58 protein-coding genes, 1 pseudogene and 1 riboswitch (1 of these 60 running past the window's edge) are annotated in these 55,490 nt (G+C 73.6%); of the genes and pseudogenes, 19 read left to right on the forward strand and 40 right to left on the reverse strand.

Going from position 1 to position 55,490, the window contains the following annotated elements; translation table 11 throughout:
* The first annotated feature begins 167 nt into the window (after positions 1–167).
* Positions 168–872, forward strand: a complete 705-nt coding sequence (locus AB0F71_RS08530; RefSeq protein WP_360229974.1) for a methyltransferase domain-containing protein — start codon at positions 168–170, stop codon at positions 870–872.
* Positions 873–951: 79 nt separating this feature from the next.
* Here the strand turns inward: AB0F71_RS08530 and AB0F71_RS08535 are convergent, their stop codons facing one another.
* The 4 genes from AB0F71_RS08535 to AB0F71_RS08550 form a co-directional block, all read right to left on the reverse strand.
* The gene (locus AB0F71_RS08535) at positions 952–2,451 is read right to left on the reverse strand and encodes a PQQ-binding-like beta-propeller repeat protein (RefSeq protein ID WP_360229976.1); all 1,500 of its coding nucleotides are present in this window, start codon (positions 2,449–2,451) and stop codon (positions 952–954) included.
* Positions 2,452–2,593: 142 nt separating this feature from the next.
* A complete protein-coding gene (locus tag AB0F71_RS08540) occupies positions 2,594–3,169 on the reverse strand; it encodes a hypothetical protein (RefSeq protein WP_360229978.1) in 576 nt (191 codons plus the stop codon).
* A gap of 30 nt (positions 3,170–3,199) precedes the next feature.
* Positions 3,200–3,970 carry a DUF6215 domain-containing protein gene (locus AB0F71_RS08545; protein ID WP_360229980.1) on the reverse strand — a complete coding sequence of 257 codons (771 nt, stop codon included), beginning with the start codon at positions 3,968–3,970 and terminating at the stop codon, positions 3,200–3,202.
* Between the two features lie 111 nt (positions 3,971–4,081).
* A complete protein-coding gene (locus tag AB0F71_RS08550) occupies positions 4,082–4,453 on the reverse strand; it encodes a hypothetical protein (protein WP_360229982.1) in 372 nt (123 codons plus the stop codon).
* 143 nt (positions 4,454–4,596) lie between these two features.
* Between AB0F71_RS08550 and AB0F71_RS08555 the strand changes: the two genes are divergently transcribed.
* The 4 genes from AB0F71_RS08555 (at position 4,597) to AB0F71_RS08570 (ending at position 8,630) form a co-directional block, all read left to right on the forward strand.
* A complete protein-coding gene (locus AB0F71_RS08555) occupies positions 4,597–4,914 on the forward strand; it encodes a helix-turn-helix domain-containing protein (protein ID WP_360229984.1) in 318 nt (105 codons plus the stop codon).
* Between the two features lie 333 nt (positions 4,915–5,247).
* Complete coding sequence (locus tag AB0F71_RS08560) at positions 5,248–5,937, forward strand: alpha/beta hydrolase (RefSeq protein ID WP_360229986.1); 690 nt, start codon at positions 5,248–5,250, stop codon at positions 5,935–5,937.
* Between the two features lie 180 nt (positions 5,938–6,117).
* Positions 6,118–6,789 carry a hypothetical protein gene (locus AB0F71_RS08565; protein ID WP_360229988.1) on the forward strand — a complete coding sequence of 224 codons (672 nt, stop codon included), beginning with the start codon at positions 6,118–6,120 and terminating at the stop codon, positions 6,787–6,789.
* A gap of 635 nt (positions 6,790–7,424) precedes the next feature.
* Complete coding sequence (locus AB0F71_RS08570) at positions 7,425–8,630, forward strand: serine hydrolase domain-containing protein (RefSeq protein ID WP_360229990.1); 1,206 nt, start codon at positions 7,425–7,427, stop codon at positions 8,628–8,630.
* Positions 8,631–8,640: 10 nt separating this feature from the next.
* On the opposite strand, the gene AB0F71_RS08575 is transcribed toward AB0F71_RS08570, so the two are convergent.
* On the reverse strand, positions 8,641–9,516 hold the full coding sequence (locus AB0F71_RS08575) for a helix-turn-helix domain-containing protein (RefSeq protein WP_360229992.1): 876 nt from the start codon (positions 9,514–9,516) through the stop codon (positions 8,641–8,643).
* 115 nt (positions 9,517–9,631) lie between these two features.
* On the opposite strand from AB0F71_RS08575, the gene AB0F71_RS08580 reads away from it, so the two are divergent.
* The 7 genes from AB0F71_RS08580 (at position 9,632) to AB0F71_RS08610 (ending at position 14,389) form a co-directional block, all read left to right on the forward strand.
* Positions 9,632–10,531 carry an alpha/beta fold hydrolase gene (locus AB0F71_RS08580; RefSeq protein ID WP_360229994.1) on the forward strand — a complete coding sequence of 300 codons (900 nt, stop codon included), beginning with the start codon at positions 9,632–9,634 and terminating at the stop codon, positions 10,529–10,531.
* A 79-nt stretch (positions 10,532–10,610) separates the two neighbouring features.
* Positions 10,611–10,967 carry a DUF6204 family protein gene (locus AB0F71_RS08585; protein WP_360229996.1) on the forward strand — a complete coding sequence of 119 codons (357 nt, stop codon included), beginning with the start codon at positions 10,611–10,613 and terminating at the stop codon, positions 10,965–10,967.
* Positions 10,968–11,040: 73 nt separating this feature from the next.
* A complete protein-coding gene (locus AB0F71_RS08590) occupies positions 11,041–11,580 on the forward strand; it encodes a MarR family transcriptional regulator (RefSeq protein ID WP_360229998.1) in 540 nt (179 codons plus the stop codon).
* A 108-nt stretch (positions 11,581–11,688) separates the two neighbouring features.
* On the forward strand, positions 11,689–12,387 hold the full coding sequence (locus AB0F71_RS08595) for a class I SAM-dependent methyltransferase (RefSeq protein WP_360230000.1): 699 nt from the start codon (positions 11,689–11,691) through the stop codon (positions 12,385–12,387).
* Complete coding sequence (locus AB0F71_RS08600; protein WP_360230002.1) at positions 12,384–12,824, forward strand: sulfurtransferase TusA family protein; 441 nt, start codon at positions 12,384–12,386, stop codon at positions 12,822–12,824. The genes AB0F71_RS08595 and AB0F71_RS08600 overlap by 4 nt, the downstream gene beginning before the upstream one ends.
* A 92-nt stretch (positions 12,825–12,916) precedes the next feature.
* Positions 12,917–13,906 (forward strand): polysaccharide deacetylase family protein, encoded by a 990-nt coding sequence (locus tag AB0F71_RS08605; protein ID WP_360230004.1) that lies wholly within the window; start codon positions 12,917–12,919, stop codon positions 13,904–13,906.
* A 30-nt stretch (positions 13,907–13,936) separates the two neighbouring features.
* Entirely contained in the window at positions 13,937–14,389 is a 453-nt protein-coding gene (locus AB0F71_RS08610) for a hypothetical protein (RefSeq protein ID WP_360230006.1), read from the forward strand.
* Here the strand turns inward: AB0F71_RS08610 and AB0F71_RS08615 are convergent.
* The 4 genes from AB0F71_RS08615 to def form a co-directional block, all read right to left on the reverse strand.
* A complete protein-coding gene (locus AB0F71_RS08615; protein WP_360230008.1) occupies positions 14,352–15,398 on the reverse strand; it encodes a MerR family transcriptional regulator in 1,047 nt (348 codons plus the stop codon). The two genes, AB0F71_RS08610 and AB0F71_RS08615, sit on opposite strands and share 38 nt — an antisense overlap.
* A gap of 161 nt (positions 15,399–15,559) precedes the next feature.
* On the reverse strand, positions 15,560–17,008 hold the full coding sequence (locus AB0F71_RS08620) for a transcription antitermination factor NusB (RefSeq protein ID WP_360230010.1): 1,449 nt from the start codon (positions 17,006–17,008) through the stop codon (positions 15,560–15,562).
* Between the two features lie 162 nt (positions 17,009–17,170).
* Positions 17,171–18,109: a methionyl-tRNA formyltransferase gene (fmt, locus tag AB0F71_RS08625; protein ID WP_360230012.1), complete on the reverse strand. Its 939-nt coding sequence runs from the start codon at positions 18,107–18,109 to the stop codon at positions 17,171–17,173.
* Between the two features lie 37 nt (positions 18,110–18,146).
* Positions 18,147–18,692 (reverse strand): peptide deformylase, encoded by a 546-nt coding sequence (gene def / locus AB0F71_RS08630; RefSeq protein WP_360230014.1) that lies wholly within the window; start codon positions 18,690–18,692, stop codon positions 18,147–18,149.
* A 255-nt stretch (positions 18,693–18,947) separates the two neighbouring features.
* On the opposite strand from def, the pseudogene AB0F71_RS08635 reads away from it, so the two are divergent.
* Positions 18,948–19,313 (forward strand): annotated as a pseudogene (locus tag AB0F71_RS08635) (hypothetical protein); the annotation flags it as partial.
* A gap of 447 nt (positions 19,314–19,760) precedes the next feature.
* Here AB0F71_RS08635 and AB0F71_RS08640 read toward each other — a convergent pair.
* The 14 genes from AB0F71_RS08640 to pyrR all read right to left on the reverse strand — a co-directional run bounded on the left by AB0F71_RS08640 (position 19,761) and on the right by pyrR (position 36,453).
* Complete coding sequence (locus AB0F71_RS08640) at positions 19,761–21,845, reverse strand: primosomal protein N' (RefSeq protein ID WP_360230016.1); 2,085 nt, start codon at positions 21,843–21,845, stop codon at positions 19,761–19,763.
* 99 nt (positions 21,846–21,944) lie between these two features.
* A complete protein-coding gene (metK, locus tag AB0F71_RS08645; protein ID WP_360230017.1) occupies positions 21,945–23,153 on the reverse strand; it encodes a methionine adenosyltransferase in 1,209 nt (402 codons plus the stop codon).
* 172 nt (positions 23,154–23,325) lie between these two features.
* On the reverse strand, positions 23,326–24,555 hold the full coding sequence (gene coaBC / locus AB0F71_RS08650) for a bifunctional phosphopantothenoylcysteine decarboxylase/phosphopantothenate--cysteine ligase CoaBC (RefSeq protein WP_360230019.1): 1,230 nt from the start codon (positions 24,553–24,555) through the stop codon (positions 23,326–23,328).
* A gap of 183 nt (positions 24,556–24,738) precedes the next feature.
* Positions 24,739–25,008, reverse strand: coding sequence for a DNA-directed RNA polymerase subunit omega (gene rpoZ / locus AB0F71_RS08655; protein WP_350736755.1), 270 nt, complete (start codon positions 25,006–25,008; stop codon positions 24,739–24,741).
* Positions 25,009–25,045: 37 nt separating this feature from the next.
* Positions 25,046–25,603, reverse strand: coding sequence for a guanylate kinase (gmk, locus tag AB0F71_RS08660; RefSeq protein WP_360230021.1), 558 nt, complete (start codon positions 25,601–25,603; stop codon positions 25,046–25,048).
* Between the two features lie 49 nt (positions 25,604–25,652).
* The gene (mihF, locus tag AB0F71_RS08665; protein ID WP_030290269.1) at positions 25,653–25,979 is read right to left on the reverse strand and encodes an integration host factor, actinobacterial type; all 327 of its coding nucleotides are present in this window, start codon (positions 25,977–25,979) and stop codon (positions 25,653–25,655) included.
* Positions 25,980–26,437: 458 nt separating this feature from the next.
* On the reverse strand, positions 26,438–27,271 hold the full coding sequence (pyrF, locus tag AB0F71_RS08670; protein ID WP_360230023.1) for an orotidine-5'-phosphate decarboxylase: 834 nt from the start codon (positions 27,269–27,271) through the stop codon (positions 26,438–26,440).
* A 51-nt stretch (positions 27,272–27,322) separates the two neighbouring features.
* A complete protein-coding gene (locus tag AB0F71_RS08675) occupies positions 27,323–28,426 on the reverse strand; it encodes a quinone-dependent dihydroorotate dehydrogenase (RefSeq protein ID WP_360230025.1) in 1,104 nt (367 codons plus the stop codon).
* Between the two features lie 90 nt (positions 28,427–28,516).
* Positions 28,517–31,825, reverse strand: coding sequence for a carbamoyl-phosphate synthase large subunit (gene carB, locus AB0F71_RS08680; protein WP_360230027.1), 3,309 nt, complete (start codon positions 31,823–31,825; stop codon positions 28,517–28,519).
* Complete coding sequence (carA, locus tag AB0F71_RS08685; RefSeq protein WP_360230029.1) at positions 31,818–32,975, reverse strand: glutamine-hydrolyzing carbamoyl-phosphate synthase small subunit; 1,158 nt, start codon at positions 32,973–32,975, stop codon at positions 31,818–31,820. The genes carB and carA overlap by 8 nt, the downstream gene beginning before the upstream one ends.
* Complete coding sequence (locus AB0F71_RS08690) at positions 32,972–33,544, reverse strand: hypothetical protein (protein WP_360230031.1); 573 nt, start codon at positions 33,542–33,544, stop codon at positions 32,972–32,974. Before AB0F71_RS08690 ends, carA begins: the two co-directional genes overlap by 4 nt.
* Positions 33,541–34,845: a dihydroorotase gene (locus AB0F71_RS08695; RefSeq protein WP_360230033.1), complete on the reverse strand. Its 1,305-nt coding sequence runs from the start codon at positions 34,843–34,845 to the stop codon at positions 33,541–33,543. The genes AB0F71_RS08690 and AB0F71_RS08695 overlap by 4 nt, the downstream gene beginning before the upstream one ends.
* Positions 34,842–35,825, reverse strand: coding sequence for an aspartate carbamoyltransferase catalytic subunit (locus AB0F71_RS08700; protein ID WP_360230035.1), 984 nt, complete (start codon positions 35,823–35,825; stop codon positions 34,842–34,844). Before AB0F71_RS08700 ends, AB0F71_RS08695 begins: the two co-directional genes overlap by 4 nt.
* 4 nt (positions 35,826–35,829) lie before the next feature.
* Positions 35,830–36,453, reverse strand: a complete 624-nt coding sequence (gene pyrR, locus AB0F71_RS08705) for a bifunctional pyr operon transcriptional regulator/uracil phosphoribosyltransferase PyrR (protein WP_360230037.1) — start codon at positions 36,451–36,453, stop codon at positions 35,830–35,832.
* A gap of 331 nt (positions 36,454–36,784) precedes the next feature.
* Here pyrR and AB0F71_RS08710 point away from each other — a divergent pair, with 331 nt between their 5' ends.
* Positions 36,785–37,288 carry a transcriptional regulator gene (locus AB0F71_RS08710; RefSeq protein ID WP_030056198.1) on the forward strand — a complete coding sequence of 168 codons (504 nt, stop codon included), beginning with the start codon at positions 36,785–36,787 and terminating at the stop codon, positions 37,286–37,288.
* A 121-nt stretch (positions 37,289–37,409) separates the two neighbouring features.
* Here the strand turns inward: AB0F71_RS08710 and AB0F71_RS08715 are convergent, their stop codons facing one another.
* The 9 genes from AB0F71_RS08715 to rpmB all read right to left on the reverse strand — a co-directional run bounded on the left by AB0F71_RS08715 (position 37,410) and on the right by rpmB (position 43,750).
* Positions 37,410–38,372, reverse strand: a complete 963-nt coding sequence (locus AB0F71_RS08715) for a hypothetical protein (protein ID WP_360230039.1) — start codon at positions 38,370–38,372, stop codon at positions 37,410–37,412.
* Positions 38,373–38,522: 150 nt separating this feature from the next.
* The gene (locus AB0F71_RS08720) at positions 38,523–39,344 is read right to left on the reverse strand and encodes a thioesterase family protein (RefSeq protein WP_360230041.1); all 822 of its coding nucleotides are present in this window, start codon (positions 39,342–39,344) and stop codon (positions 38,523–38,525) included.
* Between the two features lie 147 nt (positions 39,345–39,491).
* Entirely contained in the window at positions 39,492–39,929 is a 438-nt protein-coding gene (nusB, locus tag AB0F71_RS08725; protein WP_350508646.1) for a transcription antitermination factor NusB, read from the reverse strand.
* Between the two features lie 4 nt (positions 39,930–39,933).
* The gene (efp, locus tag AB0F71_RS08730; RefSeq protein ID WP_360230043.1) at positions 39,934–40,497 is read right to left on the reverse strand and encodes an elongation factor P; all 564 of its coding nucleotides are present in this window, start codon (positions 40,495–40,497) and stop codon (positions 39,934–39,936) included.
* Positions 40,498–40,573: 76 nt separating this feature from the next.
* Complete coding sequence (locus tag AB0F71_RS08735; RefSeq protein ID WP_360230045.1) at positions 40,574–41,680, reverse strand: aminopeptidase P family protein; 1,107 nt, start codon at positions 41,678–41,680, stop codon at positions 40,574–40,576.
* Positions 41,681–41,790: 110 nt separating this feature from the next.
* A complete protein-coding gene (rpmF, locus tag AB0F71_RS08740; protein WP_360230047.1) occupies positions 41,791–41,964 on the reverse strand; it encodes a 50S ribosomal protein L32 in 174 nt (57 codons plus the stop codon).
* A gap of 60 nt (positions 41,965–42,024) precedes the next feature.
* Entirely contained in the window at positions 42,025–43,203 is a 1,179-nt protein-coding gene (locus AB0F71_RS08745; RefSeq protein ID WP_360230363.1) for a GTP-binding protein, read from the reverse strand.
* 5 nt (positions 43,204–43,208) lie between these two features.
* On the reverse strand, positions 43,209–43,514 hold the full coding sequence (rpsN, locus tag AB0F71_RS08750) for a 30S ribosomal protein S14 (protein WP_360230049.1): 306 nt from the start codon (positions 43,512–43,514) through the stop codon (positions 43,209–43,211).
* Complete coding sequence (gene rpmB, locus AB0F71_RS08755) at positions 43,514–43,750, reverse strand: 50S ribosomal protein L28 (RefSeq protein WP_360230051.1); 237 nt, start codon at positions 43,748–43,750, stop codon at positions 43,514–43,516. Before rpmB ends, rpsN begins: the two co-directional genes overlap by 1 nt.
* Positions 43,751–43,913: 163 nt before the next feature.
* On the opposite strand from rpmB, the gene rpmG reads away from it, so the two are divergent.
* Together rpmG and AB0F71_RS08765 are read left to right on the forward strand one after the other, a co-directional pair.
* Positions 43,914–44,078 (forward strand): 50S ribosomal protein L33, encoded by a 165-nt coding sequence (rpmG, locus tag AB0F71_RS08760; RefSeq protein ID WP_221753949.1) that lies wholly within the window; start codon positions 43,914–43,916, stop codon positions 44,076–44,078.
* A gap of 30 nt (positions 44,079–44,108) precedes the next feature.
* The gene (locus tag AB0F71_RS08765; protein ID WP_360230053.1) at positions 44,109–44,357 is read left to right on the forward strand and encodes a type B 50S ribosomal protein L31; all 249 of its coding nucleotides are present in this window, start codon (positions 44,109–44,111) and stop codon (positions 44,355–44,357) included.
* Between the two features lie 84 nt (positions 44,358–44,441).
* On the opposite strand, the gene AB0F71_RS08770 is transcribed toward AB0F71_RS08765, so the two are convergent.
* Positions 44,442–45,014, reverse strand: coding sequence for an XRE family transcriptional regulator (locus AB0F71_RS08770; protein ID WP_360230055.1), 573 nt, complete (start codon positions 45,012–45,014; stop codon positions 44,442–44,444).
* A gap of 212 nt (positions 45,015–45,226) precedes the next feature.
* On the opposite strand from AB0F71_RS08770, the gene AB0F71_RS08775 reads away from it, so the two are divergent.
* On the forward strand, positions 45,227–46,096 hold the full coding sequence (locus AB0F71_RS08775; RefSeq protein WP_360230057.1) for an EamA family transporter: 870 nt from the start codon (positions 45,227–45,229) through the stop codon (positions 46,094–46,096).
* A gap of 9 nt (positions 46,097–46,105) precedes the next feature.
* Here AB0F71_RS08775 and AB0F71_RS08780 read toward each other — a convergent pair whose 3' ends face one another.
* The gene (locus AB0F71_RS08780; RefSeq protein WP_360230059.1) at positions 46,106–47,230 is read right to left on the reverse strand and encodes a HoxN/HupN/NixA family nickel/cobalt transporter; all 1,125 of its coding nucleotides are present in this window, start codon (positions 47,228–47,230) and stop codon (positions 46,106–46,108) included.
* A gap of 31 nt (positions 47,231–47,261) precedes the next feature.
* Positions 47,262–47,456, reverse strand: a riboswitch (cobalamin riboswitch).
* 81 nt (positions 47,457–47,537) lie between these two features.
* On the opposite strand from AB0F71_RS08780, the gene AB0F71_RS08785 reads away from it, so the two are divergent.
* Positions 47,538–47,921: a metalloregulator ArsR/SmtB family transcription factor gene (locus AB0F71_RS08785; protein WP_360230061.1), complete on the forward strand. Its 384-nt coding sequence runs from the start codon at positions 47,538–47,540 to the stop codon at positions 47,919–47,921.
* A gap of 53 nt (positions 47,922–47,974) precedes the next feature.
* On the forward strand, positions 47,975–49,663 hold the full coding sequence (locus AB0F71_RS08790) for a hypothetical protein (RefSeq protein ID WP_360230063.1): 1,689 nt from the start codon (positions 47,975–47,977) through the stop codon (positions 49,661–49,663).
* Positions 49,664–49,670: 7 nt separating this feature from the next.
* Here the strand turns inward: AB0F71_RS08790 and AB0F71_RS08795 are convergent, their stop codons facing one another.
* The 6 genes from AB0F71_RS08795 to AB0F71_RS08820 all read right to left on the reverse strand — a co-directional run.
* Complete coding sequence (locus AB0F71_RS08795; protein WP_360230065.1) at positions 49,671–51,668, reverse strand: tetratricopeptide repeat protein; 1,998 nt, start codon at positions 51,666–51,668, stop codon at positions 49,671–49,673.
* Between the two features lie 70 nt (positions 51,669–51,738).
* Positions 51,739–52,548, reverse strand: coding sequence for a DNA-formamidopyrimidine glycosylase family protein (locus AB0F71_RS08800; RefSeq protein WP_360230067.1), 810 nt, complete (start codon positions 52,546–52,548; stop codon positions 51,739–51,741).
* 77 nt (positions 52,549–52,625) lie between these two features.
* Positions 52,626–53,510: an AAA family ATPase gene (locus AB0F71_RS08805; RefSeq protein ID WP_360230365.1), complete on the reverse strand. Its 885-nt coding sequence runs from the start codon at positions 53,508–53,510 to the stop codon at positions 52,626–52,628.
* A 183-nt stretch (positions 53,511–53,693) separates the two neighbouring features.
* A complete protein-coding gene (gene aroQ / locus AB0F71_RS08810; protein ID WP_360230367.1) occupies positions 53,694–54,122 on the reverse strand; it encodes a type II 3-dehydroquinate dehydratase in 429 nt (142 codons plus the stop codon).
* An 8-nt stretch (positions 54,123–54,130) separates the two neighbouring features.
* Positions 54,131–55,222 (reverse strand): 3-dehydroquinate synthase, encoded by a 1,092-nt coding sequence (aroB, locus tag AB0F71_RS08815; protein ID WP_360230069.1) that lies wholly within the window; start codon positions 55,220–55,222, stop codon positions 54,131–54,133.
* Positions 55,215–55,490 carry the 3' portion of a shikimate kinase gene (locus tag AB0F71_RS08820; RefSeq protein ID WP_360230071.1) on the reverse strand. The gene runs 246 nt beyond the window's last position, so 276 of the gene's 522 nt are visible here — the last part of the coding sequence; its start codon lies beyond the right edge, outside the window; it ends in the stop codon at positions 55,215–55,217. The genes aroB and AB0F71_RS08820 overlap by 8 nt, the downstream gene beginning before the upstream one ends.

The raw sequence follows: 55,490 nt of genomic DNA on the forward strand, positions 1-55,490 counted from the left end.
CTGCGCGGTCCCCCCGCCGCCACCCGCCCCCCCGCCCCCCCCCCCCCCTCCCCCCCTCGCCCGCCCTGTGGGGGGCCCCGGGCCCGCGCGGCGCCCACCGCAACGCGTGCGGGTGAATCTCACCGAAGCCCCTGCGCCCGGACCCGCCGGGAACCAGGATGGCCCGGGTGAAGACCCCCGCCCCCGCCCGAGCAGCGGCGCCAGACCTCTGGCACCACTACGGCCGCACCCGCACCGACCGGACCGTCCCCGACTCCTTCTCCTGGGTCTGGGCCCAGGACGGCGGGCCGGGGCCCGAGGTCCTGGGTGACCTCACCGGCCTTGTCCTGGCCGACCTCGGCGCGGGCGCCGCCCGACACGCCGCCCACCTCGTCACCCACCATGCCCCGGCCCGGGTCGACGCCATCGACGCCTCCCCCGCCCAACACGCAATGTCCCGCGACCTCTACGGCGGCCTCGCACCACGCCTGCGCACACTGCACGCCGACGTGGTCGAGCACCTGAACGCGCAGCCGGGCGCGTACGACGTCCTCTACTCGGTCTTCGGAGCCCTCGACTTCACCGACCCCCGCCGACTGTTCCCGGTCGCTGCCCGCGCCCTGCGCCCCGGTGGGCTGTTCGCCGCCTCCACCCTGGGCCACTACATCGGCGGAGCGCCCGCCGAACCGGACGTGCGGCACGCCGACATCCCGGCCCGCAGCTCGGACGGCTCTCCCACCTCGATGCGTCGCTGGGTCCTCCAGGAGCACGTCTGGACGAAGCTGCTGGAGGAGGCCGGCTTCACGGCGATCAGCATCGCCAGGTTCCCCCCGACGGCTTCGGGCGCACGTTCAGCCGACACCTTGCTCGTCCAGGCCTCCCGGCCACGGTGAGGAAGGCCCGTCGCGGCACATCCGGTGTGGTGGTCACCGTCCGATGGAACTCCTCAGCTGTCTGGGGGCCGGGCCGTGCTCAGCCGATTCCCCGGACCGGCGGCTCGTCCCTGGTCCCGTCTTCCGCGACGACCGTGAACTGCTCCCTGCCCGCCACCGACAGGTCCACCGGGTACAGCGAGGCCGTGTCGTTGACGTCCAGCTCGCGGCTCTGCCGGCCGGTCGCGGCGTCGATCCGGGTCAGCTTGTCGCGGGTCATCGCCCACACCGACGTCCCGTCGACCAGTACCCCCGTCACCTGGTCGTCCAGGCCCGCCGTCCACTGCTTGGTGCCGTCCGCGAGGGAGTAGGCGACCAGCCGCCCGGTGGCGGTGCGGCTCGGGTGCGGGCCGCCGCTGATGCTGACGTCGCCCTGCCGCTCCCCCGGCACGATGAACAGGTCTCCGACCACCATCCCGCCGAGCAGGGGCCGGGCGGTGAACTCGTCGAAGGCGTGGACCCCGCCCAGCATCACGTCCAGGTCGTACTCGTCCCCGGAGACGGGGATCTCCGCGCGCCGGCGGCCCGTCCGGTCGAAGCTGAGCACCGCGTGGGTGCCGCGCTCGGCCTGGGCGTCGACCCAGACCGTGAGCGGGTCGACGGACACCACCATGAAGTTCTTGAGTCCGCCCTCGGCCGCCATGGCCGCCCGCGTCCGCCCCTGCCCGTCCCCGGGCACCAGGGTGCGCACGACCGCCGTCCCGTCACCGCACGCCGCGGCCGTCACCACGTCCTGGTCCCCGCCCGCGACCTCGATCGGGGTGCACCCGGCGTCGGGCGCGCTGCGCCACAGCTCCTGGCCGTCGGTCAGCCGGACGGCCCGCCAGCCGTCGATGCCCTGCAGCACGGCCTGGGCGCCCGCCACGGCGACGAGGTCGGAGTCCGCGCTGTCCCCGTCCCGGGCGGGGGCGTTCACGGTGGCGGTCCAGCCCTGCTTGCCGTCCGCGAGGTCCAGCGCCGTCACCGCCGCGCAGGGCTTGCCGTGCGGCGAGTGCCCGACCAGGCCGATGCCGCCCGCTCCGATCCCCCGGCTCATCGTGCACACGGAGTCGGAGCCCGGCGGCGTCCACTGCCAGGCGACCGACCCGCCGCCGCTGCGGTAGGCCACCACCTGGTCGGGACGGACCCGCACCACCAGGCTGCCGTTGGTCCAGCTGCCGACGGCGCGGACGGTGGCCGGGTGGTCCGCCGGGGCCTTCCAGGAGTCGTTGAGGCCGTCCCCGGCGAAGCAGAAGAAGACCCCCAGGCCCAGCACCGTGCCGACGGCCGCCGCCGGGAGTCCGCGCCTGGGGTGGATCAGCGCCCAGACGAAGCCGGCGCCGCAGGGCAGCAGGCCGAGGATGCTGATGGCGCCCAGGTAGCCCAGGCTGGCGCCGCCGAACCCGTTCGCGGGGCCGAACAGCACGGCCAGGCCCATGCTCGCGAACAGGGCCCCGAGCACGCCGCCGGTCAGTACGGCCCCGGTCTCCCTGTGCTCGGCGAACCTGGCGGCCCACCTCGACCTTGCCCGGACGACGCTGTCCTCGGGCCGCTCGGCCATGCCCGTCTCTCCCCTGCGAAGCGCCGCCCCCGCAGTGGGGCGTCGATCATCGGATCGTCGCAGAGCAGGGCAAATTCCTGAACAAAGAGCAGGAAAAACCACGTCCTGCCCTGCACATGGGAGGCCCTGACCGGCGCGATCGTTACGAATCGCGCCCTACAGCCCGGGGGCCGGCCGCCCCGCGCACCGCCTCCCACACCTGCCCGGCCAGCGCCTCCGGAGCCCGGCCACCGTCGACCACCAGGTCGCACTCCCACCGCAACGGCTCGACGTGGCGCTCGTGGGCGGCCCGCCGGTGCCGGACGTAGTTGCGCAGCAGCACCTCCAGCGGAAAGCCGCCCGCGACGCACTTGCGATCGATCTTGCGGACCAGCCGGAGGTCCGCCGCCAGGTCGACGAACACGTCGAAGCGGCGGCAGGGGCGCTGCGGGGCGACCCGGCGGGCGAACAGCCCCTCCACGACCACCACCGGGGTCCGGGCGAGCGCGGCGTCGACGTCGGCGGCCAGCCGCCCGCCGTCCACCGACTCCGGATGCCCCACGTCCAGCCGCAGCACCCCGGCCTCGTCCGGCGCCCACACGCCGGCTCGGCCCGGCTCGGCGAAGTAGTAGTCGTCCCCGTGCAGCACCCGCACCCGCTCCGGTCCGACGGTGGCCGCCAACGCCACGGCCAGCGTCGTCTTGCCCGCACCGGCCCCGCCGGTCAGCGTCACCAGCATCTCCGCCCCCTCCTCGTCAGCCGCGGCCCGTCAGCTCGCCGCCCAGCCCGGGAGGCCCGGAAGCACCGCCTCGGCAAGGCGGTAGAGGGCGGCGTCGTCGATCGGCAGCGAGTCCTTGCGCCAGACGCTGACCTCGAAGCTGCCGCCGCTCCCGTCCGGATTCTTCGCCACGGCGAGCGCGTGGGCGGGGGCCCCGGTGCCCGTGGTGGACTTGCCGCCGCCGAGGGAGAAGGACAGCGTCATCGTGGGGGCGCGGTAGAACAGCGCCTTGTGCCCGAGGACGGGTGCGCGCGGGTCCGCCGACGGGTAGAGCCGGGCGTAGTCGTCCACGTCGACGTCCGTACTGTCCGCGAGCTGGACGTAGAGCTCGCTGAACTGCACCTCCGCCGCGCCGTAGCCGTCCTTGTCCAGGCCCGGCCCGCCGCTCAGCGTCATCCCGGACTGGGCCACCAGCACCCGCTCCTTCGGCACGCCCATCAGCACCGGCAGGTCGGGGCGGTTGAGCGCGGCGCACAGCGCCGGGTACCTGGCCGAGTCCGTCGGCTTCGCCGGACTGCACTTCGCCGGCGTGTTGCTCGGCCCGAGGCCCCGGCCGTCCCCGGTCAGGTACCAGAGGCCGGCCAACAGCGCCCCCACCAGGACGACCGCGAGGGCGACCTGCAAGCCCACCCGCGGCGCCCGGGCGTCGGCTTCGGGGCCGGGCTCCGGGCCCGTCCCGGGCTCTGTCTCGGCCGCTGGCTCCGGCTTCGGCTCCGGCTCGGTGGTGCCGGTCTCCACGATTCCCCCACGATCACCAGTCACCGGCGGACCCTATCCCCGTCGGCGCCCGTCCGCACCGGATTTCCCCGACCCCGAGGCCGGACCCCGAGGCCGGACCCCGAGGCCGGCTCCCACCCGCGTGGGGACGACGTGTCAGTCCGCGAAGACGGCTCGGTCCTTCACGAACTCGACGTACTCGAACACCGCCCCGCCCGGGTGCCGGACGGTCGCGTTACGGCCGGTCGGCACCTCGTTGGGGCCGTCCAGCAGTTCGCCCCCCAGGGCGGCCAGCAGCGGCCCGAGGCCGTCCAGGTCGTCGACCAGCAGCGTGCTCTGCACCCTGCGGAAGCGCGCCAGCGCCTCCTCCGGGCCGGCGACGACCAGCAGGCCGCCGATCCGCGCGACCTCCACCCCCGCGTAGGGGAAGCGCAACCCCTCGCGCTCGCCGGTGAGTTCGCGCAGCGTGGGCAGGACCGTGTCGAGGTCGTCCACGTACACCCGGGCCAGCGTCTCCAGCACCTTCATCGTCACAACCTCCGCAGGATCCAGTCGACCGTCAGGACAGTTCGAGTTTCCCGAACTGTCGAACTGGGATACTAGACAGCGCGCCGCCCCACCGCCAGGGCCGGCCGGAACCAGTGCCGGACCCGAGGAGCCCGAGGACCCCGATGCGGACCCTGACCCAGCCCCACCCCGAGGACTTCGACCTCGCCACCGTCCTGCACGCCCTCGGCGACCCGGTCCGGCTTCAACTCGTCCGCCGCCTCGCCGAGGAGGGCGAGACCACCTGCAGCCCCGAGGGGCTCACCGTCCCCAAGTCGACGCTGTCCAACCACTGGCGGATCCTCCGCGAGGCCGGCCTGGTCACCGTCCGCACCAGCGGCCGGGCCCGCCTGGTCACGCTCCGCCGCGACGAGCTCGACGCCCGCCTCCCCGGCCTGCTCGCCGCCGTGCTCGACGCGCCCGCGCTCCGTCGCGACCGGTGACCAACGCCCGTACCCCCGAGCCAGGTTGAGGCGCGACGGGGGGCGGGCACCCCGACCGGGTGGGCCTCGGCAGCCGACCGTCTGCGCACGCACGGCCACTCGTTCTGCTGTGCATCGGTGCTTCCCCTGGCCATCGGGTCAACGACTGGGTCTGGTGGTCCCTTCTCACGCGCTGCGACCCACCGCCGGAACCGTAGAATCCGGGTGTTCCGGGAGCCCAGCCCTTCGGGAACCCGGCCGTTCGGGAGCCCGGCCGTTCGGGGGATCCGGCCGTCCCGCCGAGGGGCCACCCCGGGCAGCACCGTCCCCCGACCGTCCGCAGGAAGGACCGGCGTGTTCCGAGCGCAGCGCCCGCACACCGCACAGCTCACCCCGTGGGAGGGCGACGGACCGGTCTCCGGCGTCGCCCTGCTGCTCCCTGGCGGGTTCATCCGCAGCCGGCGCGGGCCGCTGCGGCTCGCCGAGCTCGGCCTCCAGGGACTCACCGCCGAACTCACCGACCGCGGCCGCCCGCACGGCCTCGCGGTGCACCTGCTGCGCTACCGCCACGGCGGCTGGAACGGCGCCGACGCCGACACCGCCGTCGACACCCGGTGGGCGCTGGAGGAACTCGACCGCCGCTACCCGGGCGTGCCGGTGGTGCTCATCGGCAACTCGCTCGGCGGGCGGGCCGCGTTCTGGTGCGCGGGGCACCCGAACGTCGTCGGGGTGGCCGGGCTCGCCCCCTGGCTGCCCACCGGCGACCGGGTCGACCAGCTCGCCGGGCGGCGGGTGCTGATCGTGCACGGCACCGCCGACCACAGCGCGGCCAACGCCGCCCAGTCGCTGGAGTACGCGCTGCGCGCCCGGGAGGTCGCGCCCGACCTCGCGCGGTACGAGGTGCCCGGCGGGAGCCACTACCTGGTCCGGCAGAGCGCCGACATCAATGCGCTGATCACGGACTTCACCCTGACCGCGCTGGGCGCCGAGGCCGCGCCGCTGGCGGCGGGGGCGGTCTGCACCCGGCTGCCGGTCCGGGCGTAGTCGCGGGGCTGGCGCCCGGCCCCCGGTGCCCTGCCCGGCCCTGCCGATCGACAGGGCCGGGCGCCGGATCCGACGGTCGCTTTATGCCGATCGGCACATGTGGGGAGGGGGTCGGGGCGACCAGTCTTGGAGTCACCGAGACGGCGGCCACCGGGGCCGCCGGAGAAGGGGGTCTCCACCGTGTTCCGCTTCGCCCGTACCGCCCGTACCGCCCGCACCGCCTCTACCGGCCGCAACGTCCGTGACCGAGCCGCCCGCACCGCCGCGGCCGCCGTCGCGGGGCTCGCCCTCGTGGCGCTCACCGCACCGGCCCCGGCCGGTGCGACCCCGTCCACCGACTCCACCGACTCCACCGCCACCGCCCGGGTCAGTGGATCCGGCCGGATCCACTACGCCCCCCGCCCCAACGACGAGATCCGGTTCACGGTCGAGGCCGTGGCCGCCCCCGGCAGCCGCCCCCTCCCCGGCATTCCGCACGGTCTGCCCACCGACGCCCGGGGCACCGTCCACTTCTCCCACCGCGTGGTCGAGACCGGCGAGGTCCGCCAGGCCGACGCCGCGGTCGACTGCCTCGCCACCGGTGGCCCCGTCGCCACCCTGACGGCCGTGATCACCAAGTCCGACGCCCTGTCGGTCGGCCAGCGAATAGGTCTGAGCATCTACGACGCCCACGGCCACGGGCGGGACCGCCTCGGCTTCTCCTGGGGCGTGGGCAACACGGACGTGGACAGGGACGGCACTCCCTACCAGCCCGTCGTCGGCACCTGCATGGCGCTGGCCCCCTTCGCCCCCGTCACCAGCGGCGGCTTCACGGTCCACTCCGTCGAACTGCCCACCCCGTCCGCCCCCTGACCCAGCCCGAAACAGCTGCTGTGCCGGTAGCCACTGTCGTGGGCCGCCGTCCGCGCCAGCGCGTACTGGAGCGGCACGGCGACAACCGCGACCGGCAGCACCACACAGAGCGCCAGCTGTCCCACACCGGACCGCAGCCCCTTCCGCCGCCCGGCCGCAAGAAGCTGCCGACCTCCCCAGCCCACCGCCACGACCCCCAGCACCAGGCCGGCCCATGCCAACGGCAGCACGTACGCGGGTGCGCCAGGGCTGTCCTGGCAGCGGCTCACCAACGCCCGTACGTCGTCGTCCGCGAAGAGCGTCGGCACACTGCACAGCCAGCCCGCGCCCGCCAGCACCAACGGGCCCCCGGCCCGGAACCACCAGGGCGCACCGTCTCCACCACGCCCCGACCGCACCAGCCGCACGCCCCCGCACCCGTCCACAACCACCCACACCTGTCCGCACCCCACGCGACCGATCCACCCGCCCCGTCCACGACGCCCGCCACCGGCCGCCGGTTCCCCGGCCGAGCAGCGCCGAGCCGCACGCCCACGGCCGATCGCCCGGAACGAAAGAACTGACTTGACGTCACATCGCGTCCCTTCAAGGCGGACACCACAGAACCCGCCCGCCCCACCGACCCCGGAGGACTCATGCCCATCGCCAAACGCACCGCCCTCACCCTCGCTGGCCTGCTCCTCGCCGCCACACCCACGGCCGCCCTGGCCGACGGCACCGCGCCCCGAGGCGGCCCCGACAGAGCCGCGCTCAACGCCGCCATAGCCGCCCGACCAGGGGATCCCACCGCGGGTGCGCTCGCCCGGGTGACGGTCGACGGCCAGGCATGGCGCGGTACCGCCGACGACCCGGTGAGCGGGCAGCCGGTCGCACCGAACGCCGCCTTCCGGATCGGCAGCATCAACAAGACCTTCGTGGCCGCCGTGGTGCTCCAACTCGCCGCCGAGCAACGGATCGACCTGGACGGCACCGTCCAGCAGTACCTGCCCGGGGTCCTGCCCGACGGGACGGGCGGCAGCCCGGTCTACCAGCCGGTCACCGTCCGCCAACTCCTCGACCACACCAGCGGACTGCCGCAGGCCGTGGAGGGCCCGGCGGGCGTCGAGGACGGCGACCGCGACGGCCTGATCGCCCAGCGCTTCGGGATCGAGACCTTCGACGAGGTCGTCCAGCGCACCCTGCGGCCCACCGACCGGCCCTGGCCCGTGCCGGCCACGCCCGGTACCGAGCAGGAGTACAACAACTTCAACTACCGCCTGGCCGGCCTGCTCATCGAACGCGTGACGGGCCACTCGCTCCAGCAGGAGGTGACCACCCGCATCCTCGGCCCCCTCCACCTCCGGCACACCGAACTGACCGGGGGCGCGCCGCAGATGCCCGAACCGCACCTGACCGGATACCTCGACAGCAACGCCGGCATCCCGACGGACGTCTCCGAGCAGGGTGGCAACGCCGAGTCGATGATCTCCACCCCGGCCGACCTGGACCGCTTCCTGCGCGCCCTGTTCGACGGCGAGCTCCTGCCACCGCAGCAGCTGCACGACCTCTTCACCCTGCCGCGCGACGCCTCCGGGCAGTTGCTGCCCTACCACGGCACCGACGACTGCCGGTTGGGGCCGGACAAGGGCAAGGCCTGCTACAGCGCCGGGCTGCTGTCCCTCCCGTTACAGGACGGCACCGTGGTCTGGGGCAAGTCCGGGCACGACCTCGGCTACTCCGGCGGCTACTTCGCCACCGCTGACCTGCGCAAGCGCCTGGTCTACTCCGTCGGCTCCAGCGGCGGCACGCCACCCCAGGCCCTGCGCCTGGCGGCCACCGTCTTCGGTCCCTTCGCCCGCTGATCCCACCGGCTCAGCGCCCGGCCGCGGCCTCGCGCCAGCGGCCGGGCGACTCCCCGGTGAGCCGCCGGAAGAAGGCGGCGAAGTTGGCTGCGTCGTCGAAGCCGACCCGCTCCGCGCACCGGGCCAGTGACAGGTCCGTGTGCGCCAGCAGGCGCTTGGCCTCCAGCAGGATGCGCTCGTCCAGGAAGCGCTTCGCCCCGAGCCCACTGGCCGCGCGGCTCGCCCTGGTCAAGGTCCGTACCGTGTAGCCGAGTTCACGGGCGTAGTCGGCGACATGGTGCCGCCGGGCGAAGCCCTCCTCGACCGCCGTACGGTACCGCCGGAAGACCTCCCGGTCGCCGTTCGCCGCCGACGGCCGTACTGACTCGGGTGGGGCGACCCGGAGCAGCAGCGCCGCCAGCAGGTGCCCGAGTAGGGCCCTGGAGCAGGGCTCCTCCCGGGCCACCGCCGCCGCATGCTCCCGCGCCAGGTGCTCGACCCCGGCCAGCACCAACCCCCAGTCCTCCTCGTCCACTTGCCAGCAGGAGGCCCCGAACGCGGCAACCCCGGCAAGCCCAGCCGACCCGGCCGCCCCGGACGCCCCCGCCCCGACCACCCCCGCCAGGACCTCCGGCTCGAACAGCACCAGGGGCCCGTCCACCCCGTCGACCTCCGCCCACCGGTGCACCACACCCGGGCGGATCCAGACCACGCTCCGCTCCCCCAGCGGGTGGTCGACGAAGTCCGCCACCTGCCGACCGCTGCCCGAGCGCACCAGCGCCAACACGTGGAAGTCCGGCCGTTGCGGGCGCTCCCGGCGCCGGGCCCGGTCCATCCGGCGCAACCGCTCGAAGCTCAACACCTCCACCCCGAACCCCGCCGACCCGGCGTCCGGGCTGTACCGCACCTGCCGGATCCCGGGAGCTTGTCCGTTTTCCACTGTCACCGTGCACCTTTCGACCGGGCCTCAGGCCCGCTCCCGACCGTAGCCTCCTGGGAGCACCCACTCCGAGGAGACCACCATGCTGCCGGAATCCACCAGCCGCCCCACCCCTGCCCAGACCCCCGCCCACCCCCTCACCCCTGTCCCCGTCGACGGCGGCACCCTCCAGGTCCAGCACCAGGTCCGAGGCCAGCACCAGGCCCAACCCCAGGCCCAGCGCCAGGCCGAGGGCGGCCCCACCCTGGTCCTCGCCCACTACTGGGGCGGCTCGGCCCGTACCTGGGACGCGTTCGTCGGCCACTTGCCGTCTGGGCGCGGCACCGTGCGCTACGACCAGCGCGGCTGGGGCCGGTCCCGCGCGCTGCCCGGCCCGTACCACCTGGAGCAGCTCGCCGAGGACCTCCTCGCCGTCACCCGTCGGCTCGGCCTGGACCACTTCGTCCTGGTCGGCCACTCCATGGGCGGCAAGGTGTGCCAACTCGCCGCCGCGCGACGACCGGAGGGCCTGGCCGGGCTCGTCCTGGTCGCCCCCGCCCCGCCACGGCCGGCCCCCACCGCCACCCTCGACCACCGACAGGCGCTCGCCCACGCCTACGACTCGCCGCAGTCCGTGGGCCACGCCCTCGACCACGTCCTGACCGCCACCCCGCTGCCGCCGGGGGTCCGCGCCGCCGCCGTCCAGGACAGCATGGCCGCCGACCTCCCGGCCCGCGAGGAGTGGCCGCTGCGCGGCCTCGCCACCGACATCACCGCCGCCAGTTCCCGGATCCAGGTGCCCACCCTGGTCCTGACGGGCCGACACGACCAGGTCGAACCGGCGGACCTGCTCCGCACCCACCTGCTCCCCCACCTCCCGCACGCCCGCCTCACAGTCGTCCCCGGCGCCGGCCACCTGCTCCCGCTGGAAGCCCCCGCCTCCCTCGCCGACGCCGTCGAGTCCTTCGCGGCGGGCCTCGCGGCCCCGGCCGACCTCCGGTGAGCCGCGCCATGGCCCACCGCCGACCCGGCCACCGAAATCGCATTGGCGGTCCGCCGCCACCACTGCCTATCGTCGGGGCATGACCACCCGAACCTTCCGCATCATGGTGCGCGGCGTCTTCGACGGACTCAGTGACGTGCAGCGCGCCGAGCTCCTCGCCGCCGCCCCGGAGCACGACGTGCTGCACGCCGCCTTCACCCGCGAGGGCCACCTCAGCTACGACCTCACCGCACGCACCGCCTTCACCTTCCGCTTCCTGGACGAGGGCGAGGCCGAGGAGGACATCCTGGAGGCCACCGAGCGGGCCGAACAGGCCGCGCAGTCCTGGCTGACGGACCGTGGCTACGGCTTCAAGAACCTCCGCTCCCAGGCCGAGGACCTCTCCCAAGCGCCACTGGGCAAGCGCCGGCGGCGCTCCGCCGGCACCACCGGCTGACCGACCCCCCTCCCCCTGCCACCTCCTTGACGGCTCCGCCCGTGCATATACTTGAGCGGTCAAGGAGGTGGCAATGACAATCCCCGCGAACCCCGGCCCCGACACCAGCCCCAACCCCGACACCAGCCCGAACCCGAGCCCCGACACCGCCCCCCGCCCCGACCCGCTCGACACCGCACTGCGCCTGGTCCGCGCCCAGACAGCCGTGGTCAAGCGCTTCGACGCGAGCCTCAGCGGCCTGCACGGCGTGAGCCTGTCCGACTTCACCCTGCTGCTGCACCTCGCCCAGGCCCCCGGTGGCCGGATGCGCCGGGTCGACCTCGCCGAGGCCCTCGGCCTCACCGCCTCCGGCGTCACCCGCGGCCTCGCCCCGCTGGAGCGGATCGGCCTGGTGACCCGCGAGGCCGCCGCCCGCGACGCCCGGGTCGCGTACGCCGCCCTCACGCCGACCGGCCGCGAGCGGCTCGCCGAGATGCTGTACACCGCCCGCCAGGTCGCCACCGAGCACTTCGCCCCCGACCAGTGGAGCGGCGAGGACCTCACCCAGCTCTCCGCCCTGCTCACCCGCCTCGGCGGCACCGCCCCCGAACACCGCCACCTCCCGAAGCCCTAGGCTGGGCCAGGACCATCGGCACCACCAGGACTACCGGCACCACTGGCACCACCAGCACCACCAGCTCCACCAGCACCACGACGAACCCCCGCGAAGGGCAGCAGCACCATGACCAGCACTCCCGACCCGACGCCCGCCCCGGCGCCGCGCCGGGAGCCCGCCCTCGCCGAGGCCCAACGCGCCCACTGGCAGCAGACCTACCGCTCCCACCCCGGGATGTACGGCGAGCAGCCGTCCGCCCCCGCCCGGCACGCCGCCCGGGCCTTCGCCGCCGCCGGCGCCCGCGAGGTGCTCGAACTGGGCGCCGGCCACGGCCGCGACGCCCTCCACTTCGCCCGTACCGGCTTCTCCGTCCTGGCCACCGATTTCAGCCCGACCGGCCTGGGCCAACTGCGCACCACCGCCGCCGCGCAGGGCCTGGCCGAGCGGGTCCGCACCACGGTGCACGACGTCCGCGCCCCGCTGCCCCTCCCCGACGCCTCCGTCGACGCGGTCTTCGCCCACATGCTGCTCTGCATGGCACTCAGCACACCCGAGGTCGAGGCCCTGGTCACCGAGGTCCGCCGGGTCCTGCGCCCGGGCGGCACCTTCGTCTACACCGTCCGTCACACCGGCGACGCCCACTACGGCGCCGGCACCGGCCACGGGGACGACATCTGGGAACACGGCGGCTTCGCCGTCCACTTCTTCCCCCGCGAGCTGGTGGACCGGCTCGCCGAGGGCTGGCACCTCGCCGAGGTCCACGCCTTCGAGGAGGGCGACCTGCCCCGCCGCCTCTGGCGCATCACCCAGGAGATCCCCCGATGACCACCCCCGACGACGCCGTCCGCAACGCCGCCGCCCCCGCGAACGCCGCCCCCGACCTCACCGTCGACGGCACCGGCCTGCTCTGCGTCCAACTCCTGCTCCGCCTGCGCAAGCAGATCGCCCATCTCCCGGCCGGCGCCGTGGTCCACATCCTGACGACCGATCCGGCCGCCCCGCTCGACCTGCCCGCCTGGTGCCACCTGACCGGCCATGAGTACCTCGGCCCGGTCCCCTCCCCGGCGCCGGACCACGACGTGTACGCCCTGCGCCTCACCTCCGCCCCCGTCCCGACCCGCCCCGACCGCCCGTGGCACCCCGCCCCGACCACCTCGAACGCGCCGGACACCCCGGACACCCCGGACACCCCGGGCAACACCGAGGGCACCCCCGACGCCACTTCGCAGGCCACCCCCGACGACACGACCGCCACGCACTGAGCCCCCGGCCGGGCCCGCCCCCACCGGAGCCCGGCCGAGGCCGAGCGGAAATCCCCGCGCGCCGGCCCCCTCCCCGGGTGAAGACTGCCCCCATGCCCACCGCAGCCCCCACCCCGGACGGTCCGCACGCCAACCGCCTCCTCGGCCACCCGCCCGAGGCCCGTCTCCTGCTGCTCAACTGCGACGACCTCGGCCTGGACGAGTCCGTCAACCTCGCCGTGGTCGAGGCGGTCCGGCAGGGCATCGCCGCCTCCGCCAGCCTGATGACCCCCTGTCACGCCGCCCCGCACGCACTCCGGCTCCTGCGCCGCCACCCGGAGATCCCCTTCGGCGTCCACCTCACCCTGGTCTGCGAGGCCCCGCACCTGCGCTGGGGCCCGCTCACCGCCCGCGACCGGGTGCCCTCCCTCCTCGACCCGGACGGCGAGTTCCACGCCCCCACCCCGGCCGGCCGGGCCGCACTCGCCGCGAACGCCCGGATCGACGACGTCGAGCGCGAGTTCCGCGCCCAGATCGACGCCGTCGAGGCGAGCGGCCTCAGCCCGACCCACCTGGACTTCCACTGCCTGGCCGACGGCGGCCGCGAGGACATCCTCGACCTCACCCTCGCCCTCGGCGCCGAGTACGACCTGGCGGTGCGGGTCTGGCTGCCGCCCGCCCTGGACCGGCTACGCGAGCGCGGGCTGCCGGTGGTCGACCACGGCTTCCTCGACAGCTTCGCCGTGCCGCCGGAGGACAAACCCGCCCACTACGCCCGCCTGTTCGCGGCGCTCCCGCCAGGCCTGACCGAGTGGGCCGTCCACCCGAGCCTCGCCACCGGCCCGCACCCCCGCCTCCCGACCACCGTCAGCGCCACTGCCACCGACCCAGCCACCGCCACCGACCCCGCCGACGACGGCTGGCGCGTCCGCCGCAGCGACTACGACTTCCTGGTCTCCCCCGAGGCCCACCGCCTGCTCGCCGAGCACGCGGTCACCGTGCTCGGCTACGACGCACTGCAGGAAGCCTGGCGGGCCACCCGCGGCCGGGTCACGCCACGCGCCCTCGTCGGACCGGTGTGCCACGATGAGGAGAAAACGTAACGACCCGGCCCCACAGGGAGGTTGACCACCATGGACTCGATCCTCAGCTGCCACTGGCACGACCAGGACGGCGCGTGGGAACTGACCGTCCGTCGCAACGGACCGGCGTGGGAGCTGTTCGCGGCCGCGCCGTTCGGTTCGGAGGCACTCCCCTTCGCCGACCCGGACGAGGTCCGCCGGCTCGCCCAGACCCTCCTCGACCTGCCCGCCGAGCCCGAGCCGTACGAGTTCGAATGGATGCTCTCCCGGACGGACTTCGCCGACACCGAGCGGGAACGCACCCTCTTCGCGACCCTCGCCGTCGGCCTGGACCCCGACGACGACCACCGCCCCTACCTCGCCTACCAGTCCTCCCACCACCTGCGCGGGTTCGCGGCGCTCGGCCTGGAGGTGATCTGCGAGGACCCTCCGGTCGACCACCTCCGCGCCCAGGCCCACGCCTTCCTCACCAACTGCCCGGCCCCGCCTCCCCTCCAGCCGTAACCTCCGCCGCCCGCGCGACCTGCACAGCCTGCACGGCCCGTACCGCCCAGTCCAGCACCTCACCCGAACTCTCCGGCGCCACCCACCCGTTGACGACCGCCAGCAGCTCCAGGTACCGCTCCCGCCGAGGGTCCGCCATCGCCCGCAGTCGCTCCACCAGCCGATCCACCAACCGCTCCACCGGCGGATCCACCGGCCGGGCCCGCAGCTGATCCCCCGCGCCCGCCGTGCCCACCAGGCCCGCGTACCGCTCCAGCAGGACCGCGACCGCCCGCGCGGCCTCCGCCGATCCCGGCTCCACTCCCGCCGCCACCGCCGGCCCGACCGTCTCCCGCACCAGCACGGCCAGCCCGGGCCGGGGCGGCGCCCCGGGCGCGGCCTCCGCCTCCTCGTCCTCCGCCAGTGTGCGCAACAGCTCCCGGAACCCGTCGTCCCCGGCCAGCAGCGCCAACTCCACCCAGGCCTCGACCTGTTCGTCCGAGGGCTGCTCCGGCAGCCGAGGCGTCAGCGACATGGCCACCCCACCCCAGCGCCCCTCCGCGCCGGACACCGCAGCCGCGCCGAACACCGCGGCCAGGAACTCCCCGACCAGGCGCCCCCGTTCGTCCTCCGTCAATCGGGCCAGCCGGTGCACGAGCGTCAACTCCTCCGTGGTCGCCCCGCGCGCGGCCACCGTCCGCAGCACCGCCTGCCGCAGCCGCAGCACCCGGATCCGGACGTCCAGCGCCGCGGCGTGCGCCGCCGCGACCTCGGACAGCGCGCGCTCCCGGCCCAGCACCTGCCGGATCTCCGGCAGGCCGAGCCCGAGTTCGCGCAGAGTGCGCACCAGATCCAGGCGGGCGACGGCGTCCGCGCCGTACCGCCGGTGGCCGGCCGGGGTGCGGTCGGCCGGCGACACGATCCCCTGGTCCGAGTAGAACCGGACGGTCTTCACCGTCAGCCCGGTCCGCCGGGCCAGTTCACCGATCGTCAGAGCCGGGTGTACCGGCCGGAGCGCGTCGCCGTTCATGGCCACCACCCTGCCGCCTCCCCTTACGGGAGGTGCAAGCAGAGGTGCACCCAGCCCCGGAGCCGCACCCGCACCCAGCCCCGGAGCCCTACCCAGCCCCGGAGCCCCAGAGCCGCCCCCGGAGCCCCACCCAGAGCCGCACCAGAGCTACACCCAGCCGCTCAGGCCGTCCGCCGCAGCAACGCCAGGTACATCGCGTCCGTCCCGTGCAGGTGCGGCCACAGCTGCACGTCCGGCCCGTCGCCGAGCGCCGGAACGCCGGGCAGCAGCGGCCGGGCGTCGATCCACTCGACCCGGCCGCCCTGCTCGCGCAGCACGTCGTCGACCACCGCCCGCGTCTCCGCGAGGTGCGGCGAGCAGGTCGCGTAGCCGACCACGCCGCCGATCCGGGTGGCGTCGATCGCCGAGCGCAGCAGGTCCCGCTGGAGCGGGCCGAAGGCCGCGACATCGGCCGGCCGGCGCCGCCAGCGCGCCTCCGGTCGGCGCCGCAGCGCGCCCAGGCCGGAGCAGGGGACGTCGACCAGCACCCGGTCGAAGCCGCCGGAGCGCCAGGCCGGGCGCGTCCCGTCGGCCGCGATCACCGTGTACGGGCCCGGGTTGCCCTCCAGCGCCCGCGCCACCAGCCGGGCCCGGTGCGGCTGCTTCTCGCTGGCGACCAGCCCCGCGCCCCGCTCCGCGGCCAGGGCGCCGAGCAGGGCGGCCTTGCCGCCCGGTCCGGCGCAGCCGTCCAGCCAGAGCCGGTCCGGGCCGTCCAGCGGCGCGCTCGCGAGCGCCAGGGCGACCAGCTGGCTGCCCTCGTCCTGCACACCGGCCCGGTTCTCCCGGACGGCGGTCAGCGCACCGGGGTCGCCGCCCTCGGCGAGCCGCAGCGCGAACGGGGACCAGCGCCCGGGCTCGGCCTCGGGCAGCACCTCGGCCAGCTCGCCGACGGTGGCCCGGCCGGGCCGGGCGACCAGGGTGACCTCGGGCCGGGCGTTGTCGGCCCGCAGCAGTTCCTCGATCGCGGTGCGCCCGGAGGCGTCCGGCTGCCAGCGGCCGAGCGAGTCCCAGAGCGCGGAGACCACCCAGCGCGGGTGCGAGTGCACGACCGCCAGGTGGTCCTCGGCGTCCTTGTCGTACGGCGGGGCGACCCGCTCGATCCAGGCATCCAGGTCGTGGGCGCTGATCCGGCGCAGCACGGCGTTGACGAACTTGGCCTTGCCGTCGCCGAGCACCACCCGGGCCAGCTCGACGGTCGCCGAGACGGCCGCGTGGCTGGGGATGCGGGTGGTGAGCAGCTGGTGGGCGCCGAGCGAGAGCACGTCCAGCACCGGCGGGTCGACCTTGCTCAGCGGCCGGTCGATGCAGGCGGCGATGACCGCGTCGTAGGTGCCCTGGAGCCGCAGGGTGCCGTAGACCAGTTCGGTGGCGAGGGCGGCGTCGCGCCGGTCCATGCCCTTCTGCTCGGCCTCGCGGAGCAGGGAGGGCAGGATCAGGTTGGCGTACGCGTCCCGCTCGTCGACGGCGCGCAGGGCCCGGAACGCGACGATCCGGGCCGGGTCCTTCTTGGGCCGCCGGTGCGGACGGGGGGTGCGCTTGGCGCCGGCGGGAGTGTTCTGGGGCGTGCTCACAGATACCTCAAAGTGCTGCGGTGGTTATTAGTGCTGCGGTGGCTATTTCGGTACGGATCGTACGGATCGTACGGATCGTACGGATCGTACGGAACAGAACAAGATCGTACGGAACAGAACGAACAGTAACGCCAAAACGAACAGTAGCGCCGGAGCGCAGGCTCAGCCTCCGAACCGCTCCCCGGCCTCCAGCCGCGCCCCGCGCGCCCAGTCGGCGGCCCGCATCTCCTTCTTCCCCTGCGGACGCACCTCCGCCAGCTCCAGGTCGTGCGAGCCGGTGCCGACCCGCACGCTGTTCTTGCCGACCATCGCGACCTCGCCCGGGGCCAGCTCGGCCGACTCCGGCAGCAGCTTGACCGGCCCGGTGACCTTGAGCCGCTCGCCCCGGAACTCCGTCCACGCGCCCGGCGCGGGCGCGCAGCCGCGCACCACCCGGTCGATCCGCAGCGCGGGGTGGTTCCAGTCGATCCGGGCGTCCTCGACGGTGATCTTCGGCGCGAGGGTGACGCCCTCGGCGGGCTGCGGCACGGCGTGCAGCGAGCCGTCCTCGATGCCGTCCATGGTGGCCACCAGCAGCCGGGCGCCGGAGACCGAGAGCCGGGTGAGCAGTTCGCCGCTGGTGTCGCTCGGGCGAATCTCCTCGGTGATCACCCCGTAGACCGGGCCGGAGTCCAGGCCCTGCTCGATCAGGAAGGTGGAGGCGCCGGTCACCTCGTCACCGGCCAGCACCGAGTGCTGGACAGGGGCCGCGCCGCGCCAGGCGGGCAGCAGCGAGAAGTGCAGGTTGACCCAGCCGTGCTTCGGGATCTCCAGCGTGCCGGGGCGCAGCAGCGCGCCGTAGGCGACCACCGGGCAGCAGTCGGGGGCGAGTTCGGTGAGCCGGGCGACGAAGTCCGGGTCGCTGGGCTTCGCCGGCTTGAGGACCTCGATCCCGGCCTCCTCGGCGCGCTGGGCGACGGGGCTGGCGACCAGCTTGCGCCCGCGCCCGGCGGGGGCGTCGGGGCGGGTGACCACCGCGACGACCTCGTGCCGGTCGGAGGCGATCAGCGCGTCGAGGGCGGGAACGGCGACCTCGGGGGTGCCGGCGAAGACGAGGCGCATCAAGTGCCTTTCTGCATACGGGATTCGGGGAACGAACTCAGCGCGCGGAGCCGAAGGTGCTGTGCGGCGAGACCTTGACGACGGGCGCCGGCCCGGTGCCCCAGTCGGCCTCCCGGACGGCCTTCAACGCGGCCTTGCGCTGCTCCCGGTCGAGCCGGTCGATGAAGATGATGCCGTCCAGGTGGTCGGTCTCGTGCTGGATGCACCGGGCGAGCAGCTGGGTGCCCTCCAACGTGACCGGATCCCCGTACATGTTGAAGCCCTTGGCCACCACGCCGTACGCGCGCTTGGTGTCGAAGCGCAGTCCGGGCAGCGAGAGGCAGCCCTCCGGGCCCTCCTGCTCGTCCTCGCTGAGCGAGAGGTCCGGGTTGATCAGGTGCCCGGTCACACCGTCCACGTGGTACGTGAACACCCGCAGCGAGACGCCGAGTTGGGGCGCGGCGAGGCCGGCGCCGGGGGCGTCGAGCATGGTGTCGGTGAGGTCGGCGACCAGCTTGCGCAGTTCCTTGTCGAAGGTGGTCACCGGCTGGGCGGTGGCCCGCAGGACGGGGTCTCCGAAGAGACGGATCGGCTGGATCGCCACGGGGTACGGGCTCCTGTCCGGGCTGGGCTCGGGCTTCGGTCAACGGCTGCTTCCCGCCAAGTCTATGCAACCCGCCCGGGCACTCCGACGGGCCGTCCTCGGACGTCCGCACCGGCGTCTGGCATATCCCGAGTCGCCGAGCCGCGTTACCCCGGCCCCCGCTTCGGCGTTGGTCAAGAGAGATTGACCAGGGCCGGGCGCACGGGACACCGCGCCCCGGCCGAGCTGAACCGTACGGAAGGTGGCACGTAGGCCATGGCTGAGCAGATCAACCACGACGCCCGGGCGCGGGCGAGCCTGCACCTGCTGGTGCGGGACATCGAGCGGGTGAGGCGCCAGGTCGACGCGCTGCGGACGCTCACCGCCCAGCTGGGCAACGTCTACCGACCGCGCCGTCCGAGCACCTCGGCCGGCTTCGTGGTGTACGGGCGGGCGCCCGCGCCGACCGTGCGCCTGGCGCAGGAGCTGCGGGAGAGCGTGGAGACCCTGGTGGCGGCGGCGGTCGAGTTCGACCGGGCGCTGGGCTTCTCCTGGGACTCGGTGGGCTCCGCCCTCGGGGTCACCAAGCAGGCGGTCCACCGCCGCTACGGGATGCGCCGCCCGACCAGCGAGCTCCTCGCCGCCAGCGGCGCCGTCCCCGGGCCCACCCGCCCGGACCGCTCCGAGGAGCTGCCCGTCCCCACCGAACGCAGCGGTGGCCTGGCCGCCACCGTCCCGGCGGCCCGCCAGGGCGGCCTGGACCGCTCCAGCCTGGAGCGCAACGCCCTCGACCGCACCCCCATCGACCGCACCCCCGTCGGCTCGCCCGTCGACCGGACCCCGCTCGACCGCACCCCCATCGACCGGACCCCGCTCGACCGGACCCCCGTCGACCGCGACCGCACGCCCACCGAGCGCCCGCCGACCGGCATCCCCCTCCGCGGCTGACCACCCGCGCCGACGACGGGGCCGCCCCGGGGCGGGGTGGCCCACTCACCCCGCCCCCGCAGGCCCGCCACCCCCACAGGCCCGCCACCCCCGTCGGCCCCCACCGCCACCCGACGAACGCCACAGGCCCGCCACCCGCCGCTACCCGATGTCCGTCGGATCCACCCGCACCCGCACCGGCTCCGCCGTCCGCAGCGCGATCCGCGCGATCTGCGCCGCCTTGAGCGCCGCCGCCAGCGCGGCCCCCTGCCCGGGCGCCACCCGCAGCAGCGCCCGCTCCTGCTCCTCCCCGCGCAGCGCGGGCACCGCCACCGGCCCGAGCACGTCCGCGCCCTCCGGCAGCCGGATCAGGTTCAGCAGGTCGGCGACGGCCGCAGGGCTCCCGCTGACCGACGCCATCCGCGACACCGGCGGGAAGTGCAGCTGCGCCCGTTCGTCCCGTTCCTGCCCGGCGTGCCCCAGCGGGTCCCAGCGGACCAGCGCCTGCACCGGCCGGGCCGAGGGCTCGGCGACCACGACGACCGTCCCGCCCTCCCCGGCGGGCCGGGCCAGGGCGGCGGCGGCCAGCCAGAGCCGCAGGGTCTCCTCCCCCGCCCGCAGGTCGGGCCGGCCGAGCAGGGCCCAGCCGTCCAGCAGCAGCACCGCCCCGTACCCGGGGCCGCCCTCGACCACCGGCTCCGCGCCCGGGGTGGAGATCACCAGCGAGGGCTCGTCCGGCACGGTGTCCAGCACCGCGTCCCGTCCCGAGGTCCGGACCGGGATCCGCGGGAACGCCTTGCCCAGCTCCTCCGCGGTGCGCCGGGCGCCGACCACCTGGGCCCGCAGCCGGAAGGAGCCGCACTCGGGGCAGTGCCAGTCGTTCTCCGCCTCCCCGCACCAGCCGCAGCTGAGCGAAGCGTCGGCCGAGGGCGCCTCCAGCGGCCCCTCGCAACGCCGGCAGCGGGCGGGGGTTCGGCAGCGGCCGCAGGAGAGCCGGGGCACGTAGCCGCGCCGGGGCACCTGGATGAGCACCGGGTGCCCGGCCGCCAGCGACTCCCGGGCGGCCTCCCAGGCGACCGAGGGCAGCCGGGCGGCCTGGGCGGCGGCGTCCCGGTGCTGGTCCTGGTCGGTGACGGTCCGCACCCGGGGGGCGACCTGTCGCACCGTCTCCCGGTCGGCGACCAGCGGCCGGGCCCAGCCGGTGGCGACCAGCTGGGCGCCCTCCACGGTCACCGCGTGCCCGCCGAGCAGCACGGCCGCGCCCTCCTCGGCGGCGCGCAGCAGCGCCACCTCGCGCACGTGCGGGTGGGGGGCGCGCGGGTCGCTGTGGCTGCCGTCCCCGTCGGACCAGACCACCACCAGCCCGAGGTCGCGGACCGGCGCGAACATGGTGGCCCTGGTCCCGATCGCGGCGTGCACCGAGCCGCGGCTGACCGCGAGCCAGCGCCGGTAGCGTTCGCGCGGGCCGAGGTCGGCCTCCAGCGCCATGTGCCGCCCGGGGCCGAGCAGCTCGGTCAGCGCCCGGTCGACCCGGGCGACCGACCGGCGGTCCGGCAGTACGACCAGGGCGCCGCGCCCGCCGGCCAGCGTCGCCGCGACCGCCCGGGCGATCTCGTACGGCCAGCCGGGCCCCGGGAGCGCCGCCCACACCGCCCGCGGCGAGCCGCCGGCGGCCAGCGCGGTGAGGAAGTCCGGCCCGGCCGGGTAGCGCTGCCAGCCCCCGGGCGCCGGGGCCTGGGGGCGCGGCAGCGGCGCCGGGGAGGGCTCGGCCTCGGCCTTGGCGTGCCGGGGCGGCACGGCGAGCTGGAGCACGTCGGCCAGCGTCCCGGCGTACCGGTCGGCGACGGTGCGGCAGAGCCGCAGCAGCTGCGGGCTGAGCACCGGTTCGGGTGAGAGCACCTGGGCGAGCGGGGCGAGCGGACCGGCGAAATCGCTCTTCTCCAGTCGGGCGACGATGAACCCGTCGTGCAGTTCCCCCCCCTCGCGCTGCCCCTTGACCACCCTTGCCCCGAAACGCACCCGGACCCGGACGCCCGGCTGGGCCTCCTCGGCCATAGCGGCGGGCACCTCGTAGTCGAAGAGCTTGTCGATGGTGAGCACGCCCTTGTCCACCACGACCCGGGCCACCGGCAGGTGCTCGGCCCGCTTGGCCCCGCGCCACGACCGGGGCTTGGCCCGCTTGACCGTCTCCCGGATGAACGCCAGCTGCTCCGGCTCGGCGCCCCCGTTCTCCCCTGTGCTGCTCATCGCTCCCAAGTACTACCAGGTCACACCGACAGGACGCACAAAGCGCAGCGGCGCCCACCCCCGCGACGGGGGTGGGCGCCGCTCGGCAGAGCCGGGACGTCAGTCCTGGACGGCAGCCTTGAGCTGCTCCACGCGGTCGGTGCGCTCCCAGGTGAAGTCCGGCAGCTCACGGCCGAAGTGGCCGTACGCGGCGGTCTGGGAGTAGATCGGCCGCAGCAGGTCCAGGTCGCGGATGATCGCGGCCGGGCGCAGGTCGAAGACCTCGGAGACGGCCTTCTGGATGCTGAGGACCGGGACGGTCTCGGTGCCGAAGGTCTCCACGAACAGGCCGACCGGCTCGGCCTTGCCGATCGCGTACGCGACCTGCACCTCGGCGCGGCGGGCGAGGCCGGCGGCGACGATGTTCTTCGCCACCCAGCGCATCGCGTACGCGGCCGAGCGGTCCACCTTGGACGGGTCCTTGCCCGAGAAGGCGCCGCCACCGTGGCGGGCCATGCCGCCGTAGGTGTCGATGATGATCTTGCGGCCGGTGAGGCCGGCGTCGCCCATCGGGCCGCCGATCTCGAAGCGGCCGGTCGGGTTGACCAGCAGACGGTAGCCGTCGGTGGTCAGCTTGATGCCCTGGTCGGCCAGCGCCTTGAGCTCCGGCTCCACGACGAACTCGCGGATGTCCGGGGTGAGCAGCGACTCCAGGTCGATGTCACTGGCGTGCTGGGTCGAGACGACCACGGTGTCCAGGCGGACGGCCTTGTCGCCGTCGTACTCGATGGTGACCTGGGTCTTGCCGTCGGGGCGCAGGTACGGGATGGTCCCGTTCTTGCGCACCTCGGTGAGGCGGCGGGAGAGGCGGTGCGCCAGGGTGATCGGCAGCGGCATCAGCTCGGGCGTCTCGTCGGACGCGTAGCCGAACATCAGGCCCTGGTCGCCGGCCCCCTGCTTGTCCAGGTCGTCCTCGTCGCCCTCGACCCGGGCCTCGTACGCGGTGTCGACACCCTGCGCGATGTCGGGCGACTGGGCACCGATGGACACCGACACGCCGCAGGAGGCGCCGTCGAAGCCCTTCTTGGAGCTGTCGTAGCCGATCTCCAGGATCTTGTCCCGGACGAGCTGGGCGATCGGAGCGTACGCCTTGGTGGTCACCTCGCCGGCCACGTGCACCTGGCCGGTCGTGATGAGCGTCTCCACGGCGACCCGGGAGGTCGGGTCCTCCCGCAGGAGAGCGTCAAGGATGGTGTCGCTGATCTGGTCAGCGATCTTGTCGGGGTGTCCCTCGGTCACGGACTCCGAGGTGAACAGGCGGCGAGACACAGCGCTCCCTGGGGTTGCAGCGGCTGCTGACTGAAGGCCCCCGGCGAACCGGGGACATCCGGAAAGACTTGATTCCTGGAGTCTAACCAACTGCTTCCGCCGAACGTCACCCGCTTCCGGAAATCAAGAACGTTCTCAAGCCGGAATCCGTCGGGAATCGAGCGGGAATCGATCAGTTCCGACCCGATTCCAGCCGCTTTGCCACCAGGTCCCAGACCACGTCCGCGAGCACCTCCTTGGGGCCCACCGGTACGGGGGTCTCAGTGCCGTCCGCGCCCAGTACCACGGCCTCGTTGACGTCCTGCCCGAAGGCCTTGCCGTCGCCCACCTCGTTGACGACCAGCAGGTCGCAGCCCTTCCGGGCGAGCTTGGCGCGGCCGTTGGCGAGCACGTCGTCGGTCTCCGCCGCGAAACCCACCACCAGTTGACCCGAACGGGGTCGGTGCGCCGACAGCTCGGCCAGCACGTCGGGGTTGCGGACCAGCGCGACCGGCGCCGGTTCGACCCCCTCGACCTTCTTGATCTTGCCGGTGGCGTACTCGGCGGGCCGGAAGTCCGCCACGGCCGCGGCCATCACCACCGCGTCCGCGTCCGCGGCCGCCGCCAGCGCCGCCTCACGCAGCTCCAGCGCGGTCGAGACGTGCACCACGTCCACCCCGGCCGGGTCGGGCAGCTCGGCGTTGGCCGAGACGAGGGTCACCCTCGCCCCGCGGGCCGCGGCGGTCACGGCGAGCGCGTAGCCCTGCTTGCCGGAGGAGCGGTTGCCGAGGTAGCGCACCGGGTCCAGCGGCTCCCGGGTGCCGCCGGCCGAGACCACCAGGTGCCGGCCGGCCAGGTCGGTCGGGACCGCCCCGCCGCGGCGCAGCACGGCCCGGCAGGCCTCGAAGATCGCGCCGGGCTCGGGCAGCCGGCCCTTGCCGGTGTCCTTGCCGGTCAGCCGCCCGACGGCGGGCTCCAGCACGATCACGCCGCGGCGGCGCAGGGTGGCGACGTTCTCCCGGGTGGCGGGGTGCTCCCACATCTCGGTGTGCATCGCGGGCGCCACCACGACCGGGCAGCGGGCGGTGAGCAGGGTGTTGGTGAGCAGGTCGTCGGCGAGCCCGTGGGCGGCCTTGGCGATCAGGTCGGCAGTGGCGGGGGCGACCACCACCAGGTCGGCCTGCTGTCCGATCCGGACGTGCGGCACCTCGTGGACGTTCTCCCAGGTCTCGGTGGCGGCCGGGCGGCCGGACAGCGCGGCCCAGGTGGCCTCGCCGACGAAGTGCAGCGCCGCCGCGGTGGGCACCACGGTGACCTGGTGGCCGGACTCGGTGAACCGGCGCAGCAGCTCGCACGCCTTGTAGGCGGCGATCCCGCCGCTGACACCGAGGACCACGCGGGGGGCGTCCGCACTCGCGCTCATCTACCGGCCTTTCTCCGCATGTCCGCATCGGGCACCCGACAGCTCGGGAACCCGCTCACCCTACGACCCCTCGACGATCACCCGCACCGTGCCCCACCCCCGACCAGAAGACGGCCAGCGGAAACGCCGGAGGGCCCGGCGGAAGGATTCCGCCCGGCCCTCCGGGGAAGTTGCGGGGCTGCCTCAGACGGCGCCCTCGACCGCCTCGGCGGTCAGCATGCCGGCGTTGATCTCGCGGAGCGCGATCGACAGCGGCTTCTCGTGCACGTGGGTGTCGACCAGCGGGCCGACGTACTCCAGCAGGCCCTCGCCGAGCTGGGAGTAGTAAGCGTTGATCTGGCGCGCGCGCTTGGCGGCGTAGATCACGAGGCTGTACTTCGAGTCGGTGGCCTCAAGCAGCTCGTCGATCGGCGGGTTGATGATGCCCTCGGGCGCGGTCATGGAAGAGGACACGCGAAAACCTTCCGAAAGGGTGGAAAAGACTGACAGGTCAGGCTACACCGAGCAAGGCTAGCAGTTCGGCCGCTACCTGCTCGACGGAGGTGTTGACAAGGGTCGTGTCGAACTCGGCCTCGGCCGCGAGCTCGACCTTGGCCGCCTCCAGCCGCCGATCGATCACGTCCTGCGGCTCGGTGCCCCGGCCGGTCAGCCGACGGACCAGCTCGTCCCAGCTCGGCGGAGCCAGGAAGACCAGCTGGGCGTCCGGCATCGACTCGCGCACCTGGCGGGCGCCCTGGAGGTCGATCTCCAGCAGGACGGGCTCACCGCGCTCCAGCTTCTCCAGCACCGCCGCGCGCGGGGTGCCGTAACGGTTCCCCGCGAACTCGGCCCACTCCAGCAGCTCGCCGTTGGCGATCAGCTTGTCGAACTCGTCGTTGTCGACGAAGTGGTACTGGACCCCGTTCTTCTCGCCGGGCCTCGGGTGCCGGGTGGTGGCCGACACCGAGAGCCAGACCTCGGGGTACATCTTCCTCATATGAGCGACGACCGTGCTCTTGCCGACCCCCGAGGGGCCGGAGAGCACGGTCAGCCGCGGACGCTCACTCATGCACCGATTATCCCGGATCGCGGACGATCCTGGGACCACGGGGGCACGGTCAGGCGGCGCCACCGCCGAACTCCCGCTCCAGGGAGGCGATCTGGTTCGTTCCGAGACCGCGGACACGGCGGCTCTCGCTGATGCCGAGGCGCTCCATGATCTGCTTGGCACGAACCTTGCCGACGCCCGGAAGGGACTCCAGCAGGGCCGACACCTTCATCTTGCCGATGACGTCGTTGTCGTTCTTGCCGGCCTTGATCACCTCGTGCAGGGAGGCGCCGGAGTGCTTGAGCCGGTTCTTGACCTCGGCGCGCTCCCGGCGAGCCTCGGCGGCCTTGGCGAGCGCGGCGGTGCGCTGTTCAGGGGTAAGGGGCGGAAGAGCCACGCCGTTCACCTCAGGGTGTGGAAGGAAGGGATTGAGCTATGACTGGTTCGGTACCTAGGACACCGTCCGCAAGGGGAGCCCAATGGGGAACCACAGGGCCCTGACCTGCGGGAGCTACGGGTTTCGCGGCTCGCCGATGACCTATCGCCGGACACTACCCGGATTGCGGCGCCACGTCAGGAAAAGAACACGAAAAGTCCTGGTCAGCCAAGGCCGACCAGGACTTTCCGGGGCAAAATGACCGCGATTGCGAGACTTTGGCGGGCCCGATGTGACGGCGCTCACGTCAACTCCGGTGCCGCCCCGCCGTCCTGCGGACACTGCGCACGGTCACCGATCGGCTACCGCGGCCCCACCGGCCGGACCGCTCCGGCCACTTGACGCCGCCCACCGCCGCCCACCGCTGGCCACCCGAGCCACCCGCCGGCGGCGACCCGCCGGCGGCGACCCGGCGGCGGCTACCGGACGGCGTCCGCGAACTCGCCGGCGAAGCGCTCCGCCGCCGCCCGCAGCGCCGGAACCGACGGCCCGTGCTTGAGCACGTCCCGGCTGACACTCGGCACCACGTTGATCACCGAGGCGCCGAACACCCGCGGCAGGTCCGCCATGGTCGCGCCCTGGGCGCCGATCCCGGGGGCCAGCAGCGGCCCGTTGATGGCCAGGTCCACGCCCGCGTCGGCCAGCGTCGCGCCGACCACCGCGCCGAAGGAGCCCAGCGGCGCGGCGTCCGCGTTCTCCGCCGCCAGCTGGCGCAGCACCGAGGCCGCGACCGGCTCGCCGTCGGCCCCGACGGCGCGCTGCACCTCGGCGCCCTCCGGGTTGGAGGTGAGCGCCAGCGCGAACACCCCGCAGCCCTGCTCACGGGCCAGGTCGAGGGCCGGGCGCAGCGAACCGAAGCCCAGGTACGGGCTGACCGTGACGGCGTCCGAGAACAGCGGGCCGGACGGCGACAGGAAGGCCTCCGCGTAGGCGGCCATGGTGGAGCCGATGTCGCCGCGCTTGGCGTCCATCAGGACCAGCGCACCGGCCGCCCTGGCCTCCTCGACGGTCTTCTCCAGCACCGCGACGCCCTTGCTGCCGAAGCGCTCGAAGAAGGCGGCCTGCGGCTTGAGCACCGCGACCCGGTCGGCCAGGGCCTCCACCACGGTGCGGCTGAACGTCTCCAGCCCCGCGAGGTCGTCGCCGAGCCCCCAGGCGGAGAGCAGGGAGGCGTGCGGGTCGATGCCGACGCAGAGCTGGCCGCGGGTGTCGAGGGCCTGGCGCAGCCGGGCGCCGAACGGGGCGAGGGTCATGTCGTCCTTTCCAGGGGTGGTACGGCCTGCTGCGAGACCGGTCAGGGGGGGTCAGGCGCCGCGGACGGCGCTGCCGACGGCCGCGGCGAGGTCGCGGAAGCCCGCGGCCCGGATCCGGGCGGAGAGGCCCCGGTGGATCCGGCGGCACCAGAACGGACCCTCGTAGATGAAGGCGCTGTAGCCCTGCACCAGGTCGGCGCCGTGGATGATCCGCTGCCAGGCGTCCTCGGCGGTCTCCACGCCGCCGACCGAGACCAGGGTCAGCCGGCCGCCGGTGCGGGCGCGCAGCCGCTGGAGCACCTCCAGGGCGCGGGCCTTGAGCGGGGCGCCGGACAGGCCGCCCATGCCGATCTCCTCGACCCGCTGCGGGTCGGCCAGCAGGCCGTCCCGGCCGATCGTGGTGTTGGTGGCGATGATGCCGTCCAGGCCCAGCTCCAGGGCGAGGTCGGCGACGGCGTCGACGTCCTCGTCGGCCAGGTCCGGGGCGATCTTGACCAGCAGCGGCACGTGGTGCGCGGTGGTGCGGTCGGCGGCCTCGCGCACGGCGGCGAGCAGCGGGCGCAGGTGGTCGACGGCCTGGAGGTTGCGCAGCCCGGGGGTGTTCGGGGAGCTGACGTTGACCACCAGGTAGTCGGCGTACTTGGCCAGCCGCTCGGTCGACTTGACGTAGTCGGCGACGGCGTCGGCCTCCTCGACCACCTTGGTCTTGCCGATGTTGACGCCGATCACCGGGGTGGAGCTGGTGTGCGGGCGGGCGGCCAGCCGGGCGGCGACCCGGGCCGAGCCCTGGTTGTTGAAGCCCATCCGGTTGATCAGCGCGCGGTCCTCGACCAGGCGGAACAGCCGGGGCGCCGGGTTGCCGGGCTGGGGCTCCCCGGTGATGGTGCCGATCTCGACGTAGTCGAAGCCGAGCATGGCCAGGCCGTCGATGCCGACGCCGTTCTTGTCGAAGCCGGCCGCGAGCCCGAACGGGCCGGGCAGGTCGAGGCCGAGGGCCCGGGTGCGCAGCGCGCGGTCGCGCGGGGCGAGCACCAGCCGCACCAGGGTGCGCAGGCCGGGGACGGAGGAGGCCAGGCGGATCCAGAAGAAGGCCAGGTGGTGGGCCTTCTCCGGGTCCATCCGCTTGAACACGAGGTCGAACAGGAACTTGTACACAGCGGGGTCAACTCCCGGGGCAAGCAGTGGATTTCGGGCAAGCGAGTGGGGGGCACCAATCCGGCTCCGGTGCCCCCCACTGCGGTGGTGCTACTTGCGGCCGGCGTTGATCAGCTCGGCGTGCTCCTGGAGCGACATCACTCCGACCTCGTCGCGCAGCAGCGCGTCCATGCCCTGGACGGCCGCGCCCATCGCCTGGACGGTGGTCAGGCAGGGTACCCCGCGGGAGACCGCCGCGGTGCGGATCTCGTAGCCGTCCAGGCGCCCGCCGGTGCCGTACGGCGTGTTGATGATCAGGTCGACCTCGCCGTCGTGGATCAGCTGGACGATGGTCTTCTCGCCGTTCGGGCCCTCGCCCTCGCTGTGCTTGCGCACCAGCGTGGACGGGATGCCGCCGCGCTGGAGCACCTCGGCGGTGCCGGCGGTGGCGAGCACCTCGAAGCCGAGGCCGACCAGCGCCCGGGCCGGGAAGACCAGGTTGCGCTTGTCCCGGTTGGCGACCGAGACGAAGACCTTGCCCTTGGTCGGCAGGGCGCCGTAGGCACCGGCCTGGGCCTTGGCGTAGGCGGTGCCGAAGACCTTGTCGATGCCCATGACCTCACCGGTCGAGCGCATCTCCGGGCCGAGCACGGTGTCCACGCCGCGGCCGTGGATGTCGCGGAAGCGGCTCCACGGCATCACGGCCTCCTTGACCGCGATCGGCGCGTCGGCCGGCAGCGTGCCGCCGTCGCCCTCGGCCGGGAGCATGCCCTCGGCGCGCAGCTCGGCGATGGTGGCGCCGAGCGAGATCCGGGCGGCGGCCTTGGCCAGCGGCACCGCGGTCGCCTTGGAGGTGAACGGGACGGTCCGGGAGGCGCGCGGGTTGGCCTCCAGCACGTAGAGGATGTCACCGGCCAGCGCGAACTGGATGTTGATCAGGCCGCGGACGCCGACACCGCGCGCGATGGCCTCGGTGGAGGTGCGCAGGCGCTTGATGTCGTAGCCGCCGAGGGTGATCGGGGGCAGCGCGCAGGCGGAGTCGCCGGAGTGGATGCCGGCCTCCTCGATGTGCTCCATGACGCCGCCGAGGTAGAGCTCGGTGCCGTCGTAGAGCGCGTCGACGTCGATCTCCACCGCGTCGTCCAGGAAGCGGTCGATCAGCACCGGGTGCTCGGAGATCAGACCGGCGTGCCGCTCCAGGTAGGAGGCGAGCGAGGCCTCGTCGTAGACGATCTCCATGCCGCGGCCGCCGAGCACGTAGGACGGGCGGGCCAGGACGGGGTAGCCGATCTCGTCGGCGATCGCCTTGGCCTCCGCGAAGGAGAAGGCGGTGCCGTGCTTGGGGGCGGGCAGCCCGGCGTCGCGCAGCACGCGGCCGAAGGCGCCGCGCTCCTCGGCGAGGTCGATCGCCTCGGGCTGGGTGCCGACGATCGGCACACCGTTGTCCTTGAGCGCCTGGGCCAGGCCGAGCGGGGTCTGGCCGCCGAGCTGGACGATCACACCGGCCAGCGGACCGGCCTGCTGCTCGGCGTGGACGATCTCCAGCACGTCCTCCAGGGTGAGCGGCTCGAAGTAGAGCCGGTCGGAGGTGTCGTAGTCGGTGGAGACGGTCTCCGGGTTGCAGTTGACCATGACGGTCTCGAACCCGGCCTCGGCCAGCGCGAAGGAGGCGTGCACGCAGGAGTAGTCGAACTCGATGCCCTGGCCGATGCGGTTGGGGCCCGAGCCGAGGATGATCACGGCCGGCTTGGTGCGCGGGGCGACCTCGCTCTCCTCGTCGTAGGACGAGTAGAAGTACGGGGTCTTGGCGGCGAACTCGGCGGCGCAGGTGTCGACGGTCTTGAACACCGGGCGGATGCCGAGCGCGTGGCGCACCTCGCGGACGACATCGGCGCGCAGGCCGCGGATCTCGCCGATCTGCTGGTCGGAGAAGCCGTGCCGCTTGGCGTGGCGCAGCAGCTCGGGGGTGAGCTCCTCGGCCTCGGCCAGCTCGCCGGCGATCTCGTCCAGCAGGAAGAGCTGGTCGACGAACCACGGGTCGATCTTCGTGTACTCGAAGACCTCCTCGGGGGTGGCGCCGGCCCGGATGGCGTCCATCACGGTGTTGATCCGGCCGTCGGTCGGCACGGTGGCCTTGGTCAGCAGCTCGGCCTTGTCGCCGAGCGGGCCGGTCCAGCTGAACTGGGAGCCCTTCTTCTCCAGCGAGCGCAGCGCCTTCTGGAGCGCCTCGGGGAAGTTGCGGCCCATGGCCATGGCCTCGCCGACCGACTTCATGGTGGTGGTCAGCGTGGCGTCGGCGCTCGGGAACTTCTCGAACGCGAACCGCGGGACCTTGACCACGACGTAGTCGAGGGTCGGCTCGAAGGAGGCCGGGGTCTGCTCGGTGATGTCGTTGGGGATCTCGTCCAGGGTGTAGCCGACGGCCAGCTTGGCGGCGATCTTGGCGATCGGGAAGCCGGTGGCCTTGGAGGCGAGCGCCGAGGAGCGGGAGACGCGCGGGTTCATCTCGATGACGATGACCCGGCCGTCGACGGGGTTGACGGCGAACTGGATGTTGCAGCCGCCGGTGTCGACGCCGACCTCGCGGATCACGGCGATGCCGATGTCGCGCAGGATCTGGTACTCGCGGTCGGTGAGGGTCATCGCCGGGGCGACGGTGATCGAGTCACCGGTGTGCACGCCCATCGGGTCGAAGTTCTCGATGGAGCAGACGACCACGACGTTGTCGTTCTTGTCGCGCATCAGCTCCAGCTCGTACTCCTTCCAGCCGAGGATGGACTCCTCCAGGAGCACCTCGGTGGTCGGCGAGAGGGCCAGGCCCTGGCCGGCGATCCGGCGCAGGTCCTCCTCGTTGTGGGCGAAGCCGGAGCCGGCGCCGCCCATGGTGAAGGAGGGGCGCACCACGACCGGGTAGCCGCCGAGCGTGTCGACGCCGGCCAGCACCTCGTCCATGGTGTGGCAGATGACCGAGCGGGCGGACTCGCCGTGGCCGATCTTGGCCTTGACGGCCTCGACCACGCCCTTGAACAGCTCGCGGTCCTCGCCCTTGTTGATCGCCACGACGTCGGCGCCGATCAGCTCGACGCCGTACTTCTCCAGCGTGCCGGCGCTGTGCAGCGAGATCGCGGTGTTGAGCGCGGTCTGGCCGCCCAGGGTCGGCAGCAGCGCGTCGGGGCGCTCCTTGGCGATGATCTTCTCGACGAAGTCCGGGGTGATCGGCTCGACGTAGGTGGCGTCGGCGATCTCCGGGTCGGTCATGATCGTGGCCGGGTTGGAGTTGACCAGCACGACCCGCAGGCCCTCGGCCTTGAGGACGCGGCAGGCCTGGGTGCCCGAGTAGTCGAACTCGGCGGCCTGGCCGATGACGATCGGGCCGGAGCCGATCACCAGGACGGACTTGATGTCAGTGCGCTTAGGCACGCTGGCCCTCCATGAGCTTCACGAAGCGGTCGAACAGGTAGGCGGCGTCGTGCGGGCCGGCGGCCGCTTCGGGGTGGTACTGCACGCTGAAGGCGGGGACGTCGAGTGCCTGCAGGCCCTCGACCACGTCGTCGTTGAGGCAGACGTGGGAGACCTCGACCCGCCCGTAGGGGGTGTCGCTCACCTTGTCCAGCGGCGCGTTCACGGCGAAGCCGTGGTTGTGGGCGGTCACCTCGACCTTGCCGGTGGTGCGGTCCTGCACCGGCTGGTTGATGCCGCGGTGGCCGTACTTGAGCTTGTAGGTGCCGAAGCCGAGGGCGCGGCCGAGGATCTGGTTGCCGAAGCAGATCCCGAAGAACGGGGTCCTGCGCTCCAGCACGCCCTGCGCGACGGCGACCTGGTGGTCGGCGGTGGCCGGGTCGCCCGGGCCGTTGGAGAAGAAGACGCCGTCCGGGTTGACCGCGTAGACGTCCTCCAGGGTGGAGTTGGCGGGCAGCACGTGCACCTCGATGCCGCGCTCGGCCATCCGCTGCGGGGTCATCGCCTTGATGCCGAGGTCCAGCGCGGCGACGGTGAACTTCTTCTCACCGACGGCGGGCACGATGTACGGCTCGGTGGTGGCGACCTCGGCGCACAGGTCGGCGCCCTTCATCTCGGGCGACTGCTGCACCCGGGCGAGCAGGGCGGCCGGGTCGGCCAGCGCCTCGCCGGAGAAGATGCCGCAGCGCATCGCGCCGCGCTCGCGCAGGTGGCGGGTCAGCGCGCGGGTGTCGATGCCGCTGATGCCGACGACGCCCTGGCGGTTCAGCTCCTCGTCCAGCGAGCGGCGGGAGCGCCAGTTGGAGGCCACCCGGGCGGGGTCGCGCACGACGTACCCGGCGACCCAGATCTGCTTGGACTCGTCGTCCTCGTCGTTCCAGCCGGTGTTGCCGATCTGCGGCGCGGTCATCACGACCACCTGGCGGTGGTACGACGGGTCGGTGAGGGTCTCCTGGTAGCCGGACATGCCGGTGTTGAAGACCGCCTCGCCGAAGGTCTCGCCGGTCGCGCCGTAGGCCTGGCCGCGGAAGGTCCGGCCGTCCTCCAGGACGAGCACGGCCGGGATGCGCTCCCGCCGTTGGCGCTGCGTGGTGGGGGCAGGTGCGGTCATTGCGCGGCCTCTTCCGTCTTCTTCGTCTTCGTGGTACGTGTTGCGAGCTCGTTGATCGCCTCGACCCAGGCGGCGTGCTCGTCGGGGTGGTCGGCCCGGAAGCCGGAGTCCAGCTCGGTGCCCTCGTGGGCCCAGGTGACGACCAGCAGTCCGGAGGGGACGACCTTGCCGGCGATCCCGGAGTCCGTCCGGGCACCGGTGAGCTGCTCGGCCGGGATCCAGTAGTCGACGTCGCCGGGGCGCTGCACCAGCAGGCCGTCCGTGCCGAGGGTGAGGTCGGCCCGGCTGCGGGTGCCCAGGCCGTGCGCGACGACCCGGTCGAGCCAGTTCCCGGCGGTGGTGGTGCCGTGGTACCGGCCGCTGGTCTCCAGGATGGTGCGTCCGGCCCGGGCCGGCACGGCGGGCAGCGGCGGGATCCCGGACTGCAGGGTGCGGCGCCAGTTCCAGCCCTGGCGCATCAGCCAGTAGATCAGGCCGATGATCACCAGCAGCCCGACCGACCAGCCGATGTAGCCCGGCCAGTCGGTGACCCTCGCCTGCTCCCTGGCCAGCGTGACGTAGCCGGTCACGCCAGGCCGCCCTGCTCGGCCAGCTCGCCGGCCAGCACGGTGGCGCGGCCGCGCAGGAAGGTGGCGTGCACCCGTCCGGGCAGGTCCATGCCCTTGTAGGGGGTGTTGCGGCTGCGGGTGGCGAAGCTCTCGGGGTTCACGGCCCCACGGTACGCGGGATCGAAGAGCACCAGGTTCGCGGGCTCACCCACCGAGATCGGCCGGCCGTGTCCGGTGAGCCGGCCGATCCGGGCCGGGCGGTGCGACATCCGGTCGGCGACGCCCTCCCAGTTCAGCAGGCCGGTGTCGACCATGGTCTGCTGGACGACCGACAGCGCGGTCTCCAGGCCGACCATGCCCATCGCGGCCACGGCCCACTCGCAGTCCTTGTCCTCAGCCGGGTGCGGCGCGTGGTCGGTGGCGACGGCGTCGATGGTGCCGTCGGCCAGCGCCTTGCGCAGCGCCTGGACGTCCTCGGCGGTGCGCAGCGGCGGGTTCACCTTGTACACCGGGTCGTAGGAGCGGACCAGCTCGTCGGTGAGCAGCAGGTGGTGCGGGGTCACCTCGGCGGTGACGTCCCAGCCCTTGGACTTGGCCCAGCGGACGATCTCGACGGAGCCGGCCGTGGAGAGGTGGCAGACGTGCAGCCGGGAGCCGACGTGCGCGGCGAGCAGCACGTCGCGGGCGATGATCGACTCCTCGGCGACGGCCGGCCAGCCGCCGAGCCCGAGCTCGCCGGAGACCTGGCCCTCGTTCATCTGGGCGCCCTCGGTCAGCCGCGGCTCCTGGGCGTGCTGGGCGACGACGCCGTCGAAGGCCTTGACGTACTCCAGGGCGCGGCGCATCAGCACCGCGTCGTCCACGCACTTGCCGTCGTCGGAGAAGACCCGGACGCCGGCCGCGGACTCGTGCATCGCGCCGAGCTCGGCGAGCTTCTTGCCCTCCAGGCCGACGGTGACGGCGCCGACCGGCTGTACGTCGCAGTAGCCGGCCTCCTGGCCGAGCCGCCAGACCTGCTCGACCACGCCCGCGGTGTCGGCCACCGGGGTGGTGTTGGCCATCGCGTGCACGGCGGTGAAGCCGCCCATCGCGGCGGCCTGGGTGCCGGTGAGCACCGTCTCGGCGTCCTCGCGGCCGGGCTCGCGCAGGTGGGTGTGCAGGTCGACCAGGCCGGGCAGGACGATCATGCCGGTGGCGTCGATCTCGATGTCCGCCTCGACCGCCAGGCCGGTGCCGATCTCCTTGATGACGCCGTCGGCGAGGTGGAGGTCCTGCGGGGCGCCGCCCAGGATCTTGGCGTTGCGGATCAGGTAGCTGGTCACTGGACGGTCTCCACGGAGTCGGTGCGGGCGGCGGGCGCGTCGGCGAGGGTGGCTCCGCCGAGCAGCAGGTACAGGACGGCCATCCGGACGGAGACCCCGTTGGCGACCTGCTCGACCACGGTGCAGCGCGGCGAGTCGGCGACCTCGGCGGTGATCTCCATGCCGCGGACCATCGGGCCGGGGTGCATCACGATGGCGTGCCCGGGCAGCTGGGCCATCCGGAGGCCGTTCATGCCGTAGCGGCGGCTGTACTCGCGCTCGGTCGGGAAGAACGCGGCGTTCATCCGCTCGCGCTGCACCCGCAGCATCATCAGCGCGTCGGTCTTGGGCAGCACGCTGTCGAGGTCGTAGCTGACCTCGCAGGGCCAGTTCTCGATGCCGATCGGCAGCAGGGTCGGCGGGGCGACGAAGGTCACCTGGGCACCGAGGGTGGTCAGCAGGTGCACGTTGGAGCGGGCGACCCGGCTGTGCAGGATGTCGCCGACGATGGTGACCCGCCGCCCGGCCAGGTCGTTGCCGAGGCCGGCGTTGAGGTGGCGGCGCATGGTGAAGGCGTCGAGCAGGGCCTGGGTGGGGTGCTCGTGGGTGCCGTCACCGGCGTTGATCACACTGCCGTGCAGCCAGTCGGACTGGGCCAGCCGGGCCGGCGCGCCGGAGGCGTGGTGGCGGATGACGACCGCGTCGGCCCCCATCGCCTGGAGGGTGAGCGCGGTGTCCTTGAGGCTCTCGCCCTTGGAGACCGACGAACCCTTGGCGGAGAAGTTGATGACGTCCGCGGACAGTCGCTTCTCGGCGGCCTCGAAGGAGGTCTTGGTACGGGTGGAGTCCTCGAAGAAGAGGTTGACGACGGTGCGGCCGCGCAGCGTGGGCAGCTTCTTGACGGCCCGGCCGGAGAGCTGGGCGAGCTCCTCGGCGGTGTCCAGGATCAGCAGCGCGTCGTCGCGGCTGAGATCGGCGGCGGAGACGAGGTGGCGCTTCACGCGGCTACTCCGGGAGGTGCGGTTCGGTGGGCTGGGAGGCCAGGGCCTGCGTGCTGCGGGCGGCGTGGTCGCGGTCGCCGACCAGGACGGCGTCCACGCCGTCGGTGTCGGCCAGGCGGACCTGCACGGCCTCGCGCAGCGAGGTGGGGAGGTTCTTGCCCACGTAGTCGGCCCGGATCGGCAGCTCGCGGTGGCCGCGGTCGACCAGGACGGCGAGCTGCACGGCGCGCGGGCGGCCGATGTCGTTCAGCGCGTCGAGCGCGGCGCGGATGGTGCGGCCGGAGAACAGCACGTCGTCGACGAGGATGACCAGCTTGCCGTCGATGCCGCCGGGCGGGATCTCGGTGTGCTCCAGGGCGCGGGCGGGCTTCAACCGCAGGTCGTCCCGGTACATGGTGATGTCCAGGGTGCCCAGCGGGATCTCGCGCCCGGTGATCTGGGCCAGCCGGCCGTGCAGGCGGCGGGCGAGGTGGACGCCCCTGGTGTGGATGCCGAGCAGCACGACGTCCTCCGCGCCCTTGGCGCGCTCGACGATCTCGTGCGCTATCCGGGTGACGACCCGGGCGATGTCCGTGCCGTCCAGCACCTGGTGCGGCGGTCGCGGCGTCTGTTCCTGGTGTGTGGTCATGCCGAAGCGGACCTCCTTCCCCGCCTCACTGGACGGGCCTTAAAGGATGTCTGGGATTGCGCCCCCGCCGACCGGGCGTGGGCTTCGGGTCATCCTATCAGCGCGCCGCACGGCAAACGGACCTCCATCATTCCGCTTCTCCGGGTTCACGCACCGGATGCGCCGATGATGCGGGCCATTCGCACGACTGCCCCATTCGGCTTGACGCAACTACCTTACTCTACGTAACCTCACAGTGAGTTACGAGACAGGCGTCGAACCCACCGGTAACGACGCCGGCAACGCCCGTGACCCACCACTGAACGCGAAGCAATCTCGTCCGGGGAGATCAATGTCCAGCGACTACGCGAAGCAGCTCGGAGGCAAGCTCCGAGCGATCCGCACTCAGCAGGGGCTCTCCCTGCACGGTGTCGAGGAGAAGTCCCAGGGGCGCTGGAAGGCAGTCGTCGTCGGCTCGTACGAGCGCGGCGACCGTGCGGTCACCGTGCAGCGGCTGGCCGAGCTCGCCGAGTTCTACGGCGTGCCGGTGCAGGAGCTGCTGCCCGGAGGCACCCCCGGCGGCGCGGCCGAGCCGCCGCCGCGCCTGGTCCTCGACCTGGAGAGACTGACCCAAGTCCCGTCCGAGAAGGCCGGTCCGCTGCAGCGCTATGCGGCGACCATCCAGAGCCAGCGCGGCGACTACAACGGCAAGGTCCTCTCGATCCGCCAGGACGACCTGCGCACGCTGGCCGTCATCTACGACCAGTCGCCGTCGATCCTCACCGAGCAGCTGATCTCCTGGGGCGTGCTCAACCCCGACGCGCGCCGCGCGGTGCGCGAGGAGGACGCGAGCTGACGCTCGCCACAGCGGCTCCGCCGGAAGGCGGGCCTCGGCCGGCTACAGCCAGCAGAAACGTCACGGCGCGGTCCCTGGTCCTTCCGGGGGCCGCGCCGCGGTCTGCCGGGCGGTCACCGGCTCAGCAGACCGTGCCCAGGCTGTAGCCCGGCTGCGCCGCCACGCCGTCCAGCCGCACCGGGCGGGCGGCCGGCGCCCAGTCCGGGCCGCTGCTCGACCAGGCCCAGGCGACCGGCAGGAAGCAGTCGTCAGCAGCCCCGCCGCGGGATCCGTCGGCGCCCGCACCGCGGGCCCCGGAGGCCGCCGTACCCTGCGAACCGTGCAGCACCGCGACGCCCGGCAGCTCCAGCGCCAGCCCGGCGCACAGCACCGCGCAGACCAGGTCCAGGTCCTCGTCGTTGATCCGCACCACGCCGTCCTCCCACTGCAGGACCCGGGCCGCCGCGGCCAGCCGCCCGCCCGGCGCGTCCACCCGCAGGCGCAGCTCGTACACCCCGGCGCCCGCGCCCACCAGCATCCGGCGGAACACCTCGCCGCCGCGCTGGTAGGCGGCCCGCACCCAGCGCGCGTGCTCCTCGTCGGCCTCCCCCGCGCCCCCGTACAGCCCGCCGTCGAGCAGCAGGTCGGCGTGGCAGAGCGTCAGCCCGTTCTCCCGGGCCCGGACCAGTCGCGGCACGAAGTCCCCGGCCAGCTCCTCGCCCTGGTAGGGCAGCAGCTGGGTCTGCAACGGCGGGTTGACCAGGTAGCGGTCGCGGGCGGCGGGCTCGGCCGGGTCCAGGCCGTGCAGCAGGCAGAACTCCTCGAAGTCCTGCGGGTGGAACATCCGGGCCCGGACGGTCTCGAACCGCTCCAGCGCGTCGGCCAGCAGCTCGGCGGTGTCGGCCAGGTAGCGCTCGTAGTCGGGGGCGTCGCACACGCCCCAGGCCCGGGCCCGCGCGAAGTCCGCGGCACTGGTGAGCACGCCGAGGACGAACGCCTGCTCGGCCCCCTCGACCTGCCGCGGCCGGTGCGGCGCCCGCAGCGCGGGGCGCAGGCCGGCGGTGCAGTCGGAGTTGCGGCGGGCGCGGCCCTTGCGGCTGGTCATCGGTGGCTCCTGACATCTGCTGGGGGCCGTCGAGCGGTGACGGTCAGCGGCGGGGCTCGCCGCTGACCGTGTTACTCCCCAGTTCCGCGCGCCACACACGTACGGCGTGTCACGGAAATGTAACCACCGGTAATAGGGGTCGTCACGGCCTCAGCGCGGCACCCGGGCCAGCTGGCGGGACTGGGCGACCAGGCGTCCGGACTCGTCCCAGACCTCGGCGTCCTCCTCGAAGTAGCCGCCGGCCACGTTGCGGGTGGAGTGGACGACCCGCAGCCAGCCCGGGGCGGGCCTGGCCCGCAGGTGGACGGTCAGCTCGACGGTCGGGGCCCAGCCCGGCAGGCCGAGGTCGAAGGTGACCGGCGGGAGCGCGTCGGCGACCAGCAGGAGCAGCAGCGGGTCGGGGTCGCGGCCGTCGGCGAGCCGGAACCAGCCCTGGATCCGGCCGTTGCCGGAGGGCTGGCCGAGCGCCCAGCCGACGGTGGCCGGGTCGAGCCGCAGGTCGAAGCGCTCCAGCAGGGCGGCCTGCTCGATCAGCTGCTTGGGCGCGTGCTCGACGCCGATGCACTGGTCCGGCGGCGGCAGCTGCGGCGGGGTCGCGGTGGTGCGCACCTCCCCGTCGGCGGTCGAGAGGTCGCCGTGGCTGGCCACCACGCGCAGGCGTTCGACGCCGTCCTGGCTGAGCGAGGCGGTGCCGGTGGACAGCCCGCGGCCGGTGCGCAGCACCTCGGTGCGGACGGTGGCCGGGCCGGGGGTGGAGGCGGACAGGTAGTAACCGCTGATCGACACCGGGTCGGGGTGCTGCCCGTGCTCCAGCGACAGCGCGTGTCCGGCCACCGCGAGCAGCAGCCCGCCGTTGACCCCGCCGCCGATCTGCCAGCCGGCGCCGAGCTCGGCCTCGTAGCGGCCGGCCTCCTCGGGATGTCTGGTGAGGGCGATGCCCCGGTCGAACTCGCTGCGGGTCGCGGTGGTCATGGCTGTGGCCTGCCCTTCGGGTCACCGACGGCGCCGTCGGCGAAGTTACTGACGAGTAGGGTCCACCCTACGCCCACCGGCCGAAACGCGGAACGGCCGCAGGCCCCGGAAATCCGGGGGCCTGCGGCCGTCTGCGAACTGCACCGACTAGCGGCGGATGCTCGGCTTCAGCTCCAGGAAGCGGGCGAGCATGCCGTTGACGAAGGCCGGGGAGTCGTCCGTGGAGAACTCCTTGGCGATCTCCACGGACTCGTCCAGGACGACCGCGTCCGGGACGCCGTCCTCCCAGATCAGCTCGTAGGCGCCGAGCCGCAGGACGTTGCGGTCCACGATCGGCATCCGGTCGAGGGTCCAGCCCACCGCGTACTGCTCGATCAGGTCGTCGATGCGACGCGCGTGCTGGACGTACCCCTCGATCAGCTCCATGGTGTACTCGCCCACCTGCGGGGTGCCCTCGTCGGGCTTGGGCTCGCGGGCGCGCGCCACCCAGTCGGCGAGGACCTGCTGCGGGTCGACCCCGCGGTGGTCGGCCTCGAAGAGGATCTGGAAGGCCCGGGTGCGGGCCTTGCTACGTGCGGCCGACACGGACTTACTTCACCCGGCCGAGGTAGCTGCCGTCGCGGGTGTCGACCTTGACCTTCTCGCCGGTGACGACGAAGAGCGGGACCTGGATCTCGGCACCGGTCTCCAGGGTGGCCGGCTTGGTGCCACCGGTGGAGCGGTCGCCCTGGACGCCCGGCTCGGTGTGGGCGATCTCGAGCTCGACGGAGGTCGGGAGCTCGATGTAGAGCACCGCGCCCTCGTTGGTCGCGACGAGGGCCTCGAAGCCCTCCAGCAGGTAGTTGGCGGCGTCACCGACGATGGCCGGCTCGATGGTGAGCTGGTCGTAGGTGTCCATGTCCATGAACACGAAGTTCTCGCCGTCCTTGTACGAGAACTGCATGCCGCGCTTGTCGACGTTGGCCGTCTCGACCTTGGTGCCGGCGTTGAAGGTCTTGTCGACGACCTTGCCCGTCAGGACCTCCTTGAGCTTCGTACGCACGAAGGCCGGGCCCTTGCCGGGCTTGACGTGCTGGAACTCGACGACGGACCAGAGCTTGCCGCCCTCCAGCTTGAGGACCATGCCGTTCTTGAGATCGTTCGTGGAAGCCACGGGCGCACTTACTCCTGGATATAGCTGTCAAGGAACCAAGGGTCGCGTCCTGCCGCCGTCGGCCCGGGGGCCGCCGTCACAGGGCGAGGAGCTCCTTGGTGGTGATGGTGAGCAGCTCGGGCCCGCCCTCCTCGAGGGGGCGCACGACGAGCGTGTCCTCGATCCGGACCCCGCCCTTGCCCGGGAGGTGGACTCCCGGACCGACGGTGACCGGCACGCGGCTGTCCAGTTTACCCATGTCCGACGGACCGAGGCGCGGCGCCTCCCGGATCTCCAGCCCGATGCCGTGGCCGACCGGGTGCGGGGAGGCCTCGGTGTACCCGGCCGCCTCCAGGACCTGCCGGGCCACCCGGTCGGGTACGCACTGCTCCACGCCCGGGCCGAGCGCCTCCCGGCCGGCCCGCTGGGCGCGGAAGACCAGCCGGTGCAGCTCGACCTGCCAGGGTGCGGGAGCGGCGCCGATCACGAAGGTCCGGGCGGTCGAGACGCCGTAACCCCGGTACTGGGCGCCCATCACCACGGTGAGGAAGTCGCCCTCCTCCACCCGGCGGTCGGTGGGCTGGTGGGCCGGCTGGCCGGAGTGGCTGCCGGTGCCGACCGACACCGGGAAGGCCGCCCGGTCGGCGCCGTGGTCGATCATCCGGCGCTCCAGCTCCATCGCCAGGTGGCGCTCGGTCCGGCCCACCAGGATCGACTCCAGCAGCTCGCCCAGCGCCTGGTCGGCGATCTCGGCGGCGATCCGCAGGTCCGCGATCTCGTGCTCGTCCTTGACCACCCGCAGCCGCTCCACCACCTGGCCGAGGTCCGCCAGCCGGCCGCCCTCCAGCAGGCCCGCGACCGCCCGGTGCCGGGTGACGGTCAGGTCGTGCTCCTCGACCGCGAGGGCGCGCACCCCCAGCCGACCCGCGGTGGCGGCGGCCGCCAGGGCGGTGTCCGCCCCGGCCGTCACCGGCACCTGGGTGACGTCGGCGGCGATCAGGTGCTCCCCCGAGTCGTCCGGCGGCAGGTCGTCCGGCAGCGTCAGCAGCACCCGGTCCCTTGTCAGCAACAGGGTCGCCCCGCAGGGCGCGCAGCCCGTCAGGTACCGCACGTTCGCCGCCCGGGTGATCAGCGCCGCGTCGGCCCCGGCCGCACTGCAGTGCTCCCTCACCCGCTCCCGCCGCCCCGCGTACGCATCCGCCATGCGTCGAGCCTACGAACCCCCGGCCCGAACCGCCCGCCGAGCACCCCCGAGGGATGCGCCGGCACCCCACTGCGCCCCGCGCGCCCCTGCTCACGCCCTCCTGCCCGCCGTCACCTCCCGTCCGGGTCGAGCAGGCCCCGGCGGTAGGCCGCGACGAGGTTCTGCGGGACGAGCATCTCCCGACCGTTCAGGGTGATCGGGACGAGCTTCGGGCCGGTCGCCTTCCACTGGGCGCGGCGGTGCCGGGTGTTGCTGCGCGAGGTCTTGCGCTTGGGGACTGCCATCGGGGCTCCTTGTCGGGTGGTGCCGGGTGGACCGGATCGGTCAGAGGTGGACGGGGTCGGTCAGAGGTGGACGGGGTCGAGGAGGTCCCGGAAGCCGTCCGGGAGGGCCTTCCAGCCGGGTTCGCCGGCGGCGAGTTCGGCGTCGGTGAGCAGGCAGGAGTCGAGCAGTTCGGTGATGCCGTCCACGTCCAGCCCCTCCGCGGTGAAGCTGAGCTGCTGCACCCGGTCCCCGTGCAGCGGGTGCCAGTCGAGGGCGGCCGCGGCGCGGCGGGCCGGCGGGTAGAGGTCCCAGGCGGCGTCGGGCAGGGCGGTCAGCCAGGGCCCGCACTCCTCGACCGCGAGATTGGCCCCGGCCGCGTCCCAGGCGAGCATCAGGTCGGGCCGGTTGGCGAGCCAGAACCGGCCGCGGCTGCGCTGGGCGGCCGGGACGAGCAGTTCGAGGGCCCCGTGCAGCCGTTCCGGGTGCAGCGGGCGGCGGCGCTCCCAGACCAGGGTGCTCACCCCGGCCTCGTCGCTCTCCTGGGGGAGCAGCGCGATCGCCGGGTTGACGCGGTCGCGCGCGGCGGCCACGTCGAAGCCGCCGAGGGCGGCCCGGGTAAGCGCGCCGGTGCCGAGCCGGACCACCCGGGCGGTCGGGTGGAGCTGGCGCAGCAGGGCCAGCCCCGGCCCGTGCGCGGTGGCGCGCGGCACGGCGAGCGTGGTGGCGTACTCGATCTGGTGGGCGAGCGCCTCGGCGCGGGTGCGTTCGTCCTGGGCGGCGGTGTGCAGCCCGTGCTCCACCAGCTCGTCGGAGACGGACAGGTCACCGATCAGCCGGTCCGGGTCGACGGCGGTGACCACGCCCGCGAGTTCGACCGCCTCCGCCAGCGGGCGGCCGTCCGCCTCGCCCCCGGCGAGCAGCTCAACGGCGGGGTGCGGGTCGCTGCCGCCCCAGAGTTCCACCACCGCGAGCCCGTGCCGGCCGCCCTCGGCGAGGGCCAGCAACCGGGGCAGCAGGTCCTCGCGCAGGGCGCAGCACGGGCAGTCGTTCACCAGCGGGGTCGAGCCGGTGTCGAACGCCCCGTCGGCGTCGCGCAGTTCGCGGTGGACCAGGCCGAGCGAGGCGTCCCGCAGGTCGTGCCGCAGCACCACGGCGTCCACCGCGGCGGCCGCCAACTCCTGGACGACGGCGCTGCGTTCGTCCGAGTGCAGTCCGGCGACCACCACCACCGGGAGGCGGGTGCCGTCCATGCCGTCCATGCCGGTCACCAGCTCGCCTTTCGCACGCCCGGCAGGTGCCCGGCGTGGGCGTGGACGCGCAGGTTGACCCGGGAGAGGCCGAAGGCGCGCAGGTAGCCGCGCGGCCGGCCGTCGACGGCGTCGCGGTTGCGGACCCTGGTGGCGCTCGCGTCGCGGGGCTGGCGGGCGAGCTCGGCCTGGGCGGCGGCGCGCTCGGCGGGGTCGGTGCCGGGGTGGGCGATGATCCGCTTGAGCTCGGCCCGGCGCTCGGCGTAGCGGGCGACGATCGCGCGCCGCTGCTCGTTCTTGGCGATCTTGCTCTGCTTGGCCATCAGACCTTCTCCCCCCGGGCGCGGATGCGGGCGACGGCGGCCTCGACGCCGATCGTGTCGACGGTCTTGATCCCCTTGGCGCTCAGCACCAGCCGGACGTACCGGCCCTCGCTGGGCAGCCAGTAGCGCTTGCGCTGGATGTTGGGGTCGAAGCGGCGCGGGGTGCGGCGGTGCGAGTGCGAGATCGCGTTGCCGAAGCCGGGCCGGCGACCGGTGAGCTGGCAGTGGGCGGACATGGGTGCTCCCTGTCGTCCGGGAATGGGCAGGACGGAGGTCACGTTACACCAGATGAAAATGACTTCCATTTCGGTGTACGGTTCCGATCCAGCCCCGCGGACCCCGCACCACGAGACCCCGGGACCCGAAGCCCACGAGCCCGCGACCCCAGGAGGACGCCCGATGGCCCGCAACGAACTGCGCCCCGTGATCAAGCTCCGCTCCACCGCCGGCACCGGCTACACCTACGTGACCCGCAAGAACCGGCGGAACGACCCGGACCGGATGGTCCTGCGCAAGTACGACCCGGTCGTGGGCCGGCACGTCGACTTCCGCGAAGAGCGCTGACCGCACGAACCCCCTCGGAGGAGCCCCACCATGCAGCCCGGAATCCACCCCGCCTACCGCCCGGTCGTCTTCCGCGACAAGGTCGGCGGCCTCGCCTTCCTCACCCGCTCGACGGCCACCAGCGACCGCACCGTCGAGTGGGAGGACGGCAAGACCTACCCGGTGATCGACGTCGAGATCTCCTCGGCGAGCCACCCCTTCTACACCGGCCAGTCCCGGGTGCTCGACACCGCCGGCCGGGTCGAGCAGTTCCGCCGCCGCTACGGCGACCGGCACTGACGACGGAACGCGAACGGCGCCTCCCCCGGCTCGGGGAGGCGCCGTTCGCGACGTACGGGGACGGCGCGACGTACGGGGACGGACTCAGCGCGGCGGCGGCACGGACACCACCATGGTCAGCCGCAGCTCCCGCTCCCCCGCGTTGCGGTAGACGTGCGCGAAGGAGGCGTCGAAGGAGACCGTGCTCCCGACCGGCACGGTGTGCTCGCGCTCGCCGTGCACCAGGGTCAGCTCGCCCTCGACGACCCGGAGGATCTCCACCGTCCCGGCCGGGTGCGGCTCGGAGGAGTACTCCTCACCGGGCGCCATCCGCCACTCCCACAGCTCGAGCGGCCCGGGCGCCTCGATCCCGTGCAGCAGGGTGCCGGTCCCGCCGGCCGGCCCGTTCCAGAGCGGGACGGCCTGGTCGCCGGGCACGATACGGACGTCCGGGCCCTCCTCGTAGTCGAGCAGGGTGGCGATCGAGACGCCGAGCGCGTCGCCGAGCCGGACCACGGTGGCCACGCTCGGATTGGTGCGGCCCTGCTCGATCTGGACGATCATGCCCCGGCTCACCCCGGACCGGGCGGCGAGGGCGTCCAGGGTGTGGCCGCGCTCGGTGCGCAGCCGCTTGAGGTTCCGGGCGAGGGCCCTGGAGACCAGGTCGGGGTCCGGCACGCGGGCAGTCCTCCGGTGTCTCACCGTACGAGAAGTACAGAATAGTGTTCGGCCGAGTTCAGTTTTTTGCACTACGCTGCCGTTCCGGCAACAAGTCCATCCGACTGTACTTCGGAGTGCATTGTGCTGTCCTCGATCCCCCGCGCCCCGGCCCCCCGGGGCTCGACCCCGCACGCCGTGACCCCGCACGCCGTGAGCCCCGGGGCGCTGCGGTGACCGCCCTGCTCGCCCTCGCCGCCAGCCTGCTCACCGGCCTCGGCGACTTCGGCGGCGGCATCCTCACCCGCCGACTGCCCGCACTCGCCGTCGTGGTCGTCTCCCAGGCCACGGCCGCCGCCGTACTGCTGCTCGCGGTGCTGGCCACCGGCGGCTGGGCCGACGCCTCTCCGGCCCTCTGGTACGCCGTCGCCGCCGGGGTGATCGGCCCGTTCGCGATGCTCGCCTTCTACCGGGCGCTCGCCCTCGGCCCGATGGGCGTGGTCTCCCCGCTGGCCACCGTGGGCGTCGCCGTCCCGGTCGGCCTCGGGCTCGCGCTCGGCGAGCGGCCCGGCCCGGCACAGCTGGCCGGGATCGCGGTGGCGGTGGCCGGCGTGGTGCTGGCCGGCGGGCCCGAACGCGGCGGACCGGCCGCCGCCCGTACCGCCCTGCTGCTCACCCTGGCCGCCGCCTTCGGCTTCGGCGCCAACATGTCCCTGCTCGCCCAGGCCTCGGCCGGCGGCGGGCTGCTGCTGGTGCTGTGCGTCCAGCGGCTGGTCAACATCGCGGTCGGCGGCGCCGCGCTGCTGTACTCGCTGCGTGGCGTGTACTCGCTGCGTGGCGCCGCCGACGGCGGACTGCTGCCCGGGCTGCGCGCCCGGCTGCCGCTGCTCACCGCCGTGGGGCTGCTCGACGTGGCCGGCAACGCCGCCTACGCGTCGGCCTCGCACGGCGGCTCGGCGGCGGTGGCCGCCGTGCTGGCCTCGCTCTACCCGGTGGTCACCGCGCTGCTGGCGCGCGGGGTGTTGAAGGAGCGGCTGCGCCCGGTCCAGGTGGTCGGCGCCGGGCTCGCCGTGGCGGGCACGCTGCTGCTCGCGGCGGCGTGACCCCGACCGCTACTGCTGCTGCTGCGCGGGAGTCCAGCGCTTCTCGACGCCCGCCAGCTTCCAGTACCCGATGGCGATCGCCCACACCACCACGAACAGCCCGGCGATCGCGTAGCCGACGTTGTCCAGCGAGATGTCCGCGATGAACCCGGTCACCGGGTCGGTCAGGTCGAGCTTCTCGTGCAGCACGCCGACCAGTTCGATGGTGCCGATGATGAAGGCCACCGCGATCGACAGCCCGGTGATGGTCAGGTTGTAGTACACCTTGCGCACCGGGTTGGAGAAGGCCCACTGGTACGCGAAGTTCATGAACGTCCCGTCCAGGGTGTCGAACAGGCTCATCCCGGCCGCGAACAGCAGCGGCAGGCAGACGATCGCGTACCAGGGCAGCCCGGCCGCCGCGCCCGAACCGGCCATCACCATCAGGGTGACCTCGGTCGCGGTGTCGAAGCCCAGGCCCAGCACCATGCCGACCGGGAACATCTGCCCGGGCCGGGTGATCGAGCGGGTCGCCCGGTTCAGGATCCGGGCCATGAAGCCGCGCGAGTCGAGGTGCGCCTCCAGCTCCGACTCGTCGAACTGCCCGGCCCGCATCGAGCGGAACACCTTGAGGATGCCGAGCAGCGCCGCCAGGTTGAGCGCGCCGATCAGGTAGAGGAAGGCACCGGAGGCCGTGGTGCCGACCACCCCGAGCCACTTGTGGGTGGCCGAGTCGTCGTCCATCAGGGTGTTCGCCAGCTGGGCGCCGCCCGCCACCAGGGCGGCCATGATGACCACCATCGAGGAGTGCCCGAGGGCGAACCAGAACCCGACCGAGACCGGCCGCTTGCCGTCCGCCATCAGCTTGCGGGTGGTGTTGTCGATCACCGCGATGTGGTCGGCGTCGAAGGCGTGCCGCATGCCGAGGGTGTAGGCGGTGATGCCCAGGCCCACCCCGAAGACCTGGGTGCCGACGGCGTAGTTGTGCGGCGCGACCAGGAAGATGAGGGTCCCGAAGGCCACCACGTGCATGGCCAGGATCACCCCCATCAGCCCGGCGGTACGGACGGTGTCCTCGCGCTTCCACCGGAAGGTGGGCAGTACGGAGGGGGCGGGGTCCGCCTCGGCGGGCGCGGCGGTTTCGGGCAGGGTCATCTTCGGATCACGCTCCAGCACCTCGTGGAATGACTTCGTGAGATGCCGTGGCCGGTCTCCTGGCTTACGGGGCTCCCGGACCCGCCTTCCCAGGCGCACGAAGCGCCCAGTGGCATGTGGGTCCGGACTTCTCTCCCCCGATCACAGTGGCGAGGGCCGCTCCGGAGCAGGACCTGTCGAAGGTCCGTCACCGGTATTCCCGAGCACCACGGCGGGGAACACCGTAGGGGCAGGACCGCACCCTCGCAAGGTTGCGCACCTGTGCAGGTGTCCAGGATCACAGGTCGTGAGCTGCCAGAATGTCCGCATGCATCTCGTACCGGCCGACCGCGCGGGCCACCGCACCATCGACGGACACCGGGTCTGCGAAGCCATCGCCGCCATCGGTGACACCGAGCACGTCCGGTCCTGGGCCGAGCGGTTCTCCCTGCTCGCCGACCCCGGACGGCTCGCCCTGCTGCTCGCCCTCCACCGGGCCGGCCCGCTCGCCGTCAGCGACCTGGCGGTCGCCACCGGCATGCGCGACCCGGCCGTCTCCCAGGCCCTGCGGCTGCTCCGCACGGCGGGAGTGGTCACCGGAGACAAGGACGGACGCGTGGTGCGCTACCGGCTCGTGGACGACGCCATGCGCCCCCTGCTCGACGAATGCGCCGCCGCCGATCACGAGGAGCCCGCCGCTGCGGCGGGCTGACCGACACTCGGCAAACCACGCCGGGGGCGCGGGGGGATGAGTACGATCTTCGTGTGCTGATTCGCCTCCGGCCTCGGCCTTGGCCCGACGACTCGCGCTGGGATTCCCGACCGGTCACGGCGCGCGTCCTCGCCGTCGCCCGCACGCTCACCTCGGCCACCCGGGTTCTCGACGTGCTCATGCTGCTGCGTGGTCAGGACGGCATCAGGTTCTACATCACCGTCAACCCCGGCTCGGAGTTCGCCACCGGACTCGACGACTACCTCCGCACCCTGCCCGGCAACATCACCGTGCTGCCCTGGGAGGAGGCCGTCCGCTACGAGTTCGACCTTGCCGTCGCCTGCGCCGTCCACGCCTCCATGCACCGGCTGCACGCGCCGCTCGTCGTCCTCCCGCACGGCGCCGGGTACAACCGGCTGGTCACCGAGTCCACCGGCGACCCGGTCAGCGCCGCCGGCCTGTCCCGGCGGGAACTCACCTACCGGCGGCGGGTGTTCCCCAGCGTCGTCGGCCTCACCCACTCCGAACAGTTCGGCCGGCTGGCGGACTGGTGTCCCGAGGCCCTCCCCCGCGCCCGGGAGGTCGGCGACCTCTGCCACGACCGGATGCAGCACAGCGCGGACTCCCGGGACCGCTACCGCGCAGCGCTCGGCGCCGTCGACGGACGGCGCCTGGTCGTGGTCAACTCCACCTGGAGCGAACACTCGTTATTCGCCCACGCCCTCGACCTCCCGTCCTCGCTCATCGCCCAGCTCCCGGCCGACGAGTACACCGTGGCGGTGATCCTGCACCCCAACATCTGGGCCAAGCACGACCCGGAGGCGATCCTCGCCGCCGCCACCCGCTCCGGCCTGCGGCTCATCCCACCGCACCAGGGCTGGCAGGCCACCGTCGTCGCCGCCGACTGCCTGATCGGCGACCACGGCTCGGTCTCCTTCTACGGTGCGGCCCTGCGGCACCCGACCCTGCTCGTCACCACCGGCGCCGCCGAACTCGACCCGCGGTCCCCCACCTACGCCTTCGGCCAGGCCGCGCCCGCGCTCGATCCGCACAGCGACCTGCTGGCCCAGATCGAACAGGCCATGGCGAAGCACGATCCGGCCTCACTGCAGTCGATCACCGACCGCTCGCTCGGCCGACGCGGTCGTTCCGGCGAGCTCCTGGCCACCCTGCTGCACGACTTCCTGCCGGCCGTCGACCGGCCGGCCAAGGCCCCGGACCTGCCGCCCTACCCGGCGCCCGTCCCGCTACCCGCCGAGTCGCCGACGGCCTACGACGTCGAGGGCGAATGCCGGGGCAGCGAGGTCAGCCTCCGCCGGTTCCCGATCGTCGTCCCCGAGCGCCACCGCCCCCGTGGCTTCCACGTCGCGAGCACCGAGGAACCCGTCCGAGAACTGAAGTTCACGGCGGAGGTCCTGGCCCGCACCACGATCCGGGCCGAACGGCCCGCCGAGCACTGGCTCGCCGAGGCCTCGGCCGACTGGCCGGGCGCCGCCGTGCTGGTGGCCGCCCTCGGTGAGGCCCGCCATCTGGTCCGGCTGCCCGACGGCCTGCTCCTGGAGGCACAGGCCGAGGAAGCCTGGGGCATCACCGAGCCGCTCCTGGACCCGCTCCTGTTGGGTTCCGCGCTCGTCCTGTGGCTCGCCGACGGCGGCGAGCCGGCCCTGCTGCCCGACCACGGCCTCACCATCCGCACCGGCACCCACCTGACCCGGGTGGCCTTCACGGCACGGCCGGCCTAGACACGCCCTACGCCTCCGGCTCTCCCAGCCAAGCCCGGCTGCGCGCCGCGAGCGTGGCGTCCCCGAGCTCCTCCGCGAGCGAGAGCAGCAGTCGGTGCGCCTCCCGCTCCTTGGCGAGCTGGCCGAGCTCCGCCGCCCGTCGCACGCACTCCTCCGCGCACCGGACGGCCGCCTCCAGGTCCCCCAGGCCGCGGTACGCACGGGCCCGCACCAGCGGCAGCCGCATCAGCATCGGCTCGTCCTCGGTGCGCTCGGCGGTCACCGCCGCCCCGTCCAGCACACCGATCGCCTCGCCCGCCCGCCCGGCCGCGATCAGGGCCTGGGCGATGTTGTAGTCCTGCACGACCTCGCCGTGCGGATCGCCCTCGTTGGCCTCCCTGGCCAGGACGAACCGCTCCACCGCACGCTCCGGACGCCCGTCGGCCAGGCAGAGCAGACCGTCGGTCTCGTACAACACGCCGCTCAGCCGCGGCTCGTCGACGAGCGGCAGGACCTCCGACGCCATCGCGACCTGCTCGACGGCCAGCGGGTACTCCTTCAACTCGTAATGAGCCCGCGCGAGTTGGTTGCGCATACGGATCACCGCGTCCGGGCGGTTGTCCCACTGCGCCGACTCCACGCCGAGCCGGTGGGTCTCGATCCAGTCCCCGTAGTTCTTGTCGCTGTGGTAGAGGGCCCAGAGCGACTCGCACAGCCGCCACACCTCGCCGTGCCAACCCTGCTCCGCCGCCGCCCGAACGACCTCCCGCAGATCGGCCCGCTCGGCCCGCAGCCACCCGAGTGCGCTCTTCTTGTCGGTGAACCCGGGCAGCCCCTCGCCGCTGCGCTCCTGGAGCCACAGCCGGTCCCCGAGCACCAGGGTGGCCGCCAAGGCGGCCCGGCCACGGAAGTACCCGACGGTCCGGGCCAGCAGGTCGAAGCGCTCGGGCAGTTCGCGGGCGCACCCACGCGCGTGCAGCCGGACCAGGTCGTGAGCGCGGAAGCGCCGCCCCGGGCCGTCGTCGACGACATCGTCCAGCAGGTGCGCGGAACGCAGCTCACGCAGGCCTTCCGACGCCCGGTCGATCCCGGCCGCCTCGGCCAACTCCGCCGAAACGAAAGGCCCCGGGTTGACGCCCACCAGGTGGTAGAGCGCCTTGGCGTGCGGGGACAGCCGCCGGACAACCGGGTCGAGCATCCTGTCGATCCCGCCCTCCTCGTTGTCCAGCGACACCAACCGGTGCGCCGGGTCCGAGAGTTCGGCCAGGGCCTGATCGATCTCCAGCTCGCCGTCCAGCAGTTGGTAGCCCATCGCGTTCAGGGCCAGCGGCAGGCCGTCGCAGAATCCGACCAGCTCGGCGACCTCCTGGTCGGTGCCCCGGCCCGGGCCGAGCCAGCAGCGCACCAGTTCCACACCGGCCGCCGGACTGAGCGGATCGAGCTGGAGCACCTCGGCGCCGTCCAGTCTCAGCCCCGGCAGTCGTCGGCGGCCCGCGACGACCACCAGGCCGCCGGCCGGCAGCAGCCCTCTGACCTCGGCCGCGTGCTCGACGTTGTCCAGGAACACGAGCACCCGGCGCTCGGCCGTGATCGTCCGGAACCGCGCCGCCCGCTCCGGCAGGGTGCCGGGGACGTCCGCCACCCCGAACTCCCGGAGGAACCCGGCCAGCACCTCGCTGAGGTCGACCCCGCCGAGATGGCGGTACGCCGCGAGATCGGCGTAGAGGTCCCCACCGGGGAAGAGGCTGCCGTGCCGCGACACGAAATGGGCGATCAGCTCCGTCTTCCCGACCCCACCGAGCCCGGTGAACGCCACGATCCGGGGCCTGCGCTCCTCGACCCGGCCGACCGCCGCCACGAGGGTGGCGAGCTCTCGCTCCCGGTTGACGAAGAAGTCCCGGGACGGCCGGACCTGATGCGGCGTCCGGAGGCTGTCGCGAAGCTGGACCGTGACGTTCCCGCCCTGGATCACATTGCCGTGCACCACCGCGCCCGACAAGCTGTTGGACACCTCGTAGCCGTCCACCCGTCCGCTCCCTCCGACCAGCCCGGGCCCAGCCTACGGCGTCGGGCGGCCCGTGGCGCCTGAATCCTCCTCAGGCCGCCTGGCAGGTCGGGCACCAGAACAGGTTGCGCGCCGCGTGCGCCTCCGTCCGCACCTCCGTGCCGCAGACCAGGCAGGGCATCGCGGCGCGGCGGTAGACGTACACCTCGCCGCCGTGGTCGTCGACGCGCGGCGGGCGGCCCATCGCCTCGGGGGTGTGCTCGGGGCGCACGGTGTCGATCCGGCCGGCGGCGACACCCTGGTGCATCAGGGCGACCAGGTCGGCCCAGATCGCGTCCCACTCGCGGCGGGTGAGGTCGCGACCGGCCCGGTGCGGGGCGATCCGATGGCGGAACAGCACCTCGGCGCGGTACACGTTGCCCACCCCGGCCAGCACCTTCTGGTCCATCAGCAGCGCGGCGACGGTCGTGCGGCTGCCCGATATCCGGCGCCAGGCGGCCTCCGGGTCGGCGTCGGCGCGCAGCGGGTCGGGGCCGAGGCGGGCGGCGACGGCGGCCTTCTCCGCCCCGGTGACCAGCGCGCAGGTGTTGGGACCGCGCAGGTCGGCGTAGCCGTCCTCGTTGGCCAGCCGCAGCCGCACCAGCCCGATCGGTTCGGGCGCCGGGCCGGTGCCGAAGGTGAAGCCGCCGTAGAGCCCGAGGTGGACGTGCACCCAGCCGCCCTCCTCGAAGCCGAGGAAGAGGTGCTTGCCGGTGGCCTCCGCGCCGGTGAGCAGCTGGCCGTCGAGCGCCTTGGCCTCGTCGGCGAAGCGGCCCTGCGGGCTGGAGACCCGCACCGGGCGGCCGCCGAAGGCCTTGCGGTTCTGGCCGGCGAGGCGGTGGATGATGTGGCCTTCCGGCACGGGCGTCAGCTCCCGGGGTGGTTCTGGCAGGACCCGTCCATCATCTCAGCCGCCCCGACCGGGCCCGAACCCCGTGGTCAGCGGACCGGCATGCCCATCAGCCGGGCCAGGATGACCCGGTCCAGCTCGGCGGCCGTGCCGGCGACGTCCAGGTACGAGTTGTCGATGATCGGCAGCCCGGAGTTGTACCAGCCGGCCATCCGCCCGTGGATGCGCGCGACCTCCTCGTCACCGAGCCGCCTGGTGCCGCCGCGACGGGCGTTGCGGCGCAGCACCGAGTCCAGGCTGGGCAGCAGCACCACCGGGATCATGCCCGGGCCGATGTGCCGCTTCCAGCCGCCGAGGCCGATCGCCGGGCGGTCCGGGAAGACGGCGTCGTCGATGATGCAGGAGATGCCGTTGGCCAGGTAGTTGCGGCAGGCGAAGCCGCAGGTGCGGCGGGCCAGCCGGTACTGGGCCTCGGAGGCGTTGTTCCAGCCGGCCTGCGGGTTGGCGAAGCCGGACTGCACCCACTCGCGGACGTCGTCCAGGCTGATGTGCGCGGTCGGGGTGCCGCGGCGCTCGGCCCAGTACCGGGCGACGGTGGTCTTGCCCGCCCCGGCCGGGCCGATCAGCAGGACGGCGATGGGGCCGGCGGGCGCGTGGCGCTGCGAGGGGTGGGCGGGGAGCTGGACGGGCGTGCCGGCGGGCAGCACGAAGTGCCCGGTGCCGCCGGCCGGGACGGGCGCGGGCGGCGGTGCCGCAGCCGGGGCGGGCACGGGGTTCGGCACCGGGGCCCGCGCCGCGACGGGAGCCGGAACCGGAGCCGGAGCGGCCAGGGTGGTCGGGGCCGGCCGGGGTGCGGCCGGCGGCGGCGCGACGGGAGCGGGAGCCGGCGCCGCGGCGGGTGCAGCGGCGGGCGGCGGGGGAAGCGTGGTGGCGGGCGCGGCGACCGGGGCCGGAGCGACCGGCGGCGGTGGCACCGGTGCCCCCGGCGTGGACACCCCCGCACCGCTCCCCGGCGGCACCGGCGGAGCGGCGGGACGCGGCGGGACCTCCCCGCCTCCGGCGTACTGCGTCACGGCACCTCCCGACACCTCTCAGCGGGGACATTACACGGCGGCCCGGCGGCGGGCACAGTCCGCCGCCGGGCCACTGACCAGCAGTCAGCGCGAGGCGAGCTGCTCCGCCAGCGCCCGCAGCGCCAGCTCGTACGACCCGATCCCGAAGCCCGCGATGGTGCCGGAGGCCACCGCCGCGATCACCGAGTTGTGCCGGAAGGTCTCCCGCGCGTACGGGTTGGAGATGTGCACCTCGATCAGCGGCGCGGTGCGCTGCGCCGCGGCGTCCCGCATCGCGTACGAGTAGTGGGTGAACGCGCCCGGGTTGATCACCACGGGCACCTGCCCGTCGGCCGCCTCGTGCAGCCACTCCACCATCTGCTGCTCGGAGTTGGTCTCGTGCACCTCGACCTCGAAGCCGAACTCCTTGCCCAGCGCGGTGCAGCGCTCGACCAGCCCGGCGTACGAGGTGGCGCCGTAGACGTCCGGCTCCCGGCTGCCCAGTCGGCCCAGGTTGGGGCCGTTGAGCACCATCACCCTGGTCACGCCGAGACCTCCGCGTACGCGGCGACCAGCAGCGACGGGTCGGGGCCCTCCAGTACGGAGGTCTTGCCGAGGCCGTCCAGGACGATGAAGCGGATCAGGTCGCCGCGCGACTTCTTGTCGATCTTCATCGCGTCCAGCAGCTTCGGCCAGGCGTCCGCCCGGTAGCTCAGCGGCAGGCCGACCGAGGCCAGCACGGTGCGGTGGCGGTCGGCCGTCTCGTCGTCCAACCGGCCCGCCAGGCGGCCGAGTTCGGCGGCGAAGACCATGCCGATGGAGATCGCCGCGCCGTGCCGCCACTTGTAGCGCTCGTTGCGCTCGATGGCGTGGCCGAGGGTGTGGCCGTAGTTGAGGATCTCGCGTCGGCCGGACTCCTTGAGGTCCCCGGAGACGACGTCGGCCTTGACCTGGATGGCCCGGCGGATCAGCTCGACGGTGTGCGGGCCGGCCGGCGTCCTGGCGCCCTCCGGGTCGGCCTCGATCAGGTCGAGGATCGCCGGGTCGGCGATGAAGCCGCACTTGATGACCTCGGCGAGGCCGGAGACGTAGTCGTGCGTGGGCACGGTCTCCAGGGTGCCGAGGTCGGCCAGCACGCCCACCGGCGGGTGGAAGGCGCCGACCATGTTCTTGCCCTCGGCGATGTTGATGCCGGTCTTGCCGCCGACGGCCGCGTCGACCATGCCGAGCAGCGTGGTGGGCATGGAGATCCAGCGCACCCCGCGCAGCCAGGTGGCCGCGACAAAGCCGGCCAGGTCGGTGGTGGCCCCGCCGCCGAGGCCGACCACGACGTCGCTGCGGGTGAAGCCGGTCTGCCCGAGCACCGACCAGCAGTACGCGGCGACCTCGGCGCTCTTCGCCTCCTCGGCGTTCGGCACCTGGAGCGCGATCGCCTCGTAGCCCTCGCCGGCCAGGTCCTCGCGGATGGCGTCGGCGGTGGCGGCCAGTGCCTCCGGGTGGATGATCGCGACCCGCCTGGCGCGGGTGCCGATCAGCGGCGCCAGCTCGCCGAGCAGCTGGTGCCCGATCAGCACGTCGTACGGGTCGTGGCCGGCGCTGCCGCCGACGTGAATCCTGACGGTGGTGTCAGTCATGGGGGGTGTTCAGCTCCAGTGCTTCCAGTACGGCGTCCGCGACCTGCTCGGGGGTGCGGTCGGCGGTGTCGACGACGGCGGTGGCCACCTCCAGGTAGAGGGGGCGGCGGGCCTCCATCAGCTCGCGCCAGCGGGCCCGGGGGTTGACGGCCAGCAGCGGGCGCGGCGCGTCCAGACCGACCCGCTTGACCGCGTCGCCCAGCGGGACCTCCAGGAAGGCCACCGGCAGCTCGCGCAGCAGCGCACGGGTGGCCTCGGCCATCACCGC

It is taken from the genome of Kitasatospora sp. NPDC028055, assembly GCF_040637885.1.
GTDB lineage: Bacteria > Actinomycetota > Actinomycetes > Streptomycetales > Streptomycetaceae > Kitasatospora.

Coding starts and splice junctions, on each gene's coding strand:
- AB0F71_RS08535 (WP_360229976.1), bottom strand. CDS start 2,451: ATGGCCGAGCGGCCCGAGGACAGCGTCGTCCGGGCAAGGTCGAGGTGG.
- AB0F71_RS08540 (WP_360229978.1), bottom strand. CDS start 3,169: ATGCTGGTGACGCTGACCGGCGGGGCCGGTGCGGGCAAGACGACGCTG.
- AB0F71_RS08550 (WP_360229982.1), bottom strand. CDS start 4,453: ATGAAGGTGCTGGAGACGCTGGCCCGGGTGTACGTGGACGACCTCGAC.
- AB0F71_RS08555 (WP_360229984.1), top strand. CDS start 4,597: ATGCGGACCCTGACCCAGCCCCACCCCGAGGACTTCGACCTCGCCACC.
- AB0F71_RS08570 (WP_360229990.1), top strand. CDS start 7,425: ATGCCCATCGCCAAACGCACCGCCCTCACCCTCGCTGGCCTGCTCCTC.
- AB0F71_RS08580 (WP_360229994.1), top strand. CDS start 9,632: ATGCTGCCGGAATCCACCAGCCGCCCCACCCCTGCCCAGACCCCCGCC.
- AB0F71_RS08585 (WP_360229996.1), top strand. CDS start 10,611: ATGACCACCCGAACCTTCCGCATCATGGTGCGCGGCGTCTTCGACGGA.
- AB0F71_RS08590 (WP_360229998.1), top strand. CDS start 11,041: ATGACAATCCCCGCGAACCCCGGCCCCGACACCAGCCCCAACCCCGAC.
- AB0F71_RS08595 (WP_360230000.1), top strand. CDS start 11,689: ATGACCAGCACTCCCGACCCGACGCCCGCCCCGGCGCCGCGCCGGGAG.
- AB0F71_RS08600 (WP_360230002.1), top strand. CDS start 12,384: ATGACCACCCCCGACGACGCCGTCCGCAACGCCGCCGCCCCCGCGAAC.
- AB0F71_RS08605 (WP_360230004.1), top strand. CDS start 12,917: ATGCCCACCGCAGCCCCCACCCCGGACGGTCCGCACGCCAACCGCCTC.
- AB0F71_RS08610 (WP_360230006.1), top strand. CDS start 13,937: ATGGACTCGATCCTCAGCTGCCACTGGCACGACCAGGACGGCGCGTGG.
- AB0F71_RS08615 (WP_360230008.1), bottom strand. CDS start 15,398: ATGAACGGCGACGCGCTCCGGCCGGTACACCCGGCTCTGACGATCGGT.
- fmt (WP_360230012.1), bottom strand. CDS start 18,109: ATGCGCCTCGTCTTCGCCGGCACCCCCGAGGTCGCCGTTCCCGCCCTC.
- AB0F71_RS08640 (WP_360230016.1), bottom strand. CDS start 21,845: ATGAGCAGCACAGGGGAGAACGGGGGCGCCGAGCCGGAGCAGCTGGCG.
- coaBC (WP_360230019.1), bottom strand. CDS start 24,555: ATGAGCGCGAGTGCGGACGCCCCCCGCGTGGTCCTCGGTGTCAGCGGC.
- gmk (WP_360230021.1), bottom strand. CDS start 25,603: ATGAGTGAGCGTCCGCGGCTGACCGTGCTCTCCGGCCCCTCGGGGGTC.
- pyrF (WP_360230023.1), bottom strand. CDS start 27,271: ATGACCCTCGCCCCGTTCGGCGCCCGGCTGCGCCAGGCCCTCGACACC.
- carA (WP_360230029.1), bottom strand. CDS start 32,975: ATGACCGCACCTGCCCCCACCACGCAGCGCCAACGGCGGGAGCGCATC.
- pyrR (WP_360230037.1), bottom strand. CDS start 36,453: ATGACCACACACCAGGAACAGACGCCGCGACCGCCGCACCAGGTGCTG.
- AB0F71_RS08710 (WP_030056198.1), top strand. CDS start 36,785: ATGTCCAGCGACTACGCGAAGCAGCTCGGAGGCAAGCTCCGAGCGATC.
- AB0F71_RS08715 (WP_360230039.1), bottom strand. CDS start 38,372: ATGACCAGCCGCAAGGGCCGCGCCCGCCGCAACTCCGACTGCACCGCC.
- AB0F71_RS08720 (WP_360230041.1), bottom strand. CDS start 39,344: ATGACCACCGCGACCCGCAGCGAGTTCGACCGGGGCATCGCCCTCACC.
- AB0F71_RS08735 (WP_360230045.1), bottom strand. CDS start 41,680: ATGGCGGATGCGTACGCGGGGCGGCGGGAGCGGGTGAGGGAGCACTGC.
- rpmF (WP_360230047.1), bottom strand. CDS start 41,964: ATGGCAGTCCCCAAGCGCAAGACCTCGCGCAGCAACACCCGGCACCGC.
- AB0F71_RS08745 (WP_360230363.1), bottom strand. CDS start 43,203: ATGGACGGCATGGACGGCACCCGCCTCCCGGTGGTGGTGGTCGCCGGA.
- rpsN (WP_360230049.1), bottom strand. CDS start 43,514: ATGGCCAAGCAGAGCAAGATCGCCAAGAACGAGCAGCGGCGCGCGATC.
- rpmB (WP_360230051.1), bottom strand. CDS start 43,750: ATGTCCGCCCACTGCCAGCTCACCGGTCGCCGGCCCGGCTTCGGCAAC.
- rpmG (WP_221753949.1), top strand. CDS start 43,914: ATGGCCCGCAACGAACTGCGCCCCGTGATCAAGCTCCGCTCCACCGCC.
- AB0F71_RS08765 (WP_360230053.1), top strand. CDS start 44,109: ATGCAGCCCGGAATCCACCCCGCCTACCGCCCGGTCGTCTTCCGCGAC.
- AB0F71_RS08780 (WP_360230059.1), bottom strand. CDS start 47,230: ATGACCCTGCCCGAAACCGCCGCGCCCGCCGAGGCGGACCCCGCCCCC.
- AB0F71_RS08785 (WP_360230061.1), top strand. CDS start 47,538: ATGCATCTCGTACCGGCCGACCGCGCGGGCCACCGCACCATCGACGGA.
- aroQ (WP_360230367.1), bottom strand. CDS start 54,122: ATGGTGCTCAACGGCCCCAACCTGGGCCGACTGGGCAGCCGGGAGCCG.
- aroB (WP_360230069.1), bottom strand. CDS start 55,222: ATGACTGACACCACCGTCAGGATTCACGTCGGCGGCAGCGCCGGCCAC.